Origin of the sequence: Methylomonas stagni (genome assembly GCF_050154735.1) — a bacterium.
In the GTDB taxonomy this organism is placed as follows: Bacteria; Pseudomonadota; Gammaproteobacteria; order Methylococcales; family Methylomonadaceae; genus Methylomonas; species Methylomonas koyamae_A.
The window spans coordinates 974,974-1,032,644 of the sequence record NZ_CP189557.1 but is presented as its reverse complement, the minus strand read 5'-3'; the positions used below and the strand labels follow the sequence as shown (position 1 = coordinate 1,032,644).

Annotated in this window: 43 protein-coding genes, 1 tRNA gene and 2 pseudogenes (2 of these 46 only partly in view); 27 read left to right on the top strand and 19 right to left on the bottom strand. The window is 57.4% G+C overall.

Going from position 1 to position 57,671, the window contains the following annotated elements; all coding sequences use genetic code 11:
• The 8 genes from ACP4CD_RS04855 to ACP4CD_RS04820 form a co-directional block, all read left to right on the top strand.
• Positions 1–1,090, top strand: partial view of a PAS domain S-box protein gene (locus ACP4CD_RS04855; protein WP_426993778.1) — the 3' portion only. Its footprint begins 2,177 nt before the window's first position; 1,090 of the gene's 3,267 nt are visible here — the last part of the coding sequence; the start codon falls outside the window, past its left edge; the stop codon is at positions 1,088–1,090.
• Entirely contained in the window at positions 1,060–2,706 is a 1,647-nt protein-coding gene (locus tag ACP4CD_RS04850) for an ATP-binding protein (RefSeq protein WP_426994657.1), read from the top strand. Before ACP4CD_RS04855 ends, ACP4CD_RS04850 begins: the two co-directional genes overlap by 31 nt.
• Positions 2,707–3,004: 298 nt before the next feature.
• Complete coding sequence (locus tag ACP4CD_RS04845; protein WP_426993777.1) at positions 3,005–4,117, top strand: substrate-binding domain-containing protein; 1,113 nt, start codon at positions 3,005–3,007, stop codon at positions 4,115–4,117.
• A 7-nt stretch (positions 4,118–4,124) separates the two neighbouring features.
• Complete coding sequence (locus ACP4CD_RS04840; protein ID WP_426993776.1) at positions 4,125–6,389, top strand: ATP-binding protein; 2,265 nt, start codon at positions 4,125–4,127, stop codon at positions 6,387–6,389.
• 160 nt (positions 6,390–6,549) lie between these two features.
• Positions 6,550–9,033, top strand: a complete 2,484-nt coding sequence (locus ACP4CD_RS04835; protein WP_426993775.1) for a TonB-dependent siderophore receptor — start codon at positions 6,550–6,552, stop codon at positions 9,031–9,033.
• A 16-nt stretch (positions 9,034–9,049) separates the two neighbouring features.
• A complete protein-coding gene (locus ACP4CD_RS04830) occupies positions 9,050–9,667 on the top strand; it encodes a YfiR family protein (RefSeq protein ID WP_426993774.1) in 618 nt (205 codons plus the stop codon).
• A 9-nt stretch (positions 9,668–9,676) separates the two neighbouring features.
• On the top strand, positions 9,677–12,991 hold the full coding sequence (locus ACP4CD_RS04825; RefSeq protein ID WP_426993773.1) for a PAS domain S-box protein: 3,315 nt from the start codon (positions 9,677–9,679) through the stop codon (positions 12,989–12,991).
• Between the two features lie 366 nt (positions 12,992–13,357).
• Complete coding sequence (locus ACP4CD_RS04820; RefSeq protein ID WP_071156776.1) at positions 13,358–14,407, top strand: HD-GYP domain-containing protein; 1,050 nt, start codon at positions 13,358–13,360, stop codon at positions 14,405–14,407.
• 21 nt (positions 14,408–14,428) lie between these two features.
• Here the strand turns inward: ACP4CD_RS04820 and can are convergent, their stop codons facing one another.
• The 4 genes from can to ACP4CD_RS04800 all read right to left on the bottom strand — a co-directional run bounded on the left by can (position 14,429) and on the right by ACP4CD_RS04800 (position 19,312).
• Positions 14,429–15,061, bottom strand: coding sequence for a carbonate dehydratase (can, locus tag ACP4CD_RS04815; protein WP_064030413.1), 633 nt, complete (start codon positions 15,059–15,061; stop codon positions 14,429–14,431).
• 166 nt (positions 15,062–15,227) lie between these two features.
• Entirely contained in the window at positions 15,228–17,654 is a 2,427-nt protein-coding gene (locus ACP4CD_RS04810) for a TonB-dependent siderophore receptor (protein ID WP_426993772.1), read from the bottom strand.
• A 139-nt stretch (positions 17,655–17,793) separates the two neighbouring features.
• A complete protein-coding gene (locus ACP4CD_RS04805; protein ID WP_426993771.1) occupies positions 17,794–18,774 on the bottom strand; it encodes a FecR family protein in 981 nt (326 codons plus the stop codon).
• Between the two features lie 22 nt (positions 18,775–18,796).
• The gene (locus tag ACP4CD_RS04800; protein WP_064030407.1) at positions 18,797–19,312 is read right to left on the bottom strand and encodes an RNA polymerase sigma factor; all 516 of its coding nucleotides are present in this window, start codon (positions 19,310–19,312) and stop codon (positions 18,797–18,799) included.
• Between the two features lie 649 nt (positions 19,313–19,961).
• Here ACP4CD_RS04800 and ACP4CD_RS04795 point away from each other — a divergent pair.
• Together ACP4CD_RS04795 and ACP4CD_RS04790 are read left to right on the top strand one after the other, a co-directional pair.
• Complete coding sequence (locus tag ACP4CD_RS04795; protein ID WP_082885611.1) at positions 19,962–20,300, top strand: CopG family ribbon-helix-helix protein; 339 nt, start codon at positions 19,962–19,964, stop codon at positions 20,298–20,300.
• On the top strand, positions 20,297–20,674 hold the full coding sequence (locus ACP4CD_RS04790; RefSeq protein WP_426993770.1) for a type II toxin-antitoxin system VapC family toxin: 378 nt from the start codon (positions 20,297–20,299) through the stop codon (positions 20,672–20,674). Before ACP4CD_RS04795 ends, ACP4CD_RS04790 begins: the two co-directional genes overlap by 4 nt.
• 385 nt (positions 20,675–21,059) lie before the next feature.
• On the opposite strand, the gene ACP4CD_RS04785 is transcribed toward ACP4CD_RS04790, so the two are convergent.
• From ACP4CD_RS04785 to ACP4CD_RS04760, 6 genes are all read right to left on the bottom strand, one after another.
• Positions 21,060–21,743 (bottom strand): TonB-dependent siderophore receptor, encoded by a 684-nt coding sequence (locus ACP4CD_RS04785; RefSeq protein ID WP_426994656.1) that lies wholly within the window; start codon positions 21,741–21,743, stop codon positions 21,060–21,062.
• Positions 21,677–23,581: a TonB-dependent receptor domain-containing protein gene (locus ACP4CD_RS04780; protein WP_426993769.1), complete on the bottom strand. Its 1,905-nt coding sequence runs from the start codon at positions 23,579–23,581 to the stop codon at positions 21,677–21,679. Before ACP4CD_RS04780 ends, ACP4CD_RS04785 begins: the two co-directional genes overlap by 67 nt.
• A gap of 143 nt (positions 23,582–23,724) precedes the next feature.
• Positions 23,725–24,084, bottom strand: a complete 360-nt coding sequence (locus ACP4CD_RS04775; RefSeq protein ID WP_426993768.1) for a hypothetical protein — start codon at positions 24,082–24,084, stop codon at positions 23,725–23,727.
• Complete coding sequence (locus tag ACP4CD_RS04770) at positions 24,051–25,964, bottom strand: FUSC family protein (protein ID WP_426993767.1); 1,914 nt, start codon at positions 25,962–25,964, stop codon at positions 24,051–24,053. Before ACP4CD_RS04770 ends, ACP4CD_RS04775 begins: the two co-directional genes overlap by 34 nt.
• Positions 25,957–27,123, bottom strand: coding sequence for an HlyD family efflux transporter periplasmic adaptor subunit (locus ACP4CD_RS04765; RefSeq protein ID WP_426993766.1), 1,167 nt, complete (start codon positions 27,121–27,123; stop codon positions 25,957–25,959). The genes ACP4CD_RS04770 and ACP4CD_RS04765 overlap by 8 nt, the downstream gene beginning before the upstream one ends.
• Positions 27,124–27,131: 8 nt before the next feature.
• Positions 27,132–27,401, bottom strand: coding sequence for a YtcA family lipoprotein (locus ACP4CD_RS04760; protein WP_064030395.1), 270 nt, complete (start codon positions 27,399–27,401; stop codon positions 27,132–27,134).
• Between the two features lie 356 nt (positions 27,402–27,757).
• Between ACP4CD_RS04760 and ACP4CD_RS04755 the strand changes: the two genes are divergently transcribed.
• Positions 27,758–29,173, top strand: a complete 1,416-nt coding sequence (locus ACP4CD_RS04755) for a TolC family protein (RefSeq protein WP_426993765.1) — start codon at positions 27,758–27,760, stop codon at positions 29,171–29,173.
• A 24-nt stretch (positions 29,174–29,197) separates the two neighbouring features.
• Here ACP4CD_RS04755 and ACP4CD_RS04750 read toward each other — a convergent pair whose 3' ends face one another.
• The 3 genes from ACP4CD_RS04750 to ACP4CD_RS04740 all read right to left on the bottom strand — a co-directional run bounded on the left by ACP4CD_RS04750 (position 29,198) and on the right by ACP4CD_RS04740 (position 31,819).
• Entirely contained in the window at positions 29,198–30,268 is a 1,071-nt protein-coding gene (locus tag ACP4CD_RS04750; RefSeq protein WP_426993764.1) for an alkene reductase, read from the bottom strand.
• A 71-nt stretch (positions 30,269–30,339) separates the two neighbouring features.
• A complete protein-coding gene (locus tag ACP4CD_RS04745; RefSeq protein ID WP_426993763.1) occupies positions 30,340–31,296 on the bottom strand; it encodes a FecR family protein in 957 nt (318 codons plus the stop codon).
• A 19-nt stretch (positions 31,297–31,315) separates the two neighbouring features.
• A complete protein-coding gene (locus ACP4CD_RS04740) occupies positions 31,316–31,819 on the bottom strand; it encodes an RNA polymerase sigma factor (protein ID WP_064030389.1) in 504 nt (167 codons plus the stop codon).
• A 332-nt stretch (positions 31,820–32,151) separates the two neighbouring features.
• Between ACP4CD_RS04740 and ACP4CD_RS04735 the strand changes: the two genes are divergently transcribed.
• Together ACP4CD_RS04735 and ACP4CD_RS04730 are read left to right on the top strand one after the other, a co-directional pair.
• Positions 32,152–32,658, top strand: a complete 507-nt coding sequence (locus ACP4CD_RS04735; RefSeq protein ID WP_426993762.1) for an RNA polymerase sigma factor — start codon at positions 32,152–32,154, stop codon at positions 32,656–32,658.
• Between the two features lie 76 nt (positions 32,659–32,734).
• On the top strand, positions 32,735–33,691 hold the full coding sequence (locus ACP4CD_RS04730; protein WP_426993761.1) for a FecR family protein: 957 nt from the start codon (positions 32,735–32,737) through the stop codon (positions 33,689–33,691).
• Positions 33,692–33,814: 123 nt separating this feature from the next.
• On the opposite strand, the gene ACP4CD_RS04725 is transcribed toward ACP4CD_RS04730, so the two are convergent.
• On the bottom strand, positions 33,815–34,426 hold the full coding sequence (locus ACP4CD_RS04725; RefSeq protein ID WP_071156751.1) for a hypothetical protein: 612 nt from the start codon (positions 34,424–34,426) through the stop codon (positions 33,815–33,817).
• Positions 34,427–35,155: 729 nt separating this feature from the next.
• Here ACP4CD_RS04725 and ACP4CD_RS04720 point away from each other — a divergent pair.
• Positions 35,156–35,698 (top strand): annotated as a pseudogene (locus ACP4CD_RS04720) (REP-associated tyrosine transposase).
• Between the two features lie 879 nt (positions 35,699–36,577).
• The gene (locus ACP4CD_RS04715; protein WP_426993760.1) at positions 36,578–37,588 is read left to right on the top strand and encodes a hypothetical protein; all 1,011 of its coding nucleotides are present in this window, start codon (positions 36,578–36,580) and stop codon (positions 37,586–37,588) included.
• Positions 37,589–37,755: 167 nt separating this feature from the next.
• Here the strand turns inward: ACP4CD_RS04715 and ACP4CD_RS04710 are convergent, their stop codons facing one another.
• On the bottom strand, positions 37,756–37,935 hold the full coding sequence (locus ACP4CD_RS04710; protein WP_426993759.1) for a hypothetical protein: 180 nt from the start codon (positions 37,933–37,935) through the stop codon (positions 37,756–37,758).
• A gap of 575 nt (positions 37,936–38,510) precedes the next feature.
• Here ACP4CD_RS04710 and ACP4CD_RS04705 point away from each other — a divergent pair.
• The 9 genes and pseudogenes from ACP4CD_RS04705 (at position 38,511) to lplT (ending at position 53,424) form a co-directional block, all read left to right on the top strand.
• Positions 38,511–40,925 carry a TonB-dependent siderophore receptor gene (locus ACP4CD_RS04705; RefSeq protein WP_426993758.1) on the top strand — a complete coding sequence of 805 codons (2,415 nt, stop codon included), beginning with the start codon at positions 38,511–38,513 and terminating at the stop codon, positions 40,923–40,925.
• A gap of 1,222 nt (positions 40,926–42,147) precedes the next feature.
• On the top strand, positions 42,148–42,237 hold the full coding sequence (locus ACP4CD_RS04700) for a potassium-transporting ATPase subunit F (RefSeq protein WP_064025021.1): 90 nt from the start codon (positions 42,148–42,150) through the stop codon (positions 42,235–42,237).
• Complete coding sequence (gene kdpA, locus ACP4CD_RS04695; protein WP_426993757.1) at positions 42,237–44,045, top strand: potassium-transporting ATPase subunit KdpA; 1,809 nt, start codon at positions 42,237–42,239, stop codon at positions 44,043–44,045. The genes ACP4CD_RS04700 and kdpA overlap by 1 nt, the downstream gene beginning before the upstream one ends.
• A 124-nt stretch (positions 44,046–44,169) precedes the next feature.
• Entirely contained in the window at positions 44,170–46,242 is a 2,073-nt protein-coding gene (gene kdpB / locus ACP4CD_RS04690; RefSeq protein ID WP_071156739.1) for a potassium-transporting ATPase subunit KdpB, read from the top strand.
• A gap of 130 nt (positions 46,243–46,372) precedes the next feature.
• Positions 46,373–46,951 (top strand): potassium-transporting ATPase subunit KdpC, encoded by a 579-nt coding sequence (gene kdpC, locus ACP4CD_RS04685; RefSeq protein ID WP_071157061.1) that lies wholly within the window; start codon positions 46,373–46,375, stop codon positions 46,949–46,951.
• 559 nt (positions 46,952–47,510) lie between these two features.
• On the top strand, positions 47,511–49,649 hold the full coding sequence (locus ACP4CD_RS04680) for a hypothetical protein (protein WP_426993756.1): 2,139 nt from the start codon (positions 47,511–47,513) through the stop codon (positions 49,647–49,649).
• Positions 49,650–50,040: 391 nt separating this feature from the next.
• Positions 50,041–50,394: pseudogene (locus ACP4CD_RS04675) on the top strand (1-acyl-sn-glycerol-3-phosphate acyltransferase); the annotation flags it as partial.
• Between the two features lie 676 nt (positions 50,395–51,070).
• Positions 51,071–52,219: an AMP-binding protein gene (locus ACP4CD_RS04670; RefSeq protein ID WP_426993755.1), complete on the top strand. Its 1,149-nt coding sequence runs from the start codon at positions 51,071–51,073 to the stop codon at positions 52,217–52,219.
• Positions 52,220–52,251: 32 nt separating this feature from the next.
• The gene (gene lplT, locus ACP4CD_RS04665) at positions 52,252–53,424 is read left to right on the top strand and encodes a lysophospholipid transporter LplT (RefSeq protein ID WP_426993754.1); all 1,173 of its coding nucleotides are present in this window, start codon (positions 52,252–52,254) and stop codon (positions 53,422–53,424) included.
• On the opposite strand, the gene ACP4CD_RS04660 is transcribed toward lplT, so the two are convergent.
• Positions 53,399–53,992 (bottom strand): TetR/AcrR family transcriptional regulator, encoded by a 594-nt coding sequence (locus ACP4CD_RS04660; protein ID WP_071156731.1) that lies wholly within the window; start codon positions 53,990–53,992, stop codon positions 53,399–53,401. The two genes, lplT and ACP4CD_RS04660, sit on opposite strands and share 26 nt — an antisense overlap.
• 63 nt (positions 53,993–54,055) lie before the next feature.
• On the opposite strand from ACP4CD_RS04660, the gene ACP4CD_RS04655 reads away from it, so the two are divergent.
• A complete protein-coding gene (locus tag ACP4CD_RS04655; protein ID WP_426993753.1) occupies positions 54,056–54,562 on the top strand; it encodes an NUDIX hydrolase in 507 nt (168 codons plus the stop codon).
• A gap of 1 nt (position 54,563) precedes the next feature.
• Here ACP4CD_RS04655 and ACP4CD_RS04650 read toward each other — a convergent pair whose 3' ends face one another.
• Entirely contained in the window at positions 54,564–54,992 is a 429-nt protein-coding gene (locus ACP4CD_RS04650) for an Hsp20/alpha crystallin family protein (protein ID WP_175463663.1), read from the bottom strand.
• 103 nt (positions 54,993–55,095) lie between these two features.
• Positions 55,096–55,172 (bottom strand) — tRNA-Asp (locus ACP4CD_RS04645).
• A gap of 63 nt (positions 55,173–55,235) precedes the next feature.
• Between ACP4CD_RS04645 and ACP4CD_RS04640 the strand changes: the two genes are divergently transcribed.
• Positions 55,236–55,895, top strand: coding sequence for a class I SAM-dependent methyltransferase (locus tag ACP4CD_RS04640; RefSeq protein WP_064025004.1), 660 nt, complete (start codon positions 55,236–55,238; stop codon positions 55,893–55,895).
• Here the strand turns inward: ACP4CD_RS04640 and dmeF are convergent.
• On the bottom strand, positions 55,858–56,847 hold the full coding sequence (gene dmeF, locus ACP4CD_RS04635) for a CDF family Co(II)/Ni(II) efflux transporter DmeF (RefSeq protein ID WP_064025002.1): 990 nt from the start codon (positions 56,845–56,847) through the stop codon (positions 55,858–55,860). The genes ACP4CD_RS04640 and dmeF overlap by 38 nt on opposite strands.
• A 143-nt stretch (positions 56,848–56,990) precedes the next feature.
• Between dmeF and xseA the strand changes: the two genes are divergently transcribed.
• On the top strand, positions 56,991–57,671 hold the 5' portion of the coding sequence (gene xseA, locus ACP4CD_RS04630; RefSeq protein ID WP_426993752.1) for an exodeoxyribonuclease VII large subunit. It continues 666 nt past the right edge of the window; the window shows 681 of its 1,347 coding nt (coding positions 1–681); it begins with the start codon at positions 56,991–56,993; the stop codon falls past the right edge of the window.

Genomic DNA, 57,671 nt, shown 5'->3' with positions numbered 1-57,671 from the left:
GATCGTCTGCGAACAGGCCGGTTACCGAATGGCTTGGGTCGGGTTTTTGATGCGCGACGCCGAGCAAACCGTCCAACCGGTGGCTTGGGCCGGTGCGGAACTTGGCTATTTGCGCAACGCCAAATTGTCCTGGGGCGATAACGAACGAGGACAAGGGCCTTGCGGTTTAGCCGTTCGCTCCGGACAAGTGGTGTATGTAGAGGACATTGCCGGCGATCCGCTGATGGCGACTTGGCGGCAAGCGTGTTTGCGTCGCGACTATCGATCCTGCATCGCGTTGCCGCTGAAGGACACCGGTAATGTCGTCTTCGGGATCGTGTTGATTTATGCCGACCGGGTGGGCAGTATCACCTCGGCCGAAATACGTCTGTTAGGCGAATTGGCCAACGATTTGGCGTTCGGGATCAGCGTGCTGCGGGCCAGGTCGGAACGTCAACAGATCGAATCCAAATTGCACGATTCCGAAGAGCGCCTGAGGCTGACGCTGGAAGCGACTCAAATCGGCATTTGGGATTGGGATATCGAGAACGACCTCTGGTACGCTTCGCCCGCCTATTTCACGATGCTGGGTTATCAGCCCGAGACCGGTCCCGGCGATCGCCAGGAATGGATAGCGCGGCTACACCCCGACGATCGCGCCCGAGTCCTCGGTAAAATCGAAAGCGTGCTGATCGACGGCTTCCTGGAATATCAATACGAAGCCCGCCTCCGTCATGCCGACGGTCAATACCGTTGGCAGCAAGTGCGCGGTTTCGGAATACGCCGAGACAGTCACGGCAAGGTCACCCGTGTGCTCGGCACGCGGATGGACATACACGAACGCAAACTGGCCGAACAGGCCATGCGCGAAAGCGAAGCCAAATACCGGCGCATTGTCGATACCGCCACCGAAGGCATCTGGGTGGTGGGCCCGGACGGCCTGACCAACTTCGTCAACGGCCGGATGGCGGAACTGGTCGGTTACCGGGCCGAAGAACTGAACGGCCGGCCGATGAGCGATTTCATGCCGGCCGAAGACGCCGACGATCACTTGGAAAACTTCGCCGCCGGCGCGCCGGTATCACCGAGAACTACGAGCGGCGTTTCCTGACGCGGCGGGGCCAGTTCATTTGGGCGCAAGTGTCGGCGGCCCCAATTTTCGACGACGACGGCGTATTCCAAGGTTCGTTGGCAATGGTCACCGACATTAGCGAGCGTAAGCGTAACGAGGAAGAACTGCGGCGCTATAAAGACCATCTCGAAGACACGGTTCTGCAACGCACCGCCGAGTTATTGGAAGCCCGCGATGCCGCCGAAGCCGCGAATAAAGCCAAAAGCGTGTTTCTGGCGAATATGAGCCACGAGCTGCGCACGCCGCTCAACGCGATCCTGGGCTTTTCCGGACTGATGCGTACCGACGCGCAATTGACCGACAATCAACGGGACAACCTGGACATCATCAACCGCAGCGGCGCGCATTTATTGAACTTGATCAACGATGTGTTGGAAATGGCCAAAATCGAGGCGGGCCACTTGCAAGTCGAAATAGCCCCATTCGATTTAGGCGGCTTGGTTCGCGATGTGACCGAACTGATGCAAGTTCGCGCCGAGGAAAAAGGTCTGCGCCTGACGCTGGATCAATCGTCGGAATTTCCGCGTTACATCAAGAGCGACGAATCGCGCTTGCGGCAAATCCTGATCAACTTGATCAATAACGCCATCAAATTCACCGAACAAGGCGGCGTCACGGTGAGGCTAGGGGTCAAGGAAAACGCTCGCCACCATCTGATCATCGAGGTGGAAGACTCCGGGGCCGGCATCGCGCCGCAAGATCGCCAGCGCCTATTCGAACCCTTCGTCCAGCTCGCCGACAGCCGCTTGCCGCAGAGCGGCACGGGCCTCGGTTTGGCGATCACCCGGCAATTCGTCGAAATGCTGCACGGCCGGATCGAGGTCGACAGCCAACCCGGCAAAGGTTCGCTATTTCGGATCGAATTACCGGTCGAGTTGTCGGATACCGTCGACATACCCAGCCAACACGCCGACAAGCTCGGACCGATCGTCGGCTTAGAGCCAGGGCAGCCGCGCTACCGCATCCTAATCGTCGAAGACCAACCGGAAAACCAGTCCTTGCTCAGTCGCTTGATGCACACCCTGGATTTGCCGGTCAAAATAGCCGAAAACGGCAAGCAAGGCGTCGAGCTATTCGAAACCTGGCAGCCGGATTTGATCTGGATGGATAGACGCATGCCGGAAATGGACGGTATCGAGGCGACGCTACGCATCCGCCGCTTACCGGGCGGCGATAAAGTGAAAATCGTGGCCGTGACCGCCTCGGCCTTCAAGGAACAACAGCGGGAAATGCTGGACGCCGGCATGGACGACTTCATCCGCAAGCCCTACCGGTTCGAGGAAATTTACGACTGCCTAGCCAGGCAATTGGGGGTGAAATACGTTTACCTCGGCGCGCCACCGCGAAACACGCCAATCGACAACGAACCCGACCTCGAACGCTTGGCGGCGCTGCCGGCACCGCTAAGACTCGATCTGCGCGCGGCCGTGGAAAGCCTGGATGCCGCGCGTATCGCCGCCGCGATCGGCGAAATCGCCGAAGTCGCTCCCGACTTGGCGCAAACTCTGAGTCGATGCGCCGACTATTTCGAGTATCCGACGATATTGACCGCGCTGGATCGCTGCACGGCCTTAATCCGGGCGCCTAACAGCTAGCCGAGTGGCTTTCCCTAACATTCCGGTATTGAAACAACCCGTGACCGATAAATGTGTCGGATCGCCGCGATGCTCAAACCGGCGCGTCGCGCCATCACCGCTGCGGCGCGATGGCGCAAAGGCTACAATTGCAGCCGAGTCCAAGTTGTCGCAAAGCGGACAGGTACCCCATAACGCTAAACCGTCGCCACCAGGACCGCTGAAGCCAACGCCGACCCTAGTCCGCCGCGACCGGCCGGCGACGGCGATTTCAGTATTAACCCGAAATGGGCAACGCCCAGACGGAGGATATTTAACAATGTTTGCGCCAAGCTTACGATGGGTCGGTGCCTGGGTTTTGGGGCTGAGCTGCGCCTGCCTGCCCTGCACGCCGTCAATAGCCGACGACAAGCCTGCAACGACTGAAGCGGAATCAGCATCGAACGCCTCGTCGTTCGACACCGCATGGGGCGGCGCCCGGAACGGCCCGCCGGCGCGCATCGGGGCGCGGGTGGCGATCGTCTGCGAAGACTTGCGCAATGGCGGGGTACTCGGCGTCACCCGGGGCATCCGCGAGGCGGCGGGCGAAATCGGCTGGCAAACGAAAATATTCGACGCGGGCGGCAACCCGGCCGGACGCGACCGGGCCTTGACCGCCGCCAACGCGCAGCAGCCGGACGGCGTGATCGTGGTCGGCACCGACGCCCGCGCCATCGGCGCCGGACTGGCGCCATTCGCCGAGCGCGGTATCCCGGTGGTCGGCTGGCACGTCGATCTCAAGGCCGGCGCGCTGGATAAAGGCCCTATCGCGATAAACGTGTCCAGCGACCCGCTGGAAGTTGCCCGCGTGACCGCCGCGGCCGCCGTTTCGGACGCGCGCGGCGCCGGTGTGGTGATCGTCACCGACAGCAACTTCGACATTGCCCTAGCCAAGGCCGAAGCAATGGCCATCGTTGTGCGACGTTGCGCGGAATGCAAGTTGCTGGAAATCCGGGACATCGCGATTTCCACGGCTGCTGAAACGATGCCGAAAATCACCCGCGAATGGTTGGCGCGCCACGGCACCGGCCTGACTCACCTATTGGCGATCAACGATATTTATTTCGACTACGCGGTGCCGGAACTCACCCAATCCGGTCGGTCCAGTGCCAGTATCGCCTTGCTGTCGGCCGGCGACGGCAGCCCCGCCGCCTTTCTGCGTATCCGCGCCGGCGCCTTTCAAACCGCCACCGCCGCTGAGCCGCTAAATCTGCAAGGCTGGCAGCTAATCGACGAATTGAACCGGCTACTGTCCGGTCAAGCGGTCACCGGCTACGTGGTTCCGGTACATCTGGTCACGGCCGCGAATATCGCGTCGGAAGGCGCGCCCGACCTGCTGTATGATCCGAACAATGGTTACCGGGAAATTTTCCGGCACATTTGGAAACCTTGAAACCGACATGAGCCTGTCACGCCGTTATCTGCCCCGTACGCTACGCCGGCAATTTCTGTTCACATTGGCCGCGCTGGCGGCCTTAATTCTGGCCGGCGGCCTGACTGCGGTCCATGCCTTGCGCGGCTCGGCGAACACCGTCGCCTGGCTGGCGGAGGAGCGCTTGGAAAGCCTGCGGCAAGCGCAACAGATGGTCGACCAGACCTTGCAGATCGAACGCGCCTCCTACCAATTGGCAAGGACCGGCGCACTCGCCCCAATGCGGGCAAGTTACGCCGATATTGCCAAGCGCATGGAAATCTTCGATGTATTGGTGGACAAACTGGCCGCCGGCGGCGAAGACGCCGCCTTGTTGGATTTGCGGCAAGCCAGTCAATTGTTTCGCAATACCGCGAATGTCGTCCCGCAGTTGCGGGAAAGCGCCGTGCGCGAATCCCTGGCGCCCCAAGACGCAGCCGACAGCGCCGCCCGCCATCGCGTGCAACAGGAATTCGACGAGGAACTGCGCCGCCAGGCGAATGCGATGGTGGATGCCGCGCGAACCCTGAACGATCAATACACCGAGGCCTACCGCAACAGCGTGCGCGAACTGCGGCAAACCGCCCGCGACAAGGAACATTGGGTGGAAATCCTACTGGCCGGCAGCTTGCTGCTGGCTTGGATGATCGCCCAAGTTTTCGTCGGCCGGCACGTGCTGGCGCGTCTGCAACACATTAGTCGCCAATTACGCGAAGACCATCCCGACAACGCGACCGGGAGTACGCCGCGATCCGACCTCGACGAAATCGATGAGATGGCCCAGGCCGTGGCGCAATTTCGCGAGGATAGGCGACAACTGGCGCTACGCACCGAGGAATTGGCGCGCGCCCGCGACGCGGCCGAATCGGCCAACAAAGCCAAGAGCGCGTTTCTCGCCAATATGAGCCACGAACTGCGTACGCCCTTGAGCGCGATTTTGGGCTTTTCCAGCATGTTGCGCGACGATCCCGAACTGAGCGAAAGCCAGCTGGAAAGTCTGGACATCATTAATCGTAGCGGCGAGCACCTGCTGGATTTGATCAACGATGTGCTGGAAATCGCCAAGATCGAGGCTGGTCAACTTAAATTGACGGTCGCGCCGTTCGACCTCGGCGGCCTGGTCAGAGACGTGACCGACATGATGCAAGCACGGGCGTCAGCCAAAGGTTTACGGCTCGGCGTGGATCAATCTTCCGAGTTTCCCCGTTTCATCAAGGCCGACCAAGCTCGGCTCCGCCAGATATTGGTGAATCTGATCGGCAACGCGCTGAAGTTCACCCCAGCAGGCGGTGTGACGGTAAGGCTGGCGACGCTGGAAAACCACCGCCAGCACTTGCTGATGACGGTCGAAGACACCGGACCCGGCATTGCCCCGGAGGATCAACAACGCTTGTTCGAACCGTTCGTGCAGTTGGCGGATAACGGCGATCAAAAAGGCACCGGACTTGGCTTGGCCATTACCCGACAATTCGTCGAATTGATGGGAGGCCGAATCTCGGTGACCAGCACGCCCGGCAAGGGCTCGCTATTTTCCGTCGACGTGCCGGTCGAACTAGTGGCGGATGAGGCATTTCCGGTAAGCATTACCCCCAGATCGGGGTCGGCGATCCGCCTGGCGCCTGGCCAACCGACTTATCGAATCTTGATCGCCGACGACCAAATCGAAAACCAGATTCTACTCCGGCAATTGATGAACCGTCTTGGCCTGGAAACCCGAATTGCGGGCAACGGCCAACAGTGTTTGGATCTCTGTCGGGACTGGCAACCCGATCTGATTTGGATGGATAGACGGATGCCGGTGCTGGACGGCGTCGAGGCGACCCGGCAAATCCGCCGCCTGCCGGGCGGCAACCGGATCAAGATTATCGCCGTTACCGCCTCCGCCTTCCGGGAAGAGCAGCAGGAAATGCTGGACGCCGGCATGGACGACTTCATTCCCAAACCTTATCGCTTTCAGGAGATCTACGATTGCTTGGCCAGGCATTTGGGTGTCGAGTTCGTTGACGACCGTTTATCGAATAGCGTCGAACCTCCCGCCAACGCTCCGGTCGCGGACTCGCTGGCCGACTTGCCGGCGCCGTTGCGCCTATCGCTGCGGCAGGCACTGGAGAGCCTGGACGCCGCCCAAATAGCGACGGCGATACGTCAAATCGGCGTCGGACACGCCGCGCTGGCGGAGCGGCTGGCCGCGTTGGCGGCGAATTTCGACTATCCGGGCATTTTGAAACTCCTAGACACCGCTGACCTCGACTAACCGGCGGCACGCTACGCAACCGCGTCGCCGCCAGCTCGGCTAGCCTAACTTGAATATTCGCGTGGTTTTCGACCTATCGGCTATGCTTATCGGCTAACGTAAGTGGCGTGGTGACGCTGAAAATCCGTATGCGGTTTAACGAATTTTCCGGGGGCTTCGAATGAAAGCAGGTAAGCATGACGCCGACTTAACGGCGATTGCCAAACTGGCGTTAGCGCTGAGTTTGTCGCAGTTGGCTTCGCTTGCGAGCGCGAACGAACCCGAGGACACCGCAATCTCGCCTGCTAAACCGGCCAGCGCCACCCAGCCCAATTCGGCCCCCTCAAACTCCAACGCTCTCGAAAGCCTAAGCGAAGCGCTAGCCGCCGTCGACGAATTCAACGGCCCGTTAAAGGATGTCGCGGACATGGACATCGACGAGCTGGTCAAGGTCAAGGTCTCGCCGTTCGAAGTGTCCAGCGAGCTCGATAGCGGTTACCGGGCTTCCAACTCGGTGTCCGGCTCGCGTTTCGACGCGCCGATTCGCGAATTGCCTTTCGCGATCCAAAGCTTTACCGAAGCCTTTATCAAGGATCAACGGCCTCGCGAGATTTTCGACATCGCCCGCTATTCTCCCGGCGTCACCTATCGGAGCAACGATTTCAACGAAGGTAACGCGAATCTGGCGATCCGCGGCTTTACCGTTGGCTCGTTGGCCGGCGGCAATATTCAGACCTTGCGGGACGGAGTGCATGGTCCGTCGATTCTGGATTTCACGAATGTGTCGCGAGTGGAAGTCGTCAAGGGGCCGGCCTCGTTTCTGTACGGGCAAGTCGCGCCGGGCGGTATCGTCAACGTCATCACCAAAACACCCCAGCGCGAATTCGCGGCGAATGCCGCCGCCCGTTACGGTTCCTACGGCCAATACCGCTTCGAAACCGACGTGACCGGGCCGGCCTCGAAAACTCTGTTTTACCGAATGGCGGCCGCTTACGACCAAGATCTGCACTATTGGGAGCCTTACGACGCCCATGCCTGGAATATTTCGCCATCCCTGCTTTGGCAGCCCATCGACCGCTTCAGCCTATCGCTGAAATACGAGCGGTTCGAAAAGATCGAAGCGCCGCAACTCATGCAAAAGCCCGGTTACGGTACTTGGACCGGCATCATGCCCAGTGCAACCGATCCCAACCGATCCGGCGTCGACGTGCCGGGCCTGCCTGACACCTGGAACGGCATGGCCTACAGCGATTATCGCCATAGCAATACCGATAACCTCAGCACCTGGTTAGACTTCAAAGCCGACGAACACTGGAATTTGCGGGCAGGCTATTCCCATATGGAATACGACGTGGATGCATTGGCCACCGGCAATTTCGGCATGGCGAACAACGTCACGACCTTACAGGGGCGGCGGGTTCGCCATCAGGTTTACAGCAACCGCGACGACACGATCGAACTGCAAGGCGTCGGCCGCTACGATTTTGGCTTCGCCAGTCTGCGCCTGTTGTTCGGTGGGCAGTACGTGGACCGCAATTTTCACCGTTGGGCCGGTCAGGCGCCCAACGATCCAAGCCTCGGCGGCAATCCGACCGCGTCGCCGCTGCCGCTATGGGATTTGAGCGATCCCTCGACCTGGAATCGCCACACCTCGATCGGCTTGTCGGGATTGACCGCTTCCCGGTTCGACCAAAACCTCAACGCGGCGGATAAGTCGGTTTACGGCGGCTCGACCTTCGGATTTTTCGAAGATCGCTTACTGGTGCTGACCGGCTGGCGTTGGACCGAGACCGAAAGCCGGCTTAGCGACGTCTTGAACCAGCGGTCGCAGCCGCGGGTTAGCACCAGCCGGGTGACGCCACAATACGGGCTGTTGTACAAATTGACGCCGGAATGGTCCTGGTTCGCCAGCTATGCCGAATCCTTCGTCCCCGGCACATTTTCCACCAACCGTCTTGACGGCGGCACAGCCATTCCGGACCCCAGCGAGGGCCGGGGCTACGACGTCGGCATCAAAGCGGAATGGCTCGACGGCCGCCTGTCCAGCACCTTGAGCTACTTCGACATCGAAAATAAAAACATCGTCAACGACTTGGCCGTTACCGACGCCAACGGCGTCGTGACGATCTACGGCGTACAGACCGGCAAGCAAACTTCGCGCGGCATTGAATGGGATGCCACCGCCCAATTGACCGAGCAATGGCAGCTCTATCTATCCTATACCTATATGGATGCCAAGATTACCGAGTTCACCGGCCGGGACGATGCCATCCTGGCCCGGAACCCCGATACGCTGGACGCCACCGGCCTAGCGTATTACAAGAATGCGCTGCGATTTCATAACGCGCCGCTGCAAATGAGCGCGCCGCATCTTGCCAATCTGTGGACGCGTTACGACTTCAAGGCCGACGCCTGGCGCGGCTTGCATATCGGTGGCGGCTTCAATTTCGTCTACGATCAAACCTTGTTATCGGATACCCCAAGCTCGGACCGGCAAACCTATCTGCTGTTGAACGCGTTGATCGGCTATAGCTGGCGAGTCGGCGAACACGAACTGAGCGTGGATTTCATGGGGAAAAATCTGCTCGACGAACAATATCGTCCCTCGCAAAGCAGCCGCGGCCGGCCGCGCGAGCTGACGATCAGTTTCTCCGTCAAGTTTTGATGGCGGCACCTGAACCATGAAACACGCCGACCTCGCCTGTTTCGACGCCACCCCGCGACTCAATCGGCGTTCCCGGCGCCGCTTGGGCATCGCGGCACTGTTGCTGGGTATGTTGGTTCCGGCGGTGAATGCCGACCCGACGCCGGGGCAGAGCAGCGCGATTCGCGTCAAAGCCGCGTTTTTACGCAATTTCGCCCGCTACGTCACTTGGCCGGAGCCGGCTTCCCCCAGCGTCGATAGGCCTTGGTGCATCGCGGTGTTGGGCCCGGACCCGTTCGGCGAGGTACTGGAAACCAGCGTCAAGGATAGAAGCGAGCAAGGTCACGCGTTTGAAATCGTTCGAGCGGAACGCACGGTGGATTTGCCGATCTGCCATATCGTCTTTGTTGCGTACACCGACATCGCGCTTCGCCACGCCGCTTTGGCCGAGCTGAAACGAAAACCGGTACTGACGGTCGGCGATGCGGAAGACTTTATTGCGGATGGCGGCGTTATCCGCTTTAAAGTCGACGAGCGGGTCGGCATGACCATTAATCTCGATCAAGCCCGCGCCGTTTCGCTGACGATTCAAACCAAGCTGCTGGAAGTCTCCAACGAAATCTTGATCAACGGCAATTTTCGCCGGGTACGATAAGCGATGACGATGCCATCCAACATCCAAGGCCGGCTGGTACTGATTCTGTGGGGCAGCGCCCTGCTGGCGTTTCTGTTGGCAGGCGCCGGCTTGGCAATGTTTCAAAACCTGACGCGGGAGCAAAGAGCCGCGCAAATCATCGAACCCTATGCGCGCATGATCGCGGTTGGCACCGATACAGCCATCGCCTTCGAAGATCCGACGCGTGCGCAGGAAATCCTCGACACCTTAAAATCCAATCCCCAAATTCAAGCGGCGGCCATCGTTTTGGACAACGGCCGGGTGTTGGCGAGTTTCGAGCGTTTGCCGCAAAGCTCTCTAGCGCGGGCACTTCCAGAAAAGGACGGGATTTTCGTGAATCGCGAGCGCGCCGACTGGTTGCAAACCTTATCCAGCGGCGCCAGGCTGTATCTGGCCATGAGTATGGCGGCCATCGAGCAGCAAACCCGCGAAATCTTCGCTTTATTCGGCGGCGGCGTGCTGGTGCTGCTGATCGCCACGATAGGCCAACAACTGATGCTGAAGCGCGCCATCGTCGCGCCGATCGCCGCACTGACCGACGCTAGCGAACGGGTGAGGTTCTCGGCCGATTACCACCACCGCGTGCCGGCCGGCGGCGCCGAGGAACTGGCTCGCTTGGGACAAAACTTCAACGCGATGATGGCGGCAATCCAGGAACGCGAGCAGGCATTGCGCCATGCCAACGTGTTCCAACACACGATATTGCAAAACATCGCCCACGGTATCATCTCCACATCCCCGGACGGCACCGTCACCAGTTTCAATCCGGCCGCCGAGCGTTTACTGGGTTATGCCGCAAGCGAAGTCGTCGGCCGCGCGACACCCGCGCTTTGGCACGACGGCGAGGAAATCGTCCGCTACGCTCGCGAGCTTTCCGCGGAACTCGGAGTAACCCTATCGCCGGGCTTCGAGGTATTCACCGCCAAGCCGATGCGTCATCAACCGGAGGAACGCGAATGGACCTTCATCCGTAAGAACGGGCAACGAATTCCGGTGTCTTTGTCGATTACCGCGCTACGCGACGATGCCGGGCGGATAAGCGGCTTCGTCGGCCTGACCTACGACCTTTCCGAACGAAAACAGACCCAGCAACGCCTGCACTTGCTCAGCTTCGCGCTGGATCGAGTCGAGGAGACGATATTGTTGATGGGCGAGAACGACCCGCGTTTTTTGTATGCCAATCTAAGTACGGTGCGCACCCTAGGCTATAGCCGCGAAGAACTCACCGGCGGCATGAGCCTATTCGACATCATCCCGGATTGGACCGACGCGATGTGGGCGAGCTTCCGGCGGGAACTGAGCGAGCGGCGGCGCGCGCAATTCGAAACCCAGCATCAACGCCGGGACGGCCGACGCTTTCCGGTGGAGATCACGGCCAATGTGTTCGAATTCGCCGGCCAAATCTACAACTTGGTCATTTGCCGGGACGTTAGCGAATGCAAGCAAGCCGAGGCGGCCCTGGCGAAAAGGGTGCGCGAGTTTCGCACGCTGACCGAGAACCATCCAGACGGCATCGTACGCTTCGACACCCTGGGTCGCCATCTGTACATCAATGCGTCGGCCGCGCGCAGCTCGGGAACGGCCGACATGTCGCCGATCGGCAAGACCGTATGCGAATTGCCGATACCGGGCAATCCGGACCTGACGCAACCATTGCTGAACGCCGTGTTGGGGGTTGTCAGCAGCGGCGCGCCGAATTTGATGGAATTTACCTGGCCGACCGGACGTACCACCGAAATTCGCCATATTCCGGAACTCGGCGAACATGGCGAGGTAGCCAGCGTGCTGGCGATCGCCCGCGATGTTACCGAGCGCAAGCGTATCGAGGCGGAGCTGGACCAATATAAGCTACAACTGGAAGACACCGTGCGGCGCCGCACCGACGAATTGCGGCTGGCCCGCGACGCGGCGGAAGCCGCCAACAAGGCCAAAAGCGTGTTCCTAGCCAATATGAGCCACGAATTGCGGACGCCGCTCAACGCGATCTTGGGTTTCTCCGGCATGATGCGCCACGACCCGCAGATCACCGAGCATCAGGCGGAGAGCTTGGATATCATCAATCGTAGCGGCGAGCATTTGCTCAATCTGATCAACGACGTACTGGAAGTCGCGAAAATAGAAGCGGGCCGTCTGCAACTGGACATCGCCGCGTTCGATTTATACGCGCTGGTCAAGGACGTCACCGAGATGATGCGCATCCGGGCTCGCGAAAAAGGTTTGTCGCTGGTGCTCGAGCAAGCCGACGAATGCCCTCGCTACGTCAGTTCCGACGAAGCCCGCATCCGCCAGATACTAATCAATCTGATCAACAACGCCGTGAAATTTACCGAGCACGGACACGTCACGCTGCGGATGGGGATCAAACACAACGCCAAACATCATTTGCTGATCGAGGTGGAGGACAGCGGCCCCGGCATCGCGGCGGAAGATCAATCGCGCTTGTTCGAACCCTTCGTACAGTTGGCCGACGGCGTCTCTCAACAAGGGACCGGCTTGGGACTGACGATTACCCGCCAATTCGTCCGGATGCTGGGCGGCGACATTCGCGTTAAAAGCGAATTGGGCCAAGGCTCGCTGTTTCGAGTGGAGTTACCGGTGGCGCTGGCCGGCGCGGAGGGTATTACCGAGTTATCCTCCGCTTCCGGCGGCAAGGTGATCGGCCTGGCCGGCGGTCAACCCCGTTACCGGATACTGATCGCCGAGGATCAGCACGAAAACCGCTTGCTGCTGGGACGCTTGATGACCGGCTTGGGCCTGGACACGAAATTCGCAGAGAATGGCCGGGATTGTGTAACGCTATTCGAAAACTGGCATCCGGACTTGATTTGGATGGACCGGCGCATGCCGGTGATGGACGGCATCGAGGCCACCCAGCGGATTCGGCAAGCGCCGGGAGGACGACACGTTAAAATTATCGCGGTCACCGCGTCGGCGTTTCAGGAACAGCAGCAGGAAATGTTGGACGCCGGCATGGACGACGTGATCCGTAAGCCTTACCAGTTCGCGGAAATATACGACTGCCTGGCTCGGCAGCTGGGACTGAGCTATCGCTACGCCAGCGAGGCGCCAGCCACCGCCGCGCCGGCCGTGGATACCGACGCGCTGGCGGCGCTTCCGGCCGAATTGCGCAATCGGCTGACCGACGCCTTGGAAAACCTGAACAGCGAAGCGGTCGCCGCGCTGATCGCCGAAATCGCCTTGCTAGACCCAAGCCTGGCGGTCGCGTTGTCCGGCGTGGCCGACCAATTCAATTATCAAGCGTTGCTCGGATATCTGGATGCCGCTAAGCGGAAGAACGGCTAGATCGGCGCCGGTCTACCAATGGCTATATTCCGGCTATTCAACGATCGCTCGACGCAAGATGGCGCACTATGATTAACGATCCAGCGTGACGCGATGCTCAAAACCTTAGCTTAAAAAGGGAAGCCGCTCGTGCAGGGCAAGACAACTCGGCATACAATAACCGGTTGTATAAGACCGATGCGGCGCTGATTCAGGAGCGTTGACAACCAAGGAAGCGCCTGTCGGCAGAATCGGCGAATTCCTCCGCCGGCAGCCAAAGATGGCGGCTCCCGGCGGAGGAATTCGAGTACCCCAACCCATCGGCCGCGCTAATCCAAGTAGCCGCCGCGCAACCGGAGGAGGCCCGCCTTGACCAGGGAAAACCCAATGATTGATGAACAATCCGGTTCGACTTCGTCCAAAGGCCTGATCTTGGCGGTGGACGATACGCCGGCCTCGCTCAGGCTGCTGACCGACGTGCTCAAGGCCGAGGGCTACGAAGTACGCTCGGCGATCAGCGGCGAACTGGCGCTGCACGCCGCCGAGATCCAGGCACCGGAACTGGCCTTGCTTGACGTCAGCATGCCGGGCATGGACGGCTTCGAAGTCTGCAGACGGCTTAAGCAAATTCCCGGTTCCAGCGACGTGCCGGTCATTTTCGTCAGTGCAATGTCCGACACCCAGGAAAAACTGCGCGGCTTCGAATTAGGCGCGGTCGATTACGTGACCAAACCGTTCCAGCGCGAGGAGCTGCTGGCCCGCGTCCACACCCACCTGGAACTCAACCGGCTGCGCCACCATTTGGGCGACATGGTCGAGGAGCGTACCCAGTCGCTGAAACGCAGCGAATTGAAGTTGAGGGCCAATTTACTGGAATCCATCACCGCAATCGCCGCTACCGTCGAGATGCGCGATCCGTATACCGCGGGTCACCAGCGCCGGGTCGCCCAGGTCGCCACCGAAATTGCCCGAGAAATGGGCCTGCCGGATAATCGCATCGAAGGCATGCATCTGGCCGCTGTCGTCCACGATGTCGGCAAGGTCAAGATTCCGGCGGAAATTCTGTGCAAGCCGGGCCGGCTGACCGAACTGGAATTCTCGCTGATCAAATTGCATGCCCAGGACGGCTACGACATCCTGAAAGCCATCGATTTCCCGTGGCCGATCGCCGAGTTTGTCGGTCAACACCATGAACGGCTGGACGGTTCCGGCTACCCGCAAGGCTTAAAGGGCGAGGAAATTCACCTGGAGGCCAGGATCATAGCGGTTGCCGACGTCATCGAAGCGATGGCCTCCCATCGCCCTTACCGGCCTGGTTTGGGCATAGACACCGCTTTGGCGGAAATCGAAAGTAAGCGGGGGATCATGTTCGACCCGCAGGTCGCCGACGCCGCGCTTCGGCTGTTTCGGGACAAGGGCTACCAGCTGGAGAGTTAACCGCGGACCCGCCGGGTCCGCTTAGGCGCCGTAACGATAGATCGGCGGAATCTCGGCGGTATGATCCAGCTCTATCAATTGCTCGATGATCCCGTCGTTCAATCCGTACACCCAACCGTGCAAGGTCGGCTGGTGGCCGTGTTTCCAAGCTGTCTGCACGATGGAGGTATGCGACAAACGGTGTACCTGCTCCAGGATATTCAGCTCTATCATCCGATCGACTTTTTTGTCTTCGCTCAAATAAGCGAGCTCGTCCTGATGCAGCCGATAAACATCCTTGATGTGCATCAACCACTTATTGGTAATCGTCAGATCGCCGCGTTGCGGCTGCATCGCCGCCTTGACGCCGCCGCAACCGTAATGGCCGCAAACGACGATATGTTTTACCTTCAAAACCGCGATGGCATATTGCAAGACACTCAGGCAATTGAAATCGGTGGTAATCACCTGATTGGCGATGTTGCGATGCACGAAGATTTCGCCGGGCTGAGCATTGACCACTGTTTCGGCCGGCACCCGACTATCGGAACAACCGATCCATAAAAAATCCGGGCGCTGTTCCTTGGCCAACTCGATGAAATAACCGGGATCCTTGGCGACCATGTCCTGCGACCAGGCGCGGTTTTCCAACAGCAGTTTAGAGGGTGTATGCATGGGCCGACCTATCGGGTTGAGTTGTTTGCAAACCGAGACTCAGTGTCGCCGCACCCCGCCAGACTCGACGCCGTCCGCCAGGCCGGGTAGCACCCGAATCTCAAACCGCCCATTATCCCCGATAGCGCCGGCGTTTTCGACCGCTAGCTTTGCATCGGGTATAGATCTAGTACTCGACCTTGATAGAACCGATAAAACTGATCGGCGCACCGGGCATATTGCCATAGTAGCGCTGGCTGGCGTCGAAGGTATCCGCCCCGGTGAAATAGCGCTTATCCAACAGATTATAAGCGTTGAGTTGCGCGGTCATCCGAGTCGGCCCCACCTTGAATTTGTAAGCCGCCGAAGCGTCCCAGGTCGCATAGCCCGGCAATTGATAGCTGTTTTGCGGATCGCCCTGGCGCTGGCTGGTCACGCGGATACCGCTGCCCAAGCTGAGGCCGGCGAAGGCCGGATCGGTGAATTCGTATTTCAACCAGACATTAGCCGAATGGCGCGGTGCGTTGGGAAAACGCTTGCCCAGCAGGCTGACGCCACCGTAGACGTCCTGCTCGGTAAACTTAGTAATGCGGGTATCCAAATAGGTGTAATTGGCGATCAAACTCCAATTCTCGGATAGCTCCCCGGCCAAGTCGAACTCAACGCCCCGACTGCGTGCCGCGCCCACGGTGGTCGTATAGCCAAGTAAAGCCAACGTTGGATCGGGATTGCCGGTGGCCAAATTGGTTTTGACGATATCGAAATAAGCCAGACTGGCGGTCAATTTTTGATCGAACAGTTCGGTCTTGATGCCGCCTTCGAATTGTCTGGCTTCTTGCGGCTTTAACGGCGTGCCGTCCGTATTGCGGGCGCTGTAGGAATTATTGGTACCCAGCGATTCGGTGTAGTTGCCGTACAAGGACAGCCACGGAAAGGCCCTATACAACACGCCGACCCGCGGACTGAATTTTCCGGCCGACACATGGTTTGCGTTCATGGCGGCCTCGGCGGCGGCATAGGAACTGCCGGAGCTGCCGACGCCGTAGTCGGCCCAGTCATAGCGGCCGCCGCCCAATAAATGCAGCCTGTCCCAGAACACCATTTGATCCTGAAAATACACGCCGTTCCATTCCTGATGGTAATGCCCGTAATTCAACGGTAGCAGCGCCAAGTTGCCGGTAAAGGGCTGCGGGTTATAGATGTCGATACTATCGACGCTGGCGCAGCAGCGATTCTGGCTTTCGTCGGTGTACGCGTAATAGTCGTGACCCACCAACAAGGTATGTTTGACGCCCCAGGTATTCAGATGGCCCAACAGATTGGTATTGAACGAATAGGTTTGCGAACTTTTGACATTGTTGTCCCAATTGTAGCGATCGACGGTGCGCTGGTCGGCATGAATGCCGTACGGAAAAATGTCGTATTGAATCCGGCTGCCGAGAAAGGCCGAAAATTGCTGACTGATTTTCCAATCGTCGTTAAAAGCATGCGACCAGTTCAGGTCGGCGACATTGCGCTCCTGATTGGCGTGCGCCGACTGGTCGCTTAACGCGGTGTTGATCGGCAAATTGGCCGGTCGAGTCGCTCCATTCAGCACCGGAAGCCCGTCGTCCCAGCGAAAGTCGTCGCGTTGATATTCCATACCGAAATTGACCTCGGTCCGATCGCTGACCTTCCAGGTAAATTGCGGGGCGATGAAGATACGGTCGCGGTAAAACAAATCCCGAAACGACTTGGTGTCCTGGTAAGCCAGATTGAAGCGGTAGGCGAAGGTTTTATCCTGGTTCAACGCGCTGGTGGCGTCCAACGTGGTCCGATAGTTATCGAACGAACCGAACTGTTGCTGCAGCGCGTAATACGGCGTGAACAGCGGCTTTTTCAAGACCCGGTTGATCATCCCGCCCGGCTCGATCCGCCCATACAGCATCGCGCCGGGACCTTTCAGCACTTCCAAACGCTCGACATTGGCGGTTTCCGCCGCCCAGGAGGCTTCGCGAATGCCGTTACGGTAGGTCGCGCCGTTCATGTCGAAGCCGCGCACGGTAAAGTTTTCGTAAGTCGGCGACGGGCTGATTTGCACACCGCTGACGTTGCGCAAGCCGTCGGCCAATGTAATCGCTTGCTGATCCTTCAAGACTTGTTGCGGCACGACTTGTATCGAAGCCGGGGTTTCCATCAACGGCGTATCGGTGCGGGTCGCGGTACTGGCGTTGGTGCGATGATAGCTAGGATTATAGGGATCATCGGCCAAGTAAGCCGTTTGAGCGGTCACCGTCACCGCGCCCAGCGTCTCGACGCGTTCGCCCGCCGCGCCCGCGGGTTTGATCGCGACGGTGTTGGCTGCGGTAAAACTGAACACTAGACCGCTACCGGCCAACAACTGCTGTAAGGCCTGCGCCACACTGAAGCGGCCGTTGACCGCCGGCGCGGTTTTGCCGGCCACCGCGCCATCGGCGTAAAACGGTTGCACGCCGGTCTGCCGCGACAAAGCATCCAACGCGCGGGCCAGCGGTTGGGCGGGAATGTTGATCGCGAAAGTCTGGTCTTCCGCCCGCGCGGCGCTGGAGGCCAGCAGCAACGGGGCAACGAAAATATACAGCGGCATGTTTGACATCGGTTCTCCTTATCGTGGTTTGGGTTCCGTTCGATAAGACCGTTTCAAAAATAAAACACCGCCACATTCGCCGATTTAGCAAGCATTGCCGGTATGCCGGAACACGCTGCGCGGAGTCTTTAAGCCCGTACGACCAAACTTACCGTCTGGCCAGGATGCCGATTCGGTTACCGTCCAAATACGCGATCCTGACCGGCAATGCGTTGGCGATGGTATTCAGGGCCAGTGGCAGATTGTCGGTCGGAAAGCGGCCGCTGACCGACAATTGCCGCAAGTCAGCGTCGGCGATTTCAATCGACACCGCATGATAGCGCTCCAGCTCCCGCGCCACGTCCGCCAGCGTCAGATTTTTCAAAACCAGCACCCCGTCCCGCCACGCGGCAATGGCTGCTAGATCGCCGGCCCGCACCGGCGCGGCATGCCCTTGTCGATCGAAGTTGGTTTGCTGCCCGGCGGTCAAATGCAGTACCTCGGGGTTCGTGGCAACCTGAATCGCGACTTCGCCCTCTTGAACGGCAACATCGACGTTCGCCGGATCCCGGCGCACATTGAATTGAGTGCCGATATCCTCTATCCACCCCTCGCCGACGCGAACCTCGAACCGGGTTAAGTTATTGTGGGCCACGTTAAACCAGGCCTCTCCTCGCTCCAGCCAGACCCGGCGGGCCCGCGCAGAGTAATTGACCCGAATCGCCGTGTCGGTATTCAATTCAATACTGGAACCGTCACTCAACGTCACGGTTTCCCGTTCGCCCTTGCCTGTCGTAAAGCGCTCGGCGGTCAGCCACTGCCAGATCGGCGGATTGACGATCAATACGCCGGCCAGCAATGTGGCGGCGGCCAATCCGGCCATCGGCCAACGTCGCTTGCGGCGAGCGTGCCGGTAAACCGCTTGAGCCTGTTTAAGTTGCGGCCGCGCCAATTCGCCCAGACCGGCCAACTCGCGCCATAAACGCTTCGCGCGGCGAAAGGCGTCCGCGTGGCGAGTATCCATGGCCAACCAGGCCTCGAAGCCGGCACGATCGTCGGTGGAGCAGTCGCCGGAATTCAGGCGCGCCAGCCAGGCCGACGCTTCCCTGCGTATCCGGGCGTCTCGCTCGTCGCTATTCGTCGAGTTCATGGGCATTCGGGCGGCCACGCGATCAATCCCTATCCCAATCGGCGGCGTCCACTGCCGTCAGGAATAGTTCCAATGCTTTCGCGCAATGCCGCTCGACCGTGCGTCGCGGCAGATTCAGGGTTTCGGCGATTTCCCGGTGACTGTAGCCTTCGATGCGGTGCAACAGAAAAATATGCCGTTGGATTTCCGGCAATTCCTGCAACACCTGCATGCACAAGCGCAGGGTTTGTTGATCGGCCGATATGGCTTCAGGCGTTGCTACCGGACTGCTGATTTGATCGAAATCTTCGATTTCGCCGTCGTACAGTTCGCGTACTTGCCGCTTGCGGCGCAAATCCACCGCCGCATTGGCGGTTACCCGATACAAATAAGCCCGCGGGTTCAAGATCGCATCCGGCGCGTGGTGTTCCAACAAGCGCAGATACGCATCCTGCACCAGGTCTTCGGCGGCATCGTCCAAGCGCTGCCCGGCAAATCCCAGCAACTCCTGCCGGTGCAGTCTGAACAAGCGTTCCAGCCAATTTTGTTTTCGGGCCATCACTGATGCGGGGACAAAAATCGCCTTTATAACAAATACTCCGGCGCTGCGTTATCAATAATCAAGGCCGATCGCCGCAAAGCGATCGGCCTTAGCGCGACCAAACACCACGCAAACCAACCGCCCCAGACTTATCATAAGTTGCCGCGCCGTCTATTCAGTTAAAACTCCAATTTCATCGACCCAATCACCGTCAACGGATCGCCGGGCATATTCCAGGCGCGATACGCGGCCCGAGGACTGAATTTTCCGACCGAGATGGGATTTGTGTTCATGGCGGCCTCGGCGGCGGCATAAAACCGCCGGAACTGCCGATGCCATAATCCGCCCAGTCATAGAGCGGCCGCCACCCAATAAATGCAGCTTGTCCCAGAACACAGTTTGGTCCTGGAAATAAACGCCGTTCCATTCCTGATGATAGCGGCCGGAACTCAACGGTAGCAGCACCAAGTTGCCGGTAAAGGGTTGCGGATGGTAGATATACGTTGGCGCGGCAGCGATTCCGGCTTTCGCCGGAGTACGCTTAATAAGCGTGACCCTCCAACCGTTAACGCCTGAAAATATCGGTTATTCCCGATTTAAACTCTACCCTCACGTGATCAATCTCCATTATGATTTCACGCGAATCACAAATAACCAGAGCGTAGCCATGGCCACAGAAGCATTTACCGTTAGAACCGAATCAGACATTGTGCATCAACTTGATAGCATGGCCGGGGCATTGGACCGTTCTCGCAATTATTTGGTCAACCAAGCCTTGCGCGAATATCTGAAAGCTCACGCATGGAGAATTGAGAAAATCACCCAGGGCATAGCCGCTGCGGATCGTGGCGAAGTCATCGAGCATGAGGACGTGATCAAGGAAATAGAAGCCATCGCGCAACCGGCATCCGGCGACGATTTCTTTAACTGTGCCGGCATTTGGGAAGATCGAGAAATCAACCAAGCGGCCATTCGTGCCAAAGCCTGGCCGGATCGGCGCGGATGATTCTGTGTGATACCAATATTCTGATTGAATTTTACAAAGGCAATTCGGAGATCATCGAAACCCTCAGAACCATAGGACCGGTCAATATCGCGGTCAGCGTCATCACCAAAGCTGAACTGTTTTACGGCGCTAGAGATAAACAAGAACTGGTCAAAATCGAACGCCATCTTGGGCTGTGCCATTGCTACGGCCTGAATCCAGCCATTTCCAGCTTGTTTATCGACTTGATGCGGCGCTATTCGCTCAGCCATAAAGCGTCGGTCCCGGATATGCTGATTGCAGCGACCGCGCTTAGCCATGATGTGACGCTTTACACCCTGAATACCAAGGACTTCAAATTCATTCCCGACTTGAATTTGTATCCCTCAAATTGACAAGGCATTAACGCCAATTGATATGGAAAGTGAAAGCGAGCAATGTCGCGACTGACTGATTTAATTGCACGGACTAAAGCTAGGGACCCTCAGTTAGGTGCGGACTTAGAAAGGGAGCCATATAAGATTTTTAGTCCCGACAGGCATAGCGCCCGGCGGGTTTTCGTAGCGACGCGGACGAATCGGGGGGCACTGTGGGCGTCGGCGGGCGCTTCATTTTTGCCGATTTTTCCGGCACGGGATTGCAGAAAAATCTTTCGCAAAAATAGCAACGCCCCGGACTGTCGATAGTGACTGACTATCACCAAGCCGAGTTTGACATCGTCGGCCTTAGCGCGACCAAACACCACGCAAACCAACCGCCCTGCCGTGCCGTCTATCCGGTTTAAAACTCCAACTTCATCGACCCAATCACCGTCAACGGATCGCCGGGCATATTCCAGGCGCGATTGGCGTTATAGGGTTCGCCCGCCACGAAATAGCGCTTATCGAAAATATTGTAAACGTTCAATTGGGTGGTGAGTTTGCTGGCACCCAGGCGCAAACTGTAACCGACCGAGGTATCGACCCGTACATAGCCGGGCAACTGGTAACTGTTGGCGTTGTCGCCTTCTCGCTTACCGGCCAGATAGGCGCCGATGCCCAGATTTAAACCGGACAGCGTCGGATTTTGAAAGGCGTATTTCAGCCAGGTGCTACCGGAGTGTTCGGCGACGTTCGGCAAGCGGTGGCCGATGTTGCCGGACAACGCGCCGTCCTGGGTGATACGGGCGTCGGTGAACGCATAGCTTGCGATCAGGCTAAAGCCGCCGCCCAATTGCCCGGCGACGTCCATTTCGATACCTTGGCTGCGCGCGGCGCCGATGGTCTCGGAAATGCCTTCCCGAACCAGGGTTGCCACATTTTGTTTATCGATATGAAAATAGGCCAGATTAGCGGTCAAATCGCCTTTAAACCATTCGCCTTTCAAGCCGGCTTCGTACTGTTCGGCGGTTTCGGGTTTCAACGGTTGTCCGCTCTCGGAGCGGCCGTTGTTCGTCCCGAATCCCTCCACTCGGTTGCCGTACAGTGACAGCCAATTCCATGGGCGGTACAGAATACCGACTCGGGGGCTAAAAACCCCTCGCTTTGGGCCGCGAGATTGACGTTGCCGAAACTGGGAATGTAGCCGTTGTAGTTGTCGTTCTGATCGGCGGAGTTTTGATAAGAAGTCGAGGCGCCCGTAGCCTGGTGGGCCCAGTCGTAGCGGCCGCCGCCCAGAATTTGCAATTTGCCGTCGAAAAATGCCAGATGATCTTGGAAGTAAAGGCCGTACCAGGAGGTTTGGTTGATCGAGAAATCGTTGGGATGGTTGATGCGTTGAAATTCGTAGGCGTTGTAATCCAAATTCGCGTAAACCGGGTTGTAAAGGTTGACCCGGGTAAAGGCGAAATTGCCGCCGCCGAAATCGGCGGGAAAATGATAAGGACTGTTGGCCGGCGCGTTGACGGCATTGAAACCGAAGAAGCCGGATTGGCGCACCTCGTCGTAAAAGTAATCCCCGCCCACCAAAACGTTGTGGTTGACCGGACCGGTCGCGAATTTGCCGTTTAAATTAAAAAACGCGTTATAGGATTCCTCGGTGCGATCTTCGAATTGCGAGCCGCGACGAACGACCTGCGGATTGCTGTCGGTTGCCAACAAAGGCTGAAATACAGCGACCAACAATTCGCGGTAATGCTGGGTGGTCCAGTTGGCGACGAAACCGTTCTTGAAGGTCCAATGATCGTTGAATGCGTGCGACCAATTGAAATCCAACAGCGTGCTATCGGACGGATCCTGATTGAACTGACCGCCGGGCTGACCGTAGTTGGTATTGATCGGTACGTTGGCCACTCGCGTACCGACGGCGGGAATACCGGTATCGTAAGGCAAGTTACGATCCATATATTCCAGGCTCAGATTGAATTCGGTCGCATCGCTGGCTTGCCAATGCAACGACGGCGCCACGAATACTTGAGTTTGGCTGACGAAATCGCGAAAGGAGTTTCGGTCGGTGTAACCGAAATCCAGGCGGTAAGCCAAGCTCTTGTCGTCGTTCAGCGGTCCGGTGGCCTCCGCGACGGTGCGGTATAAATCGTAACTGCCGAATTGTTGTTGCAGCGAATAATGCGCTTCGCTTAGCGGCTTTTTGGTGACGACGTTGACCATGCCGCCCGGCTGAACCCGGCCGAACAACATCGCCGCCGGACCTTTCAAGACTTCCACTTGTTCGATGTTGGCCAAGTCGGCATTGAAGTTGGATATACGTTGACCGTTGCGAAATCGGGAATAGTTGGTGCCGAAGCCGCGAATCACGAAGTCCTGGCCTTGCCCGCCCGATGTCCATACCGGCTGCACGCCGCTGACGTTTTTGACCGCGTCTTCCAGGCGGATGGCCTGCTGATCGCTCAAGACCTGCCGGGGCACGACCTGCACCGTCATCGGCGTATCCATTAACGGCGTATCGGTCTTGGTCGACGCCGACGCGAACGCGCGATTGTAGTTGACGTTGTTGGGATCGAACAGCTCGGCGTTCGCCTTGGCAACCACCGTCACCGCCGCCAAGGTCGCGGCGGAATTGGCATCCGGTTGGGTAATCGCCACCGCATGATCGCCGTTGAATTTGAAACTCAAGCCGGTACCCGACAAAAGTTGCTGCAAAGCCTGCGCGGCGGTCAGATTGCCGGATACCGCATGGCCGGTTTTGCCGGAGACGACCTGGTCGGAATAAAACGGTTTGATGCCGGTCTGGGCCGCCAGCGCGTCCAACGCCGCCGGCAACGGCTGGACCGGAATGTTGAAGTGGAAGGTTTGTTCCTCGGCCTGCGCGGAAGCCAGGCAAACGGCCAACGGCGCGGCGGCCAGCAAATCTCGTAGCGGATTCATCGGTTCTCCTGAAAATGAATGAGTCACCGATAAGAGCGTTTTAGCGTGGGCAAACACCTCAATTTATTTTGTTTCGAAACCAAAAGTCGCAACGTACCGAAATAGCCTCAACAAGGCAGACCGAGATAAGCGCCGGACATGGATTAACGGTTCGTAAAACCGGGTGAGGTTTCGGGGAAGGATTTCGACGCGGCATTTTGCAAGCGCTCCAAATAGTTCAAGATTTGCTCGTCCAGCAAGAAGCGCAATTCCCATTCCATCGCCAGGTCGGCCGGCAGGCTGCCGATATCGTGATACCGGATGTAACTCTGCCGCAGTAATTGGCCAATCGCATCGGCGTCGTATAAATCGACGGCTTTTTCGCCGGCAACGACGTCGGCGGTGTGGGCCAGGGTCTTGGCCAGCTCGGCGTCGAAGTCGCGACTGTGGCGTTGCAAAGCCTCGGGAAAACGGTCGAATTGCTGGCCGCTCAGCAAACGATAGCGCTTGCGGACCTGAAGCAATGCCGACAGATTGCTCGCGTCCCGAATGATCGCGCGCAATACGCCGCGTTCGCGCATCTTGCCGGCTTGGCGGGCATCCGGTTCCAGCACCGCATGTGCCAGCAAGTCTTGCGCCGCGCCAAATCCTTTTCCGCCGCCAGCCGCAGCGGCAGCGTATAGCTCATCAGATGGCCGGGATCCGGCAGTCGCACCGTCAGTTTGGCCAGCGTACGCAACGCGGCGATGCAATGGTGACGCGCCAACGCCGCGGACCGGCGCGGCCACAACGCATAATCGAGTGCGCCCATCACCGTCAGACCCAGCAAAATACCGATGACGCGGTCGCGCGGCAAAAATAGATCCTCGACCGCGCCGAAGTCGTGCAGTACGAACAACGCAAACGAAAAACCCAACTGGCGGCCGAGGTAGGCGATGCGCTCGCTGCCGGCGGTGATCCAGGCCGACAAAGCCCAAAACGGCGCGGTCGCCAGCATGAAGCCGATGATGGAATCGAACTGCGACTGAAACACCCACACGTACACATAGGCGCACGCTCCGCCTAACGCGGCGCCGCCGACCCTGAGCAGCGACAGCCGGTAATCGGCGCCAAGACTGGTCTGCGCGGCCACCAGGCAAGTCGGTATCGCGGTGTTGATGTCCGGCCAATCTAGGCTTTGCACGATCAGCATGCAAAGGATGGCGCCCAACGAAAACTTGATGCCGAATTGCAGACTGTCGGCGTGTCGCTGCCAAAATTCGTAGCCCAGCCAGGCCGGATAGTCGGCTTGCGGCTCGGTTTCCGTTTCGGCCGGGTCCGAGTCCGTCGCCGGCTGATGCAAACGTTTCATCAGCGCGGCAATGCGTTGCAAGGCTTGCCAAAATGCGGTTAGCACCGTCGGTTGACCAGTCCCTGCGTAACGCCGCAATACCTCGTCGTCCAATAACGCGGCCACGGCGTCGCTGAGGTCTTGCCGGTTGGTGAAACCCTGTCTCAAGATCGCGCAAGCTTGCTGTAAGGCCGCGTAGACGGCGCGCTTTTCCGCTGTCAGCGGCTGAGCGCGATAATCTTCGGTCAGCGATTGCTCCAGCCACAGCGCGATTTGACGCAAACCGTCGATTTCCTGCAGCAACTCCAGATACGCCGCATGCCGGCGCCGTATCGACACATGCAGCAATTCGCTGTTGGCCAACAAGGTTTGCAATTTGCCGAACAGACCGATCGATGACGGTTTGACCGAAGCGCGGCGCGGTCGGCGGGCTTCGCTGTCGGACAAGCGGCCGAGAAATATCGTCTCCGCCGCTTTCAGTTGATCGGCGATGCCGGCAATCAGCAAAGTGCGCGGGTCGCGCGGCGCGATACTGAGATGGACCAGCGTCCAACTACCCAAGCCGAGCACGCCGATCACCGGAATGTTCCAGAGTGCGTGATATAGGTTTTCGTCGGGCGTGGTCGGACTGTACAACACCGGAATCGAATACCACAGCGCGATGCCGGTCGGCCAGGCGATGAGTCGGGCGTGAAACAAGGCCAGCGCCATGATCGCGAACGATAGGCTCAACATCAGCCAGGGATCGTTGCCGGCCAACATCAACGCCAACACCGAGATCAGTACCGTCACGAACAGATAAAACAACTGGCGCAAGCCGAATGCCAGCGATTGGCCGGCGTTGGCGTAAGCGTCGTAGCTCAGGCAAACCAACAGCGATAGCGCGCCCAGCGGCGGCACGTGCAGGCTTTGGCTGACCGTCGCGATAATCAACGACACCGCGAACAGCCGCGCCGCGGCAATCCGCCGCTCCGGGGAGTCCTTCAGCTCGGCGGCCAGGAATTCGGCCAGACCGGTGCCGAACCAAAACCGGCCGTGGCGTTCCCGCCTGGCGCGGCGGTTCGAATCAGTCATGTTGCCGATCGCCGTCCGCCGATGCGACGCTATCGTCCGGAATCGGCAACGTGCGATCCAGTACCGTGACGAAGGCGGTCATCCCCATGCGTAGCGGACGCTCCGGATCGCGGTCGAGGATTTCGATTCTGACCGGAAAACGCGACGCCAGCACCACCCAGTTCAGCGTACGTTGTACCTCCGGCAATCCGCCTTGCTGTTTGACGTTGTCCGGTGCATTGGCCCAAGCGATGCCGGTCACCACGCCGCGAAAGCGCTTGCCGGGATAGCCGACCAGAAACACGTCCGCTTCCTGGCCGGGGCGTATCGATTGCAAATAGGTTTCCTTGTAATTGGCGACGGCGTACCAATGGCGGTCGTCGACCAGCGCGAACAACTGGCCGCCGGCCTTGGCATATTCGCCTTCGCGGGTATTCAAATTGGTCACGTAGGCATCGAACGGCGCGCGGACTTCGCAATATTCCAGCTCCAGCTCGGCGGCTGTCACGGTGGCGCGGGCCGCTTCGACGCGCGCATTGACGTCGCCGACCTGAGCGATCAGGGATTGCGCGCGCCGGCTATCGCTCTCCGCTTCGGAGACCGCACTCCCGACCGACAGCGCCTTGGCCTTGGCATCGGCCAACGCCGCCCGGGAGGCCGAGTAACGGGCGCGTGCCTGCCGAAGTTGATCGCCGGTCACGTATTGCTTTGCCGCCAGCGGCTCCAGTTGTTCGAGGTACTGTTCCAGATAGTCGTCGTCGGCCGCGATGCGTTTAATTTCGGCCAGCGCGGCCGCGTGCTGATGTTCCAGGCGCGCGACCGCGCTGACGGCGGAACTTTTCGACGCCCGCAGCGATTCGACCTCTTGTTCCGCCAACATCAGTTCGGCCTTGGCGCGATCCAGTTTGGCTTGATAAGGCCTGGGATCGATGACGTAGAGCAACTCGCCCTTGCGTACGAACTGATTGTCGCGCACGTGCAGTCGCACGATGCGGCCGGAGACTTCGGGCGCGATGCCGACGATGTCGGCGCGGATCATCGCGTCGTTGGTACGCGGATGGCGGAAATTGATTTGCCATACCCAAGCGCCGGTCGTAACCGCCGCCAACACGATCGCCATGCCGAGAATGCGGCCGATGCGCACCCGGCGCCGATAGTCGAGTTTAGGGTCGTTTGCCATGCCGGACCTCAACTTGCGTAAAACAACAACCAAATCACGAAGGTGCATAATGCCCACAGGCTGGGAGCGATCAACAACGGCGGTCCCAGATGCGGCGCCAAGCCGACACGCGCCAATTGCCACATCAACGCCACGCTGGCGGCCAAACCGGTCAAAATGCAGATGATCCAGGCCGGCCAAAACGAACCGTGCAGGCTCAACATCGGATCGCAGCCGGCCAGCAATAGCGGCGCCGAATACGCCAGCGGGAATGATCTAAACAAACGAAACGGAGTCATGACGGCCCTCAATGCGAAACGTTGGCGTTATGGAAAAAACGGACTATCGCGAACGCGGCTGTTGTAAAACCCCCGATAGGCTGTTAGCCGTGCCCGGCGCAACCACCGATACGATTTCAAACATCGTTATTGTAAAGCGCTACAATCGGTTTGATACAACGATATTGTTCAATATTCGTTGGCAATTTGTTGCCACATTCGCAGTGGCGCTTCCGTTACTATATAAGCATTTCCTTCTAATGGTGGCGAATTTTTTGACTCAGTCAGTTTCCGCGTTTCCGCCTGTACCGCACATTCGGCCCGCCGATTTTAGTCCCGGCCGCCCGTTGCGATTTAAATGCTGCCTGCCGTTGCTGTTGTCGATAAGCACCGCCTGTACGCCGCCCGTCGCGCACCGGCACCCCGACGCCGGCGAGCCGCAACAAGCGCCGGTGGTGCGCTGGTCCGAATACCGTGTTAGCCATCCGCTGCCGTCCGTGGAGAAGGCGCCCAGCCCATCCGCCGCGCCGAATGTGCGGCAACGTTACGATCTGCCGGCTCTAATCGACATGGCGTTGCAAAACCATCCGGAAACCCGGCTCAGCTGGGAAGACGCCAAAGCGGCCGCCGCCAGAGTCGAACGGGAAGCCGCCAGTTGGTACCCGAAACTGACCGCGTTGGCCTTCGGCCAATATTTCAAGACCAGCATCCCGATTCCGCAAAGCACGCTGGTCAGCACCGGCGTCGGGAGTTTCGGCGGCGCCGAATTGGCCTGGACGCTGTTCGACTTCGGCCGCCGCGAGGCCTTGGACGAAGCCAGTCTGGAGCGCTTCGAAGCGGCTCAATTCGGCTTCGGCCGCAAACACCAGGAGATCGCCTACCGCGTCGCCGACAGTTTCTTCGCCTATCAGGCGGCAATCGCCAAAGTCGCGGCGGCGGAGCAAACATTTACCGCCGCCAAGGCCAACGCTGAAGCGGTCAACGCCAAACTGTCGCAAGGTTTCGCGACGCGGCCCGATTTGCTGCTGGCCCTGCAGGAACAAGCCAAGGCCAATTACGATTGGCAGGATGCGCGCGGCGCCGTGACTCAGACCAGAGCGGCCCTGACCACCAGCGCCGGTTTGTCGCCGTCGGTCGAACTGTCTCTGATCGATCTGAGTCAGGTGCCGTTGCCCGACGCCCTGGCGCCGTCGGTGGAAAAAATCGTCGACCAGGCCCTGGAACAGCGCCCGGATTTGCAGGCCAAACTGGCCGAACTGCGCGCCCGCGAAGCGGAGGTGAGAAAAGCCCGCGCCGAGTATTGGCCCAAGCTGTCGTTGAAAGGCAGCATCGGCAATCAGTATTGGGGCGACGTGCAGACCGATCCGCCAAGCCGGCGGCATTATTCGTCGGACAATCTGGTCGGCAGCGCGATGCTGAATCTGGAATGGAATTTGTTCGACGGCTTCGAACGCCGCGGCGCGGTGGACGAGGCCGAAGCCAAACGCCGGGCCGGCGAAGCGCAGATCGACAGCTTGCGTCTGGAGATCATGCGCCATATCTGGCAAACCTACGCCGACACCAAAACCGCGTTGGAAAAACGCGAATTCGCGCTGGCCCTGCTACGCGCCGCCGAGGAGTCCTACGCGGCGACCCAGGAATCCTACCGGCACGGCTTTTCCACCGTCATCGAGCTGCTGTCCGCGCAAAAGGATCTGGCCCGAGCCCGCTACACCGAAATCGACAGCCGGGCCGATTTGCTGAAATCGGCCGCCGCGTTGGTATATGCGGCCGGCGGGGGCGAGTCGCCTTAAAGCGATCGACAATATTGCGTCCCGTCAGTCGGCGGCCAACACCGGATAATCCGTATAGCCCTTGCTCGGACCTTCGTCGCCGTACAGATAGAAGGTCGCGGCGTCGAACGGGGTCAACGGCGCGCCGAGTGCTATGCGGCGCGGTAGGTCCGGATTGGCGATGAAGTGTTTGCCGAACGACACCGCGTCGGCATCGCCATTGGCGATGGCTTGTACCGCGCTTTCGGCCGTGAAATTTTCGTTGGCGATCAGCGCGCCGCCGAAACGGCGTTTCAACGCCGGACTGATCGCGTCGGGACCTTGCGCTTCGCGGGTGAAAATGAAGGCAAGTTTGCGTTGGCCCAATTGTTCGGCGACGTAAGCGAAGGTCGCCAGCGGGTTGGCGTCGCCCATGCCGTGCATGTCGCAACGCGGCGACAGATGCACGCCAACCCGGCCGGCGCCCCACACCGAAATCGCCGCGTCGGCCGCTTCCAGCAGCAAACGGGCGCGATTTTCCACCGGACCGCCGTAGGCATCTTCGCGGCGATTGGTGCTGTCTTGCAGGAATTGATCGAGCAAATAACCGTTGGCGGCGTGAATTTCGACACCGTCGAAACCGGCCAGTTTAGCGTTGGCCGCGCCTTGGCGAAACGCTTCGATAATGTCGGGAATTTCGTCCAACGCCAAGGCCCGCGGCGTCACGTAATCGCGCATCGGCCGTAGCAGGCTGACGTGACCTGGCGCGGCAATCGCGCTGGGCGCGACCGGCAAGGCGCCGTCCAGATAATACGGATCGGAAATCCGGCCGACATGCCACAGTTGCAACAACATGCGCCCGCCGGCGGCGTGTACCGCGTCGGTCACGCCGCGCCAGCCGTCGATTTGTTCCGGCGACCAGATGCCCGGCGTATCCGGGTAGCCGACGCCTTGCGGGCTAACGCAAGTGGCTTCGCTGATGATCAGGCCGGCACTCGCTCGTTGAGCGTAATAGTCCGCCATCAGCGCATTCGGCACGCGGCCGGCGCTGGCGCGGCAGCGGGTCAGCGGCGCCATCACGATGCGGTTGGGCAATTCAATGTCGCCGATACGGATGGGATCGAACAAGGGATTCATGCGCGGCTCCTGAGCGGTTAAATCCCGCATGATACCAGGGCCGCCGCGAAGCGAAGCACTAGACTGGTCCGTCATTGCTTGGCGCTGATTAGGATCGTGCCATCCCCATCCCTGACAATCCGCGCCGCCAAACCGTTTTGCAAGGTGCTTAAACTCTCGTTCAAATCGGACGTGGAAAAGCGGCCGCTAACCGTCACGGTTTGCAATTGGCTGTCCGTCAGCTTGAATTGGACCGCGTGATAGCGCGACAGTTGGCGCAACACTTCCGGCAAGGGTTGGCGTTTGAAGATCAGCGTACCGTCGCGCCAAGCGCCGCTGGCGGCGTCGGCGACACTGGGCGCCCGCAGATTTCCGTCGGCGCTAAAACCGGCTTGCAGACCGGCCGTCAGCGCCAGCGCCGGCTTACCGGGCACGCTCAACGCCACTTCGCCTTCGACCACCGCGACCGTCGTGTTCTCGCGGTCGATCGCGACGTTGAATTGCGTGCCGACGTCGCGGATGCGCCCGGCGCCCACCCGCACTTCGAAAGGGTGCTCGGCATCGTGAGCGACGCTGAACCAGGCTTCGCCCTGCTCCAGCCAGACCGTGCGCGCGCCGAAACGGTCGATCCGCAATCGCGTCGCGGTATTCAGTTCGATGCGGCCGCCATCGGCCAAGGCCAGGGTCCGGCGCTGGCCAATGTCGGTTTGGTAACGAGCGGCCGCCAATTTTTGTAAGGGTTCCGGGTACTGAAAACCCAACGCAACGGCGAACCCGACGGCGATCAAAGCGGCATTGCGCCGTCGGCGGGCCAACTGGCTATGGCGAACGAAGCCACGCGCGGCGTCTAGCTGCTTGCCGGCCACCTCCGGTAAATCGCCGAGCTGTTGCCAGAATTGTTGAACTTGTTGGTAAGCCTCGGCATGTTCCGGCGAACCGCCGAGCCAATCTTCGAATTGCCGGCGTTCGGTTTCGTCCGCGTCGCCGCGCAAGCGCGACAACCATTGCAGAGCTTGGCGTTGAGATTCGGTCAGACTGGCGAGGCTCATGACGGCACAACCTAAGAATTCAACGTTTGCCGGCCAACGCGGCCGCAAAGCAGTGTTCCAGCGCCGCGTAAAATTGGCGTTCGACGTTGCTGCGCGACATCCTGAGCAGTTTGCCGATTTGCAGGTAGGTCAGTCCGTCGACGCGATGCAACAGGAAGATGCTGCGTTGCAGCGGCGGCAGGTCGTCCAACGCGCGCATGACGCCCTGCAGAATTTGTTGGTGGTGCAGGCTGACATCCGGACCCGGCGCATCCGCCGGCAGGCTATCCAAGTCCTCGACTTCGCCGTGGTAACGTTCGCGGACCGCGAGCTTGCGCTGGTAATCGATCAGCGCATTGCCGGTCAATTTGTAAAGATACGCGCGATGATTTTCGATGGTTTGCGGCTCGGGATGCTGCATCAATCTTAGAAACGACTCCTGCACCACATCTTCCGCCACCTCGGCGGCGCGCTGACCGGCGAAGTACACCAATTCCTTGGAATGACTGTGAAACAATTGCTCGAAAAGGCTTTTGATAGTCATGGTCGGCGAGAAGATCGGAGAAACCAGGCGGATAATATAGCAAAAGCCAAGCCACTCACCCGCTTCGATGCCGACATCAATCCCTCGGCCCACGATAATCCGTGGTTACCGGCTAACCGAGTTTTTTGGCCGGTCCGGTTTGGTCGGCCGGAGGCCCGATCCTAAATAAAAAAATACGGCATATCACACACTCGATACGTCATATGCCGCACTTTTTTGTTTGCAACGCTCCAGCTGATCTCCGGGTATAGGCTCTATCTGGCGCTCGCCGACCGCAAAAAAGTGGCCTGTAATTTGCTGAAAGCGACCATTCCATTGCCGATTCGAACTGCATGTCCACGGTTAGCGAACCCCTATTGCTGGACGCGTTTTTACGCCACCAAAGCGAAATCCGCCAATTCTTGGCCCGCAAAGTCAGTTGTCCGACCGCGGCGGACGACTTGACTCAGGAAACCTATTTGCGTATCGCCAGATACCGCGGCGGTGAAGAAATTCTGGATTTGCGGGCGTTTTTGTTCCGGATAGCCAATAATCTGGCTCTGGATTATTTGCGCGGCCTGGCCCGCTCCGAAGCCCGCGACTACGGACCTGTCGAAGACTCGATCGCTTGCTGGGCGCCGCAACCGGATTCCGCCGTCGCCGCGCAACAGCAACTGGCCAGGATGGAACGCTTTATCTACGCGCTGCCGCAACAATGCCGGACCGTGTTTCTAGCCTGTCGGGTCGACGGCAAGAGCTACGCCGAAATCGCCGACGAACTAAACATTTCGCCGCGCACGGTCGAAGCTCACATGTACAAAGCGATCAAATTATTAAAGGAACGCATGGATTGGTTGTGAGCTGCCGCCGTCCGTTTCCGCTTGCCGAGTAAAACTGGCATTATTTCGTTACCGTCATTTCCGAGCCGCCCAGCGCATGTCCGACCAACACCCGCGATCGATCGCCGACCAAGCCGATGCCTGGTTCGCCCGCCTGCAAGACGCCGACGCCAGCGACGACGAGCGCCGCCGATTTCAGGCCTGGTATGCGGCGGATCAACGCCATGCGCAGGCCTACGAGCGCACCCGCCAATTGTGGAGTTTGCTGCAATTGCCGGCGGAACGGGTGGCCGAACGCCTGCAAGCGGAATCCCGCCCTGCCCCATCGCCGCCCCCGAGAGCCGCAATCCCATTCCGCCGCTATCTGGCCGGCGCGAGCGCGGCGCTGCTCATGATGGCCTGGCTGTTGCCGGCGCGGATTCAGGATTGGCGCAGCGACTACCGCACCGGCCCCGGACAGCAAACCAATGTGACGCTGGCGGACGGCTCGCGAATCATGTTGAATACCGACACCGCGCTAGCGATCCGGTTCGGCGCCCGCGAACGACGCGTCGTGTTGCTGCGCGGCGAAGCGTTTTTCGAAGTGGCGCCCGACCCGGCCAAACCCTTTATCGTGGACGGCGGCCATGCCGAAGCCCGCGCGGTCGGCACCGCCTATGGCGTGAAAAAGTCCGGCGCGGACTTGGCCGTGACCGTCGCCGAAGGCACCGTGGAAGTCGGCGACGGCGTTGCCGCGCAAGCGGTGCGCGCGATGCAGCGCACCGAATTCAAGCAAGGCCGCTTGCAAGCCCCGCAACACCTGACCAACGACGACAGCCTGGCCTGGCGCCGCCGCCAAGTGGTATTCCAGCAGCAGCCGTTGAGCGAGGTGTTGGCCGAAGTCAACCGCTACCGCGCGGGCCGCATCGTCGCGGTCAGCAGCGAACTGGGCGGACGCATCGTCAGCGGCGTGTTCAACCTCGGCGACCCGCAAGCCATCGTCGACGCCTTGCAAGCCACTCTCAACGCGCAAGCCGCGCATTTACCGGGCGATTGGGTGTTGCTGTATTACTAACCCGGCCTTTAAATACCGTTCTCCCTGAGCCTGTCGATGGGCGCGCTACAGGGCTTCGCCCGACAAGCTCAGCCCAACGGATACCAGTGATAAATAGGGCCGGGTTAATAAATGCCCCGGCGCTCACGGCGCGCAATTCACCACCAGTTCCTGACTGTACTGACCAACTTCCTGGTCCTTGGACATGAACACGGCGGTGTAGCGGCGCAGTTCCGGCTTGCCGGGCGTCAGCAGCGGCCGGCGATCGACGAAGGGCGAAACGGTGGCGCGGCCCAACAACACCCAGTCGGTGTCGATGTCGCGCTGGCAATAGAGATTCACGCCATCGCTACGGTGCTTCACAAAACTCAGTACCACCACCCCACCGGTTTGATCGTTGCCGCTCAATTTGGGATTGGCCGTGGACAGATCGCCGGCCCGGCTGCTGCTGTCGATACCCAATTGCGCACCGATACCGTCGGTGTAATTGGCGCGCGCCTTGATGCGCCGCACTTCCGCCCGAATCAGGTTTTCGGACGCTTTACGACTGTCGCTCTTGTCGGCGGTGGCCTGCTTGGCGAGCGCGGCGGCATTGCCGGCCAGCCGCGACTTATCGTGAAAATCGGCGTTCGCCGCCGTTAGCGCCGCCAAGTCGGCGTCCGCCACGCCGTGTTCGGGTTTCAGATTGGCCAGGAAATGGTCGAACCAGGCCAGAAAGTCGTGATCGGCGTTCGGGATAAACGTGGATTTGGGCATGTTAAATTCCTCGATGAATGAATTGAATCCGCCCACCTACTCCAATTTCGCCACCGGCAACGCCCGCGACGAGGGTATCGGCGTTTCCATGCCGTGTTTTTATGTTGGAAACACGTCCTTCCGCTGTCCAGTGACGTGCTTCCAAAGTTCCGTGTCGTGCTTCCAGGCTTCCGTGACATGCTTCCAAAGTTCCGTGACGTCCTTCCAACCTTCCGTGTCGTCCTTCCAGCCTTCCGTGTCGTCCTTCCAGCCTTCCGTGACGTCCTTCCAACGTTCCGTGTCGTGTTTCTACGGCTCCGTGAACGGCAAATCGCCGGAAGCCTTGCCAGCCGTGGTCTGCAGCGGTTGCCCCCCAACGTTGGAAACACGTGTAAAAACCGTTCAGGGACGGGCAAGCAAAGCGGCTTACCGCCAGCCGCGTTGAGATGCGCGCCTATTCGCTCGCCAGCGAGCTAACTTAAGCGGAAAAGCTAGTGGATTAGCAGAGGCGCGCCCTCCTTGAGCGTTGGAAAGGATAGTCTATAAATTGAAAACAGCATAGAATAGCCGCTAACGACTTCGCGCGGACATTTTTCCATGCACTATGATTGCGGCTCGTTGCGTTTAGGAACTTTAGTTGTAACGACCCATAGGAGACGGTTATCCAATAACCGGGGGTGAGCCAATGGCCGACAGTAGGATGGGTAGAGCGAAGCGAAACCCATCAATCGAAGCCCCGATAAATCAGATATGACAGAATATCGCCGACATCGCCTCAAAGGCGGTTGTTATTTTTTCACAGTCAATATTGGCGGAACGAAATCGGACTTTGCTGACCGATAGGATTGAACGGCTTCGTGAGTCTTTTCGTCACGTAAAAGAGCAACACCCGTTTAATATCGACACGATTGTTGTGTTACCGGAACATCTCCATACCATTTGGACTTTGCCGGAAGATGACGATGATTTTAGTTGTCGCTGGCGGCTGATCAAGACCCGCTTTACCAAACAGGTCGAAAAAGGCGAACGAATTTCCAAAAGCCGCGAACGCAAACAGGAACGCGGTATTTACCCAAAGGGCACAAGTGGCAAAGACGGTTTTGGGAGCATCGAATTAGAAACGAGGACGACTTCGTCAAGCATGTCGACTATATTCATTACAATCCGGTAAAACACGGCTATGTCCGTTGTGTTGCCGATTGGCGATATTCTTCATTTCATGATTTCGTCAAACGCGGCATCCTCCCGGCAAATTGGGCGGGCGGCATATATCCTGAATTGGATTTGGCGTAATCAATGGTGTTTTTGATGGGTTTCGGCTAGCGCCTCTACCCATCCTACGAGCTACGTTATATGTGTGGATGACATGGAACAAATTTTAAGTAATCTAGCCGATCCATCATGGTGGTTCACAGGGGTGTTTTTTTGCGTTATTGGGTTGTTGCTCGCCGCGATAGTAAAACACGTGCCTTTGGGTTTAAGAAAGCTATATCGAAATAGAAAGGCAATCAAGTTGCGCAAAATTAAATCATTGAGAACATGTCAATCGGTAATAAATTATGAAATAGCAAAATCAAATTCATATTTCATTTTGTTTGTCTTAGTTGTGTGTTTGTTTTTGTTTTGGTTTGTATCTGGTCCGCTTAATCAAATTGCTAAATCCAGCATAGTTGCTGCGCTTATTTTAAGTTCACCAATTTATATTTTTGAATTCTTGTGGCTAATTCAAGATAAGTTCACAAGGGACTTAATTGCATGTAGCCGCAAATTACGTATACCCCGTCAGTCAACTTGACGTGCTACCGCACGCAAGTTACTTTTTACATTGAATGTCAGCTAGCTGTGATGCAGCAGCAAATCTTGAATGTCGCAGAGGGCTGTCGGTTGGGGTGAGGTAACGAACCCCCAACATGCAGGCTAAATGCTCTTCAAGCCATCAGTAACTTGAATGTTTCGGCAACGACGGCGTCCTATTACACTGCGTTAATCGGACCTACAGCCCTATGATTGCGGCTAGTTATGTTTAGGAAGTTTAACGGGTGGCTTACGTCCCGTTCCGGTTCTGTCATTCCATCTGGTCGATTGGTAGCAATTTGATCGTTTCCAATCATAGCTACCTATCGGCGATGATATACAGAACTTTCTAATCACTAATTTAGCTAGAAAAATAATATGTTTGAACCAATCGACTTCACGAATTTGAATGAAACGGATGTCCGTGAAGAAATCGTTGCGCCGCTGGTAAGGTATTTAGGTTATCGGTCAGGCACTACGAACAATGTCATTCGAGAACAGTCACTTCGATATCCTAGGGCGTTTCTTGGGCGGAAAATACCCAGAAATGACCCTCTGTTGAGAGGAAAGGCAGACTACATTCTTGTTGCTCAAAACACGACTAGGTGGGTAATCGAAGCAAAAGCGCCGGATGTTGATATTGATTTTAACGCAATAGAGCAAGCGTACACGTATGCAAACCATCCAGAAATTCGTGCGGTTTATTTTTCATTATCTAATGGGAGGCGATTCGTCGTATATCAAACAAATAAAGGACCCGAACAACAGCCAATATTTGATGTTTCCTACAGCGAACTAAATACCTCCCTGTCTCAGCTCATGAATCTTCTTGGTCCTGATGCGATACTGAGAGATCATCCCAATATAGAGCCAGATACGGGGACGCCATTAGGTCCGGGCCTAAGATCGGTTGTTCGCATAGCAAATGGATTGATCAGATACACAGACAATACACTTGGAAGCTCTGTGCTAACAGAAATGCTGGTTGGGATTTCTGAGGGCGCAGTAGAGCGAGATGAAGAAGGGCGAATGGTCGCTTATCTAAAAACAACGGGGCCATGCCGTTCTTTGCACGAGCTGAATGAGCGCCTTGGGTTGGCAGCATTTGAAATGGTAAGTGATGACAAGTCAATTTCTACAGACCCATCGCAACCAACAAAATTCACCTACAAAAACACTATTGTCTTTCCTGCGGGTGAAAAACTGATTGATTTAAATACTTGGACTGAATTCATGATGCCAATAAATCTATCGTGCAAAGTGACATTGGTTGCAAGCGGCTATTTAAATGGGGTAGTTTTTGTGGGCATATTTAAATCAGATATGAATTTCCTGGAATCCAAAATGGCTGTAAGTCTAAACGGCGACTTCAAGATACATTTGGCATGAAGGCCCAACAAGGCGCTTAGGCGCTGCATGAGCAGTCTTCGACATTAACCAGACGTCAAACGCCTATCCTATGGTCAGCTCTTGGCCGAATTAGTCCATCTCTCAATAGGAGCAACTTATGAGCGAGTATCAAAGTGGAACCACGCAAACTACTACGATTGGCTACATCAATCGAAACAATCAACGTTGCTGCGGCCATCGCCGAATAGCAGGAACAGATCACCGCCAGTTCGCGTATAAAATTGAATGCCTGGAACCAAACTGTGGTCATTTTTATGGCGCAAACGGAACTGATATATTTCAACGTAAATGCCCTTCTTGCCAATGCGGCGCAGATGGAATTTCATACTAAAAAGCCCTGTAGGGTGGGCACGGCTTTTGTGTACACGCGGGTTGCAATGGTGGGCAAATTTACCCACCCTTCATCTGCTAGAAGTACTTACCGGACGATCAAAATTTAAAAGGCCATAAGGTGCGCAGAATATAGGGTGCTGCCGTTAGGCGCACCGTTCGCGATCGTTGCGCCTCGCATGGCTCGGCACAACCTATAGGCGGTCGCACTTTTTTGGGATTACGGCTGGCGGCTGTAGATCAATCAACAGACCTTCGTCAGAAAAACTATCCGTCCGCAATTGGCCGAACCCAGTCCCCTAACCCAGCGAACCCGCGCGGTTTCCGCCGGCTTGCCCACTTTACCGCTATGTAACCCTTTGGCCGGATCGGCTCGGGCCTTTCCTCGTAGCAGCTTTCCAGCCCCAACCGATAGACCACTACCCTGTCGCGCTTGATGCCCGCCCTACTTCGAGTGTCGGCGTAGCCCATCTACCGCGTGCGGCCGAAACTTTTTACATCCGCCGCTAAGGGTACAGACGCAGTCCCGGCGTCTTGGTAATCGATACCGTTCACTTATGGAGAATGCACGATGATTTACCAGGACTCATTGACCCGCGCCGTAGTATTGATTTCCGCCGTTACGATACCGGGGATTGCGACCGCCGAGACTACGACGCTGAGCTTCGACATAGCTTCGCAACCGTTGAGCAGCGCATTGATACGGTTTTCGGCGATCAGCGGCTTGCAGGTGCTTTACGAAGGTCGGCTCGCCGATCAAATTCAAGCGCCGGCGTTAAAAGGGAGTTTCAGCGCCGAACAGGCGTTGCGCCAATTGCTGCAAGGCTCTGGCTTGAGTTTCCGCTTCAGCAACGCCTCGACCGTAACGCTGGATAAAACCCCGGCGGCGCCGACGCCGCAGTCCAACGGCACCGCGACGATGCCGGCGGTGACGGTGACCGGCCAAGGCGTCTACGACACCGCTTCGCCCTACAACAAGGATTATGCACTGCCGAATGCCACCACCGGCACGAAAACCGATACGTTGCAGTTCGATACGCCGGTATCGGTACAAGTGATACCAAAAGCCGTCATCGAAGATCAACAGGCGATCGGCCTGGAAAACGTCTTGAAAAACGTCAGCGGCGTGGCGAAAAACTGGGGGTTCGGCGCGGACGCCAACGAAAACATTTATCTGCGAGGCTTTGCCAACGGCATCAACAGCGTCGGCAATATTTATCGCGACGGCGTACTGACGCCCAACATGCCGATCTCGCTGGCCAACGCCGAGCGCGTCGAAGTCTTGAAAGGCCCGGCCGCGATGCTATACGGGCGAGCGCAGCCCGGCGGCCTGGTCAACGTTGTGACCAAACGGCCGCGCGGCGACGCCTATTACTCGCTGCAGCAACAATTCGGCTCCTACGATACCTATCGGACACTGCTGGACGCGACCAACAAAATCACCGAAGACGGCGCGCTGGCTTATCGCGTGAATTACGAACATCTGGACAGCAATTCGTTCCGGACCAACATCTACAATCAACGCGACTTTCTGGCACCCAGCCTGACCTGGCATATCACCGATAAAACCCAGCTTGATCTGGACTTTATCTACCAGGACAGCCGCAGCATCGCCGACTCCGGCATCCCCTACGATCAGCAACTGTCCGGCGCGATTCCCGGCAAGATTCCGTTGAGTTTCAACGGCAACGAGCCAACCGACTACGGCAACAAGCGCTCCTACCAGCAAGGTATTACGCTGACCCATGCTTTCACCGACGACTGGAAGGTGCGGGCCAAGTTTTCCGCGCTGGTGCAAGACAGCGCCGCCGCGCAAACGCCGTCGAACGAAACGACCAACGGTTCCGGCGATATTGCCAGGGGCTTTTTGAAGAACGCCACGGATTTCGATAACAAATACGGCACGATAGACATCACCGGCCGGTTCGCGACCGGACCGATACAACACAACGTGTTGCTCGGCGCCGATTATTACAACTCGACCGATAAACACTTCAGCAGCCCTTACCGAACCTCGGTGCCGACCATCAACGTGTTCGACCCGCAATACGGTTTTACCGGCTTTCTGAACGATCCGCTAAGGCTGGGTAATATCGAACATAACGAGTGGTACGGCATTTATCTGCAGGACCAATTGGCTTGGAACGATACTTGGCATTTATTGCTCGGCGGCCGCTTCGACAACGCCACCTACCGCAATAGCTTCGGGGACAAGACCGACGACGATTATTTCAGCCCGCGTATCGGTTTGATGTACCACCCGTTGGACTGGCTGGGCGTTTACGTCAACTTCGTCAAAGGCTTTAACGCGTTCAACAGCGGCACCGCGCTGAACGGTTCGTCCTACGATCCGGAGCAATCCCGCGAAATGGAATTCGGCATGAAAGGAAACTGGTGGAGCGGCAAATTGCAAGCCAATTTGGCCTTTTTCGAACTGACCAAGAAGAACGTCAAATCGCCGCTGCCGGCGCCGTTCAGCGATTATTTCGTTACGATAGGCGCGCAGCGCAGTCGCGGCATCGAGTTCGATTTGCAAGGCCAATTGACCGACGCCTGGAACGTCATCGCCACCTATACCTACATCGGCGCGGTGGTCACCAAAGGCTTGACCGGCGACTTCACCGGGGTCGGCGGCACCGGCGACCGCTTGGAAAACATTCCGCGCAACACCGCCAGTTTGTGGTCGACTTACGATTTCAGCCACCTGGGCGCGGAAGGCTTGAGCGCCGGCGCCGGCGTATATTTGGTTGACAGCCGCGAAGGCAACGTCAACAACAGCTACGAAATCCCCGGCTATACCCGCGTCGATTCGATGCTGCGCTACCGGCGCAAGGTCGGCCCGTCCAACGTGACCTTCCAATTCAACGTCGAGAATCTGCTGGATAAGGAATACATCGCCTCGGCCAACGGCTATAGCCAATTCATCCACCAGGCGATGCCTGGCGCGCCCAGGACGTTTTTAGGTTCGGTGAAAGTGGAGTTTTAGCGCGAAGCGTTTTCTACAAAGCTCGGGCCGGGTGCCACGTTACCCGGCCCGAGTTGCGGCTCGTCGCGGCCCTTCATCGACCAATGCGTTTCGATACCGTCGCATTCTTATATCGTCCTTTCAATGCATACGGACACAATCCGATTCTGTTCAGGGTTAAATTGATGTCCACACCATCAGCTCCCAATAGCCTACGCCCAAAGGCCGTCAAAACGCCCGCCTTAAATTACAGCGACTTATCCGAAAAATAACTCAGCCAAACTATTCAACATTGGCAGACAAAAGACGTAATCCGTCAAGCAGTTTTACATCTTCTTTACAAGCGAACTATTAACTTTTACGATCTTTTTATTCGTGTTTCGGTAACTTAAGCCTTAGGCCATCAAGGACGGCTGAATGATCGGTGAAGGGATGGGGTTAACGGCTATCGAGTATTTATCGATAGCGACAGTCCTTTTGGGGGCAAAATGCGCAAATCGAAGAATTTAACTAGAGATATTTTTACCGCGATTACCTTTACGGCGGGAATGTTTGTATTTATGTCCGGCGAATTTATTCTATCTACCGTATTATTTTGCTTGGCGAGCATTTCCAGTAATATCGACTCAGATGCTAGGACCGGATTTAACGATCGTCGAGCGAAACATCGTTAATAACTACCTGATTTTTTCTATTATCGTGGCATTTTAAAAAAGGCGGCTTACTTCCTCGGCCTATGGAGAGCAGGTTTGTGCTGTGCGCTAAATCGTTACCGTTATTAAACTATCTCGGCATTTATCAGCGTACCCTATGGACTTTAATCAGCAGCAACATGGCTGATTAATTTCAGACCATCTTGTTACTATAAAAGTCGCTGGGCGCTGCAGACATACCGGTGTCCGGACACCCTTAATCCCGGCTAAAGCCGCGCCGATGCCCATTTTTAAGTCTCCGTGGCGTAACCCTTTCGCAATGGATTGGCAGTTATGATCGATAAGGCCGTTTCCTGCTTCCGGCACTCTGATTTTTATATTCCATTTATATCCGGCATGGCTATTTTTACGACTTTTTTATCGGTCGTTTTGTACATTGTTTAACAGGCGATCGCGGCTGATTGCAATCGTAGTTTTTTCAATTTTAACGAGGTAATCCAAATGGATATTGCGTATTTGCTGTTAACGGCGGTGTTCTTTGTGGCGACCGCATTATTGATCGGCGCGTGCGAAGCGTTGAGGGGGCAATCATGAGCTGGATTTATTTACTAAGCGGCGGCTTGACGCTGGCCGTGTTCGTTTATTTGGTCGTGGCATTGTTTTATCCGGAGAAATTCTGATGACAGGTCAAGGTTTTTTTCAGATTGCCGTTTACGTCTTTACGCTGTTGGCTTTAGCCAAACCTTTGGGCGCTTATATGGCACGGGTTTATCAAGACGAATCCGTCGGATTGAACCGCTGGTTTGGCGGCGTTGAAAGACTGTTTTACCGGCTGAGCAGCGTCGATCCGGAACAGGAAATGCGCTGGACTCAATATGCGCTGGCGATGCTGGCGTTCAATTTGTTCGGATTGCTGGCGGTTTACTGCTTACAACGTTTTCAGGACGTGTTGCCGCTGAATCCGCAAGCCTTAGCGGCAGTGACGCCCGATTCGGCGTTCAATACCGCAGTCAGCTTCGCCACCAACACCAACTGGCAAGGCTATGGCGGCGAAACCACGATGAGCTATCTGACCCAGATGTTGGGTTTGACGGTGCAAAATTTCGTTTCCGCCGCCAGCGGCATGGCGGTGCTGGTGGCGTTGATTCGCGGCTTTAACCGCCGTAACAGTAACAGCATCGGTAACTTCTGGGTGGACATGACTCGTAGCACCTTATACATCTTGCTGCCCTTGTCGTTTTTGCTGGCGATAGTATTGGTCGGTCAAGGCGTGGTGCAGACCTTCAATCCGTATCAGACCGTCAATTTGCAAGAAGCGGTCAGCTACTCCGCAGCGAAACTGGATGCCGATGGTAAAGCCATGGTCGATGCCGATGGCAAACCGGTGACCGAAACGGTGTCCACACAAACGCAAACCCTGGCGATGGGGCCGGCGGCTTCGCAAATTGCCATCAAACAATTGGGCACCAACGGCGGCGGATTTTTTAACGTCAACTCCGCTCATCCGTTCGAGAACCCGACGCCGCTGTCCAATTTCCTGGAAATGCTGGCCATCCTGCTGATCCCTGCCGCACTGTGCCATACCTTTGGCGCGATGGTCGGCGATACCCGTCAGGGCTGGGTAATCCTTGGGGCAATGACCTTGGTGTTTGTCGCGCTGATCTTTGTGACGGTGCCGGCCGAACAGCGCGGAACGCCGGCCCTGACTTTGCTGGGCGTCGATCAATCCGCCACCAACCAACAGGCCGGTGGCAATATGGAAGGCAAGGAAAGCCGTTTCGGCATCGTCAACTCCGGCCTATGGGCGGTGGCGACGACTGCGGCATCCAACGGCTCGGTCAACGCCATGCACGATTCTTTTACGCCGATCGGCGGCATGGTGCCGATGTGGCTGATGCAATTGGGCGAAGTGATTTTCGGCGGCGTCGGTTCCGGCTTGTACGGCATGATCGTGTTTGCGATCGTCGCGGTGTTCATCGCCGGCCTGATGATAGGCCGTACCCCGGAATATTTAGGCAAAAAAATCGAAGCCTATGAGATGAAAATGGCCGCCATCATTATCCTGATTCCGCCTTTGATGGTATTGGGCGGCACGGCGGTGAGCCTGATGCTGGAGGTCGGCAGAGCTTCGATCTTCAACCCCGGCGCTCACGGTTTCAGCGAAGTGCTGTATGCCTGGTCGTCGGCCGGTAATAACAACGGTAGCGCCTTCGGCGGTTTGTCGGCCAACGTGCCGTTCTACAACTTCATGCTGGGTCTGGCGATGCTGTTTTCCCGCTACTGGCTGATGATTCCGGTGTTGGCGATTGCAGGTTCCTTGGCAGCTAAAAAGACCGTGCCGGTCGGCCCCGGCACCCTGCCGACGCACACGCCGTTGTTTGCCGTTTTATTGATCGTCACCGTGCTGATGGTCGGCGCGCTGACCTTCGTCCCGGCCTTGGCCTTGGGGCCCGTCGTCGAGCATTTGCAGATGACGGCCACCAAATAAATGTAGGGTGGATTAGGTGCGCAAGGCAGAAAGTTCTCCGACAAACGATGATCTATATGCGCACCGTAACCCGCCATGGCAGCGCCGATTGCCCCCAAAGGCGCATCAGAATAGAGATAACACCATGACTAGCAAACCCGTTTCAACGTCCTTACTGGACCCGCAAATTCTGCAACAAGCCTTGTTCGATGCTTTTGCCAAACTGACGCCGCAACAACAATGGAAAAACCCGGTGATGTTCGTGGTCTACCTCGGCAGTTTGTTGACCACCGTGTTGTGGTTGCAAGCGCTGAACGGCGAAAGCGAAGAATCCGCGGGTTTTATAATGAGCATCACGCTGTGGCTGTGGTTTACCGTGCTGTTCGCCAACTTCGCCGAAGCGGTGGCGGAAGGCCGCAGCAAGGCCCAAGCCGCGTTTTTGCGCAGTGCCAAACGCGACATCGCCGCCAAAAAGCTCGACGAAGCCAAATACGGCAGCAACTACAGCAAAGTCGAAGGCTCCAGTCTGCGTAAAGGCGATGTAGTGCTGATCGAAGCCGGCGATTTCGTGCCCGGCGACGGCGATGTCATCGAAGGCGTGGCCTCGGTGGACGAAAGCGCGATCACCGGCGAATCGGCGCCCGTAATCCGCGAGTCTGGCGGCGATTTCAGCTCGGTGACCGGCGGCACCCGAGTGCTGTCCGACTGGCTAGTGGTGCGTATCAGCACCAATCCCGGCGAAACCTTTCTGGACCGCATGATAGGCATGGTGGAAAGCGCCAAACGCCAGAAAACCCCCAACGAGATTGCGTTGACCATTTTGTTGGTGGCGTTGACGCTGGTGTTCCTGATGGCGACCGTGACCTTGCTGCCGTTCTCGCTGTACAGCGTGCAGACCGCGGGCGCCGGCAGTCCGATCAGCGTCACCGTGTTGGTGGCCTTGCTGGTTTGCTTGATTCCCACCACCATCGGCGGTTTGCTGTCGGCGATCGGCGTGGCCGGCATCGGCCGGATGATGCAGAAAAACGTGATTGCCACCTCCGGCCGGGCCGTGGAAGCGGCCGGCGACGTCGATGTGCTGCTGTTGGACAAAACCGGCACTATTACGCTGGGTAACCGCCAGGCATCCGGTTTTTTTCCGGTCAAAGGCGTGACGGATCGCCAACTGGCCGATGCCGCGCAACTGGCATCCTTGGCGGACGAAACCCCCGAAGGTCGTAGCGTCGTGATACTGGCGAAGCAAAAATACAATATTCGCGAACGCGACATCCATTCCCTGGGTGCTACTTTCGTACATTTCAGCGCCCAGACCCGGATGAGCGGCGTCAACCTGGAAGGCCGGCAAATCCGCAAGGGCGCGGCCGATTCGATTCGCCAACATATCGAAGAACAAGGCGGCAAGGTGCCGCAAGAGCTTAAGAAAATGGTCGACGATGTCGCGCGCCGGGGCAGCACGCCGCTGGTGGTATCGGATGGCGCTAAAGCGCTGGGCGTCATCGAACTAAAGGACATCGTTAAGGGCGGCATCAAGGAACGTTTTATCGAACTTCGGCAGATGGGCATTAAAACCATCATGATCACCGGCGACAACCGCCTGACCGCCGCCGCGATTGCCGCCGAAGCCGGCGTCGACGACTTCCTGGCCGAAGCCACCCCGGAAGCCAAGCTGAATCTGATTCGTCAACATCAAACCGACGGCCGCTTGGTGGCGATGACCGGCGACGGTACCAACGACGCCCCGGCCCTCGCCCAAGCCGACGTGGCGGTGGCGATGAACAGCGGCACCCAGGCAGCCAAGGAAGCCGGCAACATGGTCGATCTGGATTCCAACCCGACCAAGCTGATCGAAATCGTCGAAACCGGCAAGCAAATGCTGATGACGCGCGGCGCGCTGACCACGTTTAGTATCGCCAACGATGTCGCCAAATATTTCGCGATCATCCCGGCGGCCTTTGCCACTACCTATCCGGCCTTGAACGTGCTGAACGTGATGGGTTTGGCGACGCCGGCCAGCGCGATTCTGTCGGCGGTTATCTTTAACGCCTTGATCATCATCGCGCTGATCCCGCTGGCTTTAAAAGGCATCAGCTATAAACCGGTCGGTGCGGAAAAACTGCTGCAAAACAATTTGCTGGTCTACGGCGTCGGCGGCTTGGTCGTGCCGTTTATCGGCATCAAGGCGATTGATTTAATTTTGGTTGCGATGAATCTGGTGTAAACCAGGCACAACAAATACCGGGAGCTTTGTTCCCTCTCCTGGTGGACGACTGCAAGGATGCAGGAGGTAGAGCAACGCCGGGAGCATTTGCCGAGAGAGCGTTTTTACAGAATTATTAGGGCATTAAATGATGACTACTTACTTAAAACCCGCAGCGATGATGCTGTTCCTGCTGACCCTGGTGACCGGTGCCGCTTATCCGGCCCTGGTGACGGTGCTGGCGCAAGCCTTGTTCAGCGAGCAAGCCAATGGCAGCCTGATCAAAAACCAGCAAGGCCAGCCGATCGGTTCGGAACTGATCGGCCAAACTTTTAGCGAGCCGAAATATTTCTGGAGCCGGCCGTCGGCCACGGGCCCCTATAGCTATAACGCCGCCGCTTCCAGCGGTTCCAACCTGGGGCCGACCAATCCGGCGTTGGCTGACGTGGTCGCCGCCAGGATACAAGCGCTGAAAGACGCCGATCACGGCAACCACTCGCCGGTGCCGGTGGATCTGGTCACCACATCCGGAAGTGGCCTGGATCCGCATATCAGCGTCGCCGCTGCCGAATATCAGATCAAACGGGTCGCAAAGGTCCGCAAAATTAACGAAGCCACGCTGCGCGAACTAGTGGATGCGCATACCGAAGGCCGGCAATGGCTAGTGTTTGGCGAACCCAGAGTCAATGTGTTGAGATTGAATCTGGCACTGGACCGGGCAAGCCGCTAGTGATACAGGGAAATGCGTGTAGGCTTGGTTGAAGGCGGCAAGAATAGGTCATTTCACACACTCCGCTTTATTCGCTCCGGAACCGTCCTCCAAGTTAAATACCTGAATTTCTTCAAGGAAATAACGAACGTATCAATACGGGTAATTTGTAAGTAAAAACGTACGTCGGCATTTTTGAGGATTTCCCAGATAAATTGGGTCGAATCCGAGCGAATTTGATTCGTTCTGTGTTATTTCACACACCACTAGGTCATATCCCCTATTTTTTGAATCGATGTCTATTTGACTTTTTTCATTATTCGTCTACGACACCCTGCTCCGATCTTTTTAAGCCGCCGCCTGAAGAAAAATAGCTGTAGGCTATTGACTTATATAGAGTATTTTTTCTGGAAAAAATCAACCGTCAATGTGGGCACGCCGATTGCTCCGCGAAAGCCGATGCCGCGCGGATTCGTCGATTCAGGTTGTCTGGAGCAGAAACACCCGGAATAGTGCTTTCTATCCGTTTCCATCGCCCCGCAGCCGCCGCATCGGACTATCACCCACGACAGGATACATTATGAGAAAAACCATCACACTTCCCTTGGCCTTTGCAGCCGCGCTGGCGCTGGGCTACAGCCTGATGCCGCGAATCGAGGCGCCTTATACCGGTGTCGGCAGCGTCGAAACGCTAGGCTCGGTTTACGAACGCTGGAAATCCGCGTTCGAAATACAGGGCCACCCGGAAACCGTCAACATCGGTCTCGGTTATTCCAAATCGCTTTCGCGCGAACTCAGCGACGGCCAAGGTCAGGCCGCCATCGATCTGATGAGCGGGCAAGTGCGCATTTCGGTTAAAGGCTTGTCGGCCGAGCGGCCCTACGATGTCTGGCTGATCGACAACCATCACAGCGGCAATGCGATCAAACTGGGTCCGATGTCCGCAAAAGCGGACAAACAGGTTTTCGCAACCATGCTCGATCGCGACCGTCTGAATGGCTTTACGTTGGACAGCGTTGCGATAACCTTGGCCGGCAAAACCCCAAGCGAAGGCGGTCTACTATTCGGTTCTCCCGGATTGCTGCAACGGGTTTACTATACTGAACGCTACTGGCCAGCGGCCAATCTGCGCACTGTCGGCCACGCGGAACCGGCGGATCAAGCCGAAGTCCCTTTCGGTTTTCTGCTGCCTAAAACGGCGCACGCCGCCACCGCGGCAACCACCGACCAACAATTGGCCGAATTAATCGCCAAGGGTCAAAAGCTGTTCACCGAAGAAACCTTCGGCGGTAACGGCCGAACCTGTTCCACCTGTCACCGTCCCGACCGCAATCACACTATCGATCCGGCGTATATCGCTAAATTACCGCCCAGCGATCCGCTGTTCGTCGCCGAAAACAACCCGGCCCTGGCCAATCTGGAAAAACCCGCGCTGTTACGTCAGTTCGGGCTATTCGTCGCCAACGTGGACGGCTTCGGCAAACCGCCGGTGATGCGGGCAGCGCCGCATTTGCTGGGGTTGTCGGCTTCGTTGAAATTCGAGACATCGGCGATGGGTGGTGAATTCACCGAAGACAACGATTATTTCGCGGAACACGATCCGATCGCGCAGCAAGACAATCGCCAAACCGAAGCCATCGGCTGGGGTGGCGACGGCGCGCCGGACGGCGGTTCGTTGCGCGATTTCGCCAAGGGTGCGGTCAAACAACACTTGCCCAAGCGTTTGGATCGGGTCGAGAATGTCGATTTCCGGCTGCCAACCGAAGACGAATTGGATGCGCTGGAAGCTTATATGCTGTCGCTGGGGCGTAGCGCCGACATCAATCTGGCGGCAATGACCTTCAAGTCGCCGCTGGTGCAACGCGGTCTGAAATTGTTCAATACCAAGAACAACCCCGGCGAGACCTTGAGCAACGGCTACCCGGTCGGCGGCACGCCGGTCTTCGGCACCTCGGCCAACTGCAATGGCTGCCATATGAACGCCGGCGCGATCAGTTCCACGACCGGCGGTAATCCGACCCGCGACACCGGCATCGAGCGCATGCGCGATCAATTGCATCACCTCGCCGACACTAGCGTGGCCTACGACGGCGGATTCGGCCAAGTTCTGCAAAGCGATTGCGGTCCGGACTACGATCAGCCTTGTTACAGCGACGGAAGCGTCGATCCGCGCAACATTCGGCCCGCGGATCATCCGCGCCTGAACCGTTTCAACACGCCCCCGTTGGTCGAAGCCGCCGATACCGCGCCGTTCTTTCATAATAACAGCGTCACAACGCTGGAAGAGACCGTCGCCTACTACAACACCGAATCCTTCAACCAGTCGCCGGGGGCGTTTACCTCCAAAGGCGTCAATCGTCAGGTGAAGCTCGACTCGTCGCAAGTTATCGCGGTTGCGCTGTTTCTGCGTTCGATCAATGTGCTGGAAAACATCCGCAGTTCGAATGCGCTGGATCAAAAAGCCATCGACCAGGCCAACGCCAACAGTGTGAAATCGGTAAAACTGGCCATCGCCGACACTCAGGATGCGATCAGGGTGCTATCCGAGGCGGTAATCAACCCGTATCCGGAAGCCCTGAACAAGTTGGAAAAAGCGTTGGATTATGAACATCGCGCCGTTAACGGGTGGTTCATGACCGGTGGACAACGCCTACGCTTGCTGCAACAGGCCATCGCACTGAAAAATCAGGCCAAGGCCTTGATCGTCACCGAAGGCTAAACGCCTTCTTTCCGAAAGCCCGCGCGCGGCAACGCGAGCGGGCTTTTTCATGCGGACGCGTTGCAAACAAGCCGATTGCCGGTCGATGATATATTTTCCCTCGTCTCGAGTCCTAAAGCTGGATTGCTGAGTTGTTCGACCTAGCGGTCCAGGTAATCAAGCTCCGCATTCTTAAGGTCCTGTCGGGCAATGCTGTTTTAAAGCGTAACCAAGCCCGCCGGCCGCGCCGGACCGGCTGCTAGCCTCACACCGTCGACTCTAAGCCTCGCTCATTCCGAACTGACGGAGGGAGGCGATTACGTTAATAATTGAACATTGTTTAATTATGTAATATATTGGCGCCCGGCAATTCGCTGACTGTCTGCTAATATGCGCGCACGGGAGGATATCTATGTTAAAGATTGTTTTACGCTGGCTAATGACGCTGGTCTTCAAGGTGAAGGTCAATGGTTTGGAGCACTACGCCCAAGCCGGCAAACGGGTGCTGATTATCTCCAATCACACTTCTTTTCTCGATCCGTTGTTACTTGGCGTGTTTTTGCCGGACGACATCACTTTCGCGATCAATACCCAAATTTCCCAACAATGGTGGCTGAAACCGTTTTTAAGGTTATCGACGGTCTTTCCGATGGACCCAACCCATCCGCTGTCGTTGAAGGCGCTGATTCATCATTTGCAAAACGACACCCGCACGGTCATTTTTCCTGAAGGCCGTATCACCGTGACCGGCTCGCTGATGAAAATCTACGACGGTACCGGCATGGTCGCCGACAAATCCGGCGCGACGATTTTGCCGATCCGAATCGACGGCGCCGAGTACACCCATTTTTCCAAGCTACGCAATATCGTGCGCTTGCGCTGGTTTCCGCGCATCACACTGCAAATTCTGCCGCCGACCCGGATAGACACCCACGGCGCGGTGACCGGCAAAGCCCGCCGAAAATACAGCGGCCATATTTTGGCCGACATCATGACCGAAATGATGTTCGCCAGCAGTCACTACCGACAAACCATTTTTTCGGCGTTGTTGGAGGCCAGAACGATACACGGTGGTAAACATCGGGTAGCCGAAGACCTGGATCGCAAACCGCTGAATTACGATGCCTTGGTGACCCGTAGCATTATTGTCGGCAAACTGTTGCGCAATATCAGCGCTAGCGGCGATCAGGTCGGTGTACTGCTGCCGAATTCGGCAAAAACCCTGTGCGTGATTCTAGGTTTACAACTGTATGGCCGAGTTCCGGCGATGTTGAATTACTCAATCGGCGCGACGGGTATGAAGTCGGCGTGCCGGACCGGGGTCGTCAAAACCGTGGTTAGCTCGCGGCGCTTTATCGAACTGGCCCACTTGCAAACCGAAGCACAGGTTTTGTCCGAGCAGGTGAATCTGGTGTATTTGGAAGATTTGGCGGCCGGCGTGAATGCCTTTGCCAAAATCATCGGTTTTATCCAAGCCAAGACCGCCGACTATTGGTACGAACGATCACCGCCGCTGCAGTCCGGACGATGCCGCCGTGGTCCTGTTTACGTCCGGTTCCGAGGGCGAGCCGAAAGGCGTTGTGTTGTCGCACGGCAATATTATCGCCAATCACAAACAGTTAAAGGCCAGGATCAATTTCAATCCGCAAGACGTGGTGTTGAATTTTCTGCCGATGTTTCATTCCTTCGGCTTCACGGTCGGCACCATGCTGCCGGTGTTGAACGGGATGACTACATTTTTCTATCCGTCGCCGCTGCATTACAGCGTGATTCCGGAAATCGCCTACGACATCGGTGCGACCATCATGTTCGGCACCAATACCTTTTTGGCGGCTTATGCCAAGAAAGCCCACGCCTATGATTTCTATAACATGCGTTACGTCGTGGCCGGCGCCGAAAAATTGCAGGAAAGCACCCGCCATTTGTGGATGGACAAATTCGGCATTCGGATATTGGAAGGCTACGGCGCCACCGAAACCGCGCCGGTGACCTCGGTCAACACGCCTATGGACTACAAAGCCGGTAGTGTCGGCCGTTTCATGCCCGACATGCTCTACAGGCTGGAGCCGGTGGAAGGCATAGAGCACGGCGGTAAACTGCATGTCAGCGGCCCCAACATCATGAAAGGCTATCTGCTATCGACCAATCCCGGCATCCTGGTACCACCGGCCTCGGTCTACGGCGACGGTTGGTACGATACCGGCGACATCGTGCAAGTGGACGACGAAGGCTTCATCCACATTCAAGGGCGCAGCAAACGTTTCGCCAAAATTAGCGGCGAGATGGTGTCGCTAACGGCGGTCGAGCAACTGGCCGGACAAGCCTGGCCGGACGGCCATCATGCCGTGGTCGCCCTGCCCGATCCGAAAAAAGGCGAGCAACTGGTATTGCTGACCAACGTCAAGCTGGCGACGCCCAAGGCCCTAGCGGCCGCCTCGCCCGGCGTGGCGGCAATCAATCTGCCGAAAAAAGTCATGATCGTCGAACACATTCCGATATTGGGAACCGGCAAAACCGATTACCCCGGCGCGACCCAATTGGCAGCCGAGTGGTTAAACGCCGCAAACACCGACGACGGCGACGACGCCTGACCCTAGCGACTTAATCCTAACGCCCCAAGGTTATGAATAAATCTATCTACCCGCTGTTGGTCGCCCAATTTTTGTCCGCGTTCGCCGACAACGCCATCTTGTTTACCGTTATCGCGTTGGTAATGCAAGCCGACCATCCGCCGCCGTGGTATGTCCCGGCGCTGCAAAGTGTGTTTCTGGTAGCGTTCGTGGTGCTGGCGCCCTGGGTCGGCGGCCTCGCCGACCGACATCCCAAGGCCAGAATCCTGATCGTTGCCAATCTGATTAAGGCTGGCGGAGCCGGTTTACTGTTATTGCAGGTCGAACCGCTGCTGGCCTATTGTCTGGTCGGAGTTGGCGCGGCGCTATACAGCCCCGCCAAATACGGGATATTGCCGGAACTGGCTGGCCACGCCGGTTTGGTCAAAGCCAACAGCTGGATAGAAGGTTCGACGATACTGGCGATTCTGACCGGTATGACGGTCGGCGCCAGACTGGCCGATTATTCGGTGTATTGGGCGCTGGCCTCGACGATCGCGCTGTTTATGGTCTCGGCCGCGACCACGTTATTTTTGCCGACCGGGCTGCGCAAGCCGATTCCGGAGGGATCGAAGATCTTGCTGTTTTTCCGCGAGGTCCGCGAGTTTCTGGCGTCGCCGCGTTCGCGCTTCGCGGTTCTCGGCGCTTCGCTATTCTGGGCCGCCGCCGCCGCGGTACGGGTGATCGTCATCGCCTGGGCGCCGGCGGTATTGCTGATGCATAACGCCAGCGACATCGCCGATTTGACCTTGTTTTTGGCAATCGGCATCGTTGCCGGCGCGGCCTTGGTACCGCGCCTGATTCCGCTGGAACATCTGCGCCGAGCCAGACTGCCGGCATACGCGATGGGTTTGCTGATCGTAGCCTTGAGCTTTACCGACGCAGTTTGGCCGGCACGCGCGGTGTTGTTTTTAATGGGTACCGCCGGCGGGATGTTCATTGTCCCGATCAACGCGGCTTTGCAGGAAATCGGTCAGCAAGGCATAGGCAGCGGCGGCGCGGTGGCGATGCAGAATTTCTTTCAGAACCTGGCGATGTTGATCGCGGTCGGCGGTTATACCGCCGCGGCGGCCGAAGCAAACCAGCCGGCCATTGCCCTGATCGTGCTCGGTGGCTTGTTGATGGCTGCTACCTTCGTCGTGGTCCGGCATTTGCCTGAGACTACGCCACCCGCCAACCCCGAATAAACGTCGACACCAACAGCGACACCGACGCCCGGGCCGAGTCGATCCCGGACGGTTGGCCATGCCCGGTCAGCGCCAATATACTGATGCCGTGGACCCCACTCCACAACGCGCGCGCCGCTCGCCGCTCGGATTCCGCGTCGGTACCGGCATGCAGTTGCCGTATCAAGCTTTCGACGATATCGAACATATACTCGATTTTTTGTTGATACCAATCCGGTGGCGCTTCTTCGCTCTGCATATCGAATATCATCCGCCAGCGGTTGAAATGCTTGGCGGCGAAATCCAAGTAAATATCCGCCAGTTTCATCAAACGTTCGCCAGGATCGCCGTCGGCCGGACAGGCCGCCAAATGCTCGGCCAACTCGTCCAGTGTCCTCGCTTTCAGGTGAATGATCAGATCGCTCATATTGGCGAACACCATGTAAATGCTGCCAACCGTGTAGCCTATCTCCATCGCGATTTTTCTGACCGTCAACGCATTGAAGCCGTCCTCCACGACGATGGTTTCGGCGGCGGCCAAAACCATTTCCTTGATTTGCTCCTGACTGTGTTCGCTTCTTCTAGCCATGTTTACCCTGCGGCAGCGTCAAAAAACCTTTAACATACACGACCTTGGATTGGGAATCGAGTCATGCATCACGAATTACTGGCGGTTGTCGACCAGGACGACCAAGTCGTCGACCATTTACCGCGCGGTGTGATTCACGCCCAAGGGCTACGCCACCGCGCGGTGCATATTTTAGTCTTTAACCGACAAGGCGAGCTGTTTTTGCAAAAACGCTCGATGTTGAAAGACTTGAACAAGGGACTCTGGGACAGTTCGGCGGCCGGCCATGTCGATGCCGGCGAGGACTACGAAACCGCCGCGCCGCGCGAGCTGATGGAAGAATTGGGCGTCAACGCCGACCTGCAAGCACTGTTCAAATTAATACCGACACAGGACTTGGGTATGGAATTCGTCCAGGTGTACCGTTGCCGTCACGACGGTCCATTCCAGTTGGCGGAAACCGAAATCGACGACGGCATCTGGCTAACGTCCGACGCCGTCAGCGAACGGGTCGAACGCGACGATCCGACCCTGACCGTCACGTTCAAAATTATCTGGCGCTGCTATCGCGGGCGGGGCCGCACGGCTTAGATCACTCTACCGTCAAGCGCTGGCCGCTTTTGGCCTTGCTTTTTACCAGGGTCAGTGTCAATACGCCGTTATCGTATTTGGCCTTGCTGGCGGTCTGATCGATATCGACCGGCAACTGAAAGCTGCGCGAAACCTGACCGTAATAGCGTTCGCTGCGCAGAAGCTTATCTTCGTTGGACTGACTGTCGATCTGACTGATGTCGGCGCTGATACCGACCACGTTACCTTCGATGCGGACGTGGATGTTGTCCTTGCTGGCGCCGGCCAGCTCGGCTTCGACGATGAATTCGTTCGGATTTTCCTTTATGTCGACTTTGATCTGGCTAGGCAGGGGATCGCCGTGCAAAGGCCGCACCAGATAGCCGGGACTAATATCCCGAAACAACTCGTCGAATAAACCGCGTTGACTGAATGAACTCAAACTGCTCATCACAATTCTCCTGCTGTTATTAGGGGAAAGCCAATGATACGGAATGAATCGCGGTTTGAAAACAACCGGCGGATAGCCTAAACGGCCTACTGAAAAACGAAGTTGGCGGAGCGGACGGGGCTCGAACCCGCGACCCCCGGCGTGACAGGCCGGTATTCTGACCAACTGAACTACCGCTCCGCTGTTAAGAGCGGCGCATTCTACAGTATATTTGCTAACCGTCAAGCAAAACCAATACCATTTATGCCAGATATTCCCTGCCCGCTTTGCGGCGCCGCATCTTCCGTCGAGTTTCATCGCGACCGTAACCGCGACTATCGGCGTTGCGGTCGATGTCGCCTGGTCTACGTGCCTGCCAGCCAGCATTTATCGCAGGATGCCGAGAAAGCGATTTACGATTTGCATCGGAACCAAACGGACGACCCCGGTTATCGTTGTTTCCTGTCGCGCTTGGCCGCGCCGTTGCAAGAACGCTTGGCGCCCGGCGCTAGCGGCCTGGACTTCGGCTGCGGCCCCGGTCCGGCCTTGGCGGCAATGCTAAGCGAAGCCGGCCACGCGGTGAAGCTATACGATCCGATTTACGCCGCGCACCCGGCCTTGTTGTTACGCCAATACGATTTCATTGTCTGCACCGAAGTGGTCGAACATTTTCGGCGGCCGGCACAGGAGTTCGAACGAATATTCGGCATGTTAAGGCCTGGCGGCTATCTGGGACTGATGACCAAACTGGTCATTGACGCCGCCGCCTTCGCGCGCTGGCACTATAAGAACGATCTCACCCATGTCGGCTTTTATTCCCGAGACACCTTGACTTGGTTGGCGGACCGTTATGACTGCGGCATCGAATTCGTGGCCGCCGACGCCATCATTCTGCGTCGCAATCCCGACCGTTACAGCGATTGACTTCGACCGTGACATGGTCCAATTGGGAGAAGCCGGCCAAGCGGGTTTTGTAATACGCTGGCGACTGGGGGAATTGCGTGACGACGCCGACAATGGCCGCGCAATGATTGGCGCTGAGTCGCCAAACGTGCAGATCGCTGACCTTGGTTTCGCCGTCGGCCTCCAGTTCACCGCGAATACTGTCCAAAAAACCGGTTGCCATACTCTGATCCAGCAACACCGGCGCCGTCTCGCCGACCAGTCCGTAAGACCAAATCAGGATGACCAACGCGCCGACGAAGCCCATCGCCGCATCCAGCCAGACCCAACCGTAGTATTTGCCGGCGAGCAGCGCGACCATCGCTAGCACCGACGTCAACGCGTCGGCCATCACATGCAGATAGGCGGCCCGTAGATTATGGTCTTGGTGGTGATCGTGAGAATGGCTGTGGTCGTGATCGTCATGATCGTGGTGGCGATGATCGTGGCCTTGGTCGGCATGACCATGGTGATGATCGTGGTGATCGCGCAGCAACAGCGCGCTCAACAAGTTGATACCCAGCCCCACCGCAGCCACGATAATGGCTTCGTCGAAGCGTATCGTTTGCGGCATCATCAGCCTTTCGACCGACTCGGCGGTCATCGCCAAGGCCACCATCGCCAACGCGATCGAACTGGCAAACCCCCCGAGCACCCCAACTTTCGCCGGACTGAACGCAAAGGTATTGTCGAATTGGTGCAGCCGGGTGTAACGATAGGCAAAGATGGTGATCATGAAAGCGACCACATGGGTTGCCATGTGCCAACCATCGGCCTGCAACGCGATCGAATGAAATTGCATGCCCGCGCCGATCTCAACCAACATCGTCGTAAACGTCAACAACAACACCCATTTGGTCCGCCGCTCACCCTTACGGTTGATTCTGGCGAAGTTGTGCGGATGCTCCCAACGACTTAATTGATGTACATGCATGACTGGCTTCCCGATTTCCCGATGCTGGCGCGAATTCAAAACCGCATTCTAGCTCAGCCGACCGGCAAACTCCCAGTACGTTCTCGGCGCCAATTCACGATTCGCTTTAAAATGCCGGTTCCGTTATACCCACCTAAATTCCGATGGCCAATCCGTCCGTTTTTACCGTCAGCCAGCTCAACCGCGAAGCCAAACGCTTGCTAGCGCAGCATTTCCTAACCGTACAAGTACAGGGCGAAATATCCAACCTCAGCCTGCCGGCTTCGGGTCACGCCTATTTCACGTTAAAAGACGCGCAGGCCCAGGTACGCTGCGCGATGTTCAAGGGCCAGCAATCGACGCTGCGGTTCAAGCCGGCCAACGGTCTGCAAGTGCTGGTGTCCGCCCAAGTCAGCCTGTACGAGCCGCGCGGCGATTACCAACTGGTCGTCGAACGGATGGAGGCGGCCGGTGAAGGTGCGTTGCGGCAGGCTTTCGAACAATTGAAAGTCAAGCTGTCGGCGGAAGGCTTGTTCGACAGCGTCCGTAAACAACCGTTACCGCTGATTCCAGCCCGGATAGGCGTTATCACTTCGCCGAGCGGCGCGGCGATCCGCGACATCCTGACGGTCCTGAAGCGGCGCTTTCCGGCGATTCCGGTGGTGATTTATCCGGTCGCGGTGCAAGGCGAGGCCGCGCAATTCGAAATCAGCGCCGCACTGGCGGCGGCCAATCGCGATGCGGCGGTGGACCTTGTGATTCTGGCGCGCGGCGGCGGTTCGCTGGAGGATTTGTGGGCGTTCAACGAAGAACGAGTGGCTAGGGCGATCGCCGCCAGCCGCTTA

Coding starts and splice junctions, on each gene's coding strand:
- ACP4CD_RS04795 (WP_082885611.1), top strand. CDS start 19,962: ATGGCCACAGAAGCATTTACCGTTAGAACCGAATCAGACATTGTGCAT.
- ACP4CD_RS04730 (WP_426993761.1), top strand. CDS start 32,735: ATGTCCGACCAACACCCGCGATCGATCGCCGACCAAGCCGATGCCTGG.
- ACP4CD_RS04740 (WP_064030389.1), bottom strand. CDS start 31,819: ATGACTATCAAAAGCCTTTTCGAGCAATTGTTTCACAGTCATTCCAAG.
- ACP4CD_RS04705 (WP_426993758.1), top strand. CDS start 38,511: ATGATTTACCAGGACTCATTGACCCGCGCCGTAGTATTGATTTCCGCC.
- kdpC (WP_071157061.1), top strand. CDS start 46,373: ATGACTACTTACTTAAAACCCGCAGCGATGATGCTGTTCCTGCTGACC.
- ACP4CD_RS04810 (WP_426993772.1), bottom strand. CDS start 17,654: ATGTCAAACATGCCGCTGTATATTTTCGTTGCCCCGTTGCTGCTGGCC.
- ACP4CD_RS04715 (WP_426993760.1), top strand. CDS start 36,578: ATGTTTGAACCAATCGACTTCACGAATTTGAATGAAACGGATGTCCGT.
- ACP4CD_RS04800 (WP_064030407.1), bottom strand. CDS start 19,312: ATGGCCCGAAAACAAAATTGGCTGGAACGCTTGTTCAGACTGCACCGG.
- ACP4CD_RS04725 (WP_071156751.1), bottom strand. CDS start 34,426: ATGCCCAAATCCACGTTTATCCCGAACGCCGATCACGACTTTCTGGCC.
- ACP4CD_RS04745 (WP_426993763.1), bottom strand. CDS start 31,296: ATGAGCCTCGCCAGTCTGACCGAATCTCAACGCCAAGCTCTGCAATGG.
- ACP4CD_RS04805 (WP_426993771.1), bottom strand. CDS start 18,774: ATGAACTCGACGAATAGCGACGAGCGAGACGCCCGGATACGCAGGGAA.
- ACP4CD_RS04660 (WP_071156731.1), bottom strand. CDS start 53,992: ATGGCTAGAAGAAGCGAACACAGTCAGGAGCAAATCAAGGAAATGGTT.
- ACP4CD_RS04830 (WP_426993774.1), top strand. CDS start 9,050: ATGAAACACGCCGACCTCGCCTGTTTCGACGCCACCCCGCGACTCAAT.
- lplT (WP_426993754.1), top strand. CDS start 52,252: ATGAATAAATCTATCTACCCGCTGTTGGTCGCCCAATTTTTGTCCGCG.
- ACP4CD_RS04650 (WP_175463663.1), bottom strand. CDS start 54,992: ATGAGCAGTTTGAGTTCATTCAGTCAACGCGGTTTATTCGACGAGTTG.
- ACP4CD_RS04790 (WP_426993770.1), top strand. CDS start 20,297: ATGATTCTGTGTGATACCAATATTCTGATTGAATTTTACAAAGGCAAT.
- ACP4CD_RS04765 (WP_426993766.1), bottom strand. CDS start 27,123: ATGGCAAACGACCCTAAACTCGACTATCGGCGCCGGGTGCGCATCGGC.
- dmeF (WP_064025002.1), bottom strand. CDS start 56,847: ATGCATGTACATCAATTAAGTCGTTGGGAGCATCCGCACAACTTCGCC.
- ACP4CD_RS04680 (WP_426993756.1), top strand. CDS start 47,511: ATGAGAAAAACCATCACACTTCCCTTGGCCTTTGCAGCCGCGCTGGCG.
- ACP4CD_RS04770 (WP_426993767.1), bottom strand. CDS start 25,964: ATGACTGATTCGAACCGCCGCGCCAGGCGGGAACGCCACGGCCGGTTT.
- ACP4CD_RS04840 (WP_426993776.1), top strand. CDS start 4,125: ATGAGCCTGTCACGCCGTTATCTGCCCCGTACGCTACGCCGGCAATTT.
- ACP4CD_RS04825 (WP_426993773.1), top strand. CDS start 9,677: ATGCCATCCAACATCCAAGGCCGGCTGGTACTGATTCTGTGGGGCAGC.
- ACP4CD_RS04670 (WP_426993755.1), top strand. CDS start 51,071: ATGCCTTTGCCAAAATCATCGGTTTTATCCAAGCCAAGACCGCCGACT.
- ACP4CD_RS04760 (WP_064030395.1), bottom strand. CDS start 27,401: ATGACTCCGTTTCGTTTGTTTAGATCATTCCCGCTGGCGTATTCGGCG.
- ACP4CD_RS04710 (WP_426993759.1), bottom strand. CDS start 37,935: ATGAAATTCCATCTGCGCCGCATTGGCAAGAAGGGCATTTACGTTGAA.
- ACP4CD_RS04835 (WP_426993775.1), top strand. CDS start 6,550: ATGAAAGCAGGTAAGCATGACGCCGACTTAACGGCGATTGCCAAACTG.
- ACP4CD_RS04780 (WP_426993769.1), bottom strand. CDS start 23,581: ATGAATCCGCTACGAGATTTGCTGGCCGCCGCGCCGTTGGCCGTTTGC.
- ACP4CD_RS04735 (WP_426993762.1), top strand. CDS start 32,152: ATGTCCACGGTTAGCGAACCCCTATTGCTGGACGCGTTTTTACGCCAC.
- kdpA (WP_426993757.1), top strand. CDS start 42,237: ATGACAGGTCAAGGTTTTTTTCAGATTGCCGTTTACGTCTTTACGCTG.
- ACP4CD_RS04820 (WP_071156776.1), top strand. CDS start 13,358: ATGATTGATGAACAATCCGGTTCGACTTCGTCCAAAGGCCTGATCTTG.
- ACP4CD_RS04700 (WP_064025021.1), top strand. CDS start 42,148: ATGAGCTGGATTTATTTACTAAGCGGCGGCTTGACGCTGGCCGTGTTC.
- can (WP_064030413.1), bottom strand. CDS start 15,061: ATGCATACACCCTCTAAACTGCTGTTGGAAAACCGCGCCTGGTCGCAG.
- ACP4CD_RS04845 (WP_426993777.1), top strand. CDS start 3,005: ATGTTTGCGCCAAGCTTACGATGGGTCGGTGCCTGGGTTTTGGGGCTG.
- kdpB (WP_071156739.1), top strand. CDS start 44,170: ATGACTAGCAAACCCGTTTCAACGTCCTTACTGGACCCGCAAATTCTG.
- ACP4CD_RS04655 (WP_426993753.1), top strand. CDS start 54,056: ATGCATCACGAATTACTGGCGGTTGTCGACCAGGACGACCAAGTCGTC.
- ACP4CD_RS04640 (WP_064025004.1), top strand. CDS start 55,236: ATGCCAGATATTCCCTGCCCGCTTTGCGGCGCCGCATCTTCCGTCGAG.
- ACP4CD_RS04750 (WP_426993764.1), bottom strand. CDS start 30,268: ATGAATCCCTTGTTCGATCCCATCCGTATCGGCGACATTGAATTGCCC.